Annotated in this window: 51 protein-coding genes (2 of these 51 cut by a window edge); 7 read left to right on the plus strand and 44 right to left on the minus strand. The window is 64.6% G+C overall.

Annotation, left to right across the window (positions count from 1 at the left end; all coding sequences use genetic code 11):
• Window positions 1-131, plus strand: the end of a protein-coding gene (locus tag ACNKU3_RS10135) for a heme-dependent oxidative N-demethylase family protein (protein WP_418259340.1). It extends 739 nt beyond the left edge of the window; 131 of the gene's 870 nt are visible here — the last part of the coding sequence; its start codon lies beyond the left edge, outside the window; the stop codon is at window positions 129-131.
• On the opposite strand, the gene ACNKU3_RS10140 is transcribed toward ACNKU3_RS10135, so the two are convergent.
• The 8 genes from ACNKU3_RS10140 to ACNKU3_RS10175 all read right to left on the minus strand — a co-directional run bounded on the left by ACNKU3_RS10140 (window position 128) and on the right by ACNKU3_RS10175 (window position 9540).
• A complete protein-coding gene (locus ACNKU3_RS10140) occupies window positions 128-1531 on the minus strand; it encodes an MBL fold metallo-hydrolase RNA specificity domain-containing protein (protein ID WP_418259341.1) in 1404 nt (467 codons plus the stop codon). The two genes, ACNKU3_RS10135 and ACNKU3_RS10140, sit on opposite strands and share 4 nt — an antisense overlap.
• Before the next feature lie 118 nt (window positions 1532-1649).
• Entirely contained in the window at window positions 1650-2126 is a 477-nt protein-coding gene (locus ACNKU3_RS10145; RefSeq protein WP_418259342.1) for a regulatory protein RecX, read from the minus strand.
• Window positions 2127-2200: 74 nt separating this feature from the next.
• Window positions 2201-3241 carry a recombinase RecA gene (recA, locus tag ACNKU3_RS10150; protein ID WP_418259343.1) on the minus strand — a complete coding sequence of 347 codons (1041 nt, stop codon included), beginning with the start codon at window positions 3239-3241 and terminating at the stop codon, window positions 2201-2203.
• Between the two features lie 807 nt (window positions 3242-4048).
• Window positions 4049-4933: a 3-hydroxyisobutyrate dehydrogenase gene (gene mmsB, locus ACNKU3_RS10155; protein ID WP_418259344.1), complete on the minus strand. Its 885-nt coding sequence runs from the start codon at window positions 4931-4933 to the stop codon at window positions 4049-4051.
• A gap of 141 nt (window positions 4934-5074) precedes the next feature.
• Window positions 5075-6187, minus strand: coding sequence for an enoyl-CoA hydratase/isomerase family protein (locus tag ACNKU3_RS10160; RefSeq protein WP_418259345.1), 1113 nt, complete (start codon window positions 6185-6187; stop codon window positions 5075-5077).
• Window positions 6187-6975, minus strand: a complete 789-nt coding sequence (locus tag ACNKU3_RS10165) for an enoyl-CoA hydratase (RefSeq protein WP_418259346.1) — start codon at window positions 6973-6975, stop codon at window positions 6187-6189. Before ACNKU3_RS10165 ends, ACNKU3_RS10160 begins: the two co-directional genes overlap by 1 nt.
• Complete coding sequence (locus ACNKU3_RS10170; protein ID WP_418259347.1) at window positions 6972-8132, minus strand: acyl-CoA dehydrogenase family protein; 1161 nt, start codon at window positions 8130-8132, stop codon at window positions 6972-6974. The genes ACNKU3_RS10165 and ACNKU3_RS10170 overlap by 4 nt, the downstream gene beginning before the upstream one ends.
• 4 nt (window positions 8133-8136) lie before the next feature.
• Entirely contained in the window at window positions 8137-9540 is a 1404-nt protein-coding gene (locus tag ACNKU3_RS10175; protein ID WP_418259348.1) for an aldehyde dehydrogenase family protein, read from the minus strand.
• A gap of 103 nt (window positions 9541-9643) precedes the next feature.
• On the opposite strand from ACNKU3_RS10175, the gene ACNKU3_RS10180 reads away from it, so the two are divergent.
• Entirely contained in the window at window positions 9644-10525 is an 882-nt protein-coding gene (locus ACNKU3_RS10180; RefSeq protein WP_418259349.1) for a helix-turn-helix domain-containing protein, read from the plus strand.
• Between the two features lie 50 nt (window positions 10526-10575).
• Here ACNKU3_RS10180 and ACNKU3_RS10185 read toward each other — a convergent pair whose 3' ends face one another.
• A complete protein-coding gene (locus ACNKU3_RS10185; protein ID WP_418259350.1) occupies window positions 10576-12210 on the minus strand; it encodes a thioredoxin family protein in 1635 nt (544 codons plus the stop codon).
• A 143-nt stretch (window positions 12211-12353) separates the two neighbouring features.
• Here ACNKU3_RS10185 and ACNKU3_RS10190 point away from each other — a divergent pair, with 143 nt between their 5' ends.
• Window positions 12354-14333: a S9 family peptidase gene (locus ACNKU3_RS10190; RefSeq protein WP_418259351.1), complete on the plus strand. Its 1980-nt coding sequence runs from the start codon at window positions 12354-12356 to the stop codon at window positions 14331-14333.
• A 96-nt stretch (window positions 14334-14429) separates the two neighbouring features.
• On the opposite strand, the gene ACNKU3_RS10195 is transcribed toward ACNKU3_RS10190, so the two are convergent.
• The gene (locus tag ACNKU3_RS10195) at window positions 14430-16025 is read right to left on the minus strand and encodes an isocitrate lyase (RefSeq protein ID WP_418259352.1); all 1596 of its coding nucleotides are present in this window, start codon (window positions 16023-16025) and stop codon (window positions 14430-14432) included.
• 253 nt (window positions 16026-16278) lie between these two features.
• Here ACNKU3_RS10195 and ACNKU3_RS10200 point away from each other — a divergent pair, with 253 nt between their 5' ends.
• A complete protein-coding gene (locus ACNKU3_RS10200; RefSeq protein WP_418259353.1) occupies window positions 16279-18693 on the plus strand; it encodes a CaiB/BaiF CoA transferase family protein in 2415 nt (804 codons plus the stop codon).
• Between the two features lie 18 nt (window positions 18694-18711).
• Here the strand turns inward: ACNKU3_RS10200 and ACNKU3_RS10205 are convergent, their stop codons facing one another.
• The 24 genes from ACNKU3_RS10205 to trmJ form a co-directional block, all read right to left on the minus strand.
• Window positions 18712-19953, minus strand: coding sequence for an Nramp family divalent metal transporter (locus ACNKU3_RS10205; RefSeq protein WP_418259354.1), 1242 nt, complete (start codon window positions 19951-19953; stop codon window positions 18712-18714).
• Complete coding sequence (locus ACNKU3_RS10210; protein WP_418259355.1) at window positions 19943-21025, minus strand: hypothetical protein; 1083 nt, start codon at window positions 21023-21025, stop codon at window positions 19943-19945. Before ACNKU3_RS10210 ends, ACNKU3_RS10205 begins: the two co-directional genes overlap by 11 nt.
• A complete protein-coding gene (locus tag ACNKU3_RS10215; protein ID WP_418259356.1) occupies window positions 21025-21879 on the minus strand; it encodes an ABC transporter ATP-binding protein in 855 nt (284 codons plus the stop codon). Before ACNKU3_RS10215 ends, ACNKU3_RS10210 begins: the two co-directional genes overlap by 1 nt.
• Entirely contained in the window at window positions 21879-22244 is a 366-nt protein-coding gene (locus ACNKU3_RS10220) for a GntR family transcriptional regulator (protein WP_418259418.1), read from the minus strand. The genes ACNKU3_RS10215 and ACNKU3_RS10220 overlap by 1 nt, the downstream gene beginning before the upstream one ends.
• A gap of 22 nt (window positions 22245-22266) precedes the next feature.
• Entirely contained in the window at window positions 22267-23079 is an 813-nt protein-coding gene (locus ACNKU3_RS10225) for a head GIN domain-containing protein (protein WP_418259357.1), read from the minus strand.
• Window positions 23080-23101: 22 nt separating this feature from the next.
• On the minus strand, window positions 23102-23422 hold the full coding sequence (locus ACNKU3_RS10230) for a hypothetical protein (protein WP_418259358.1): 321 nt from the start codon (window positions 23420-23422) through the stop codon (window positions 23102-23104).
• Between the two features lie 14 nt (window positions 23423-23436).
• Window positions 23437-23634 (minus strand): hypothetical protein, encoded by a 198-nt coding sequence (locus ACNKU3_RS10235; RefSeq protein ID WP_418259359.1) that lies wholly within the window; start codon window positions 23632-23634, stop codon window positions 23437-23439.
• A gap of 144 nt (window positions 23635-23778) precedes the next feature.
• A complete protein-coding gene (der, locus tag ACNKU3_RS10240; RefSeq protein ID WP_418259360.1) occupies window positions 23779-25185 on the minus strand; it encodes a ribosome biogenesis GTPase Der in 1407 nt (468 codons plus the stop codon).
• A complete protein-coding gene (bamB, locus tag ACNKU3_RS10245; protein WP_418259419.1) occupies window positions 25185-26351 on the minus strand; it encodes an outer membrane protein assembly factor BamB in 1167 nt (388 codons plus the stop codon). The genes der and bamB overlap by 1 nt, the downstream gene beginning before the upstream one ends.
• Window positions 26352-26360: 9 nt before the next feature.
• On the minus strand, window positions 26361-27098 hold the full coding sequence (locus ACNKU3_RS10250; protein WP_418259361.1) for a YfgM family protein: 738 nt from the start codon (window positions 27096-27098) through the stop codon (window positions 26361-26363).
• A 16-nt stretch (window positions 27099-27114) separates the two neighbouring features.
• The gene (gene hisS / locus ACNKU3_RS10255; protein ID WP_418259362.1) at window positions 27115-28413 is read right to left on the minus strand and encodes a histidine--tRNA ligase; all 1299 of its coding nucleotides are present in this window, start codon (window positions 28411-28413) and stop codon (window positions 27115-27117) included.
• Window positions 28414-28436: 23 nt separating this feature from the next.
• Window positions 28437-29564 carry a flavodoxin-dependent (E)-4-hydroxy-3-methylbut-2-enyl-diphosphate synthase gene (gene ispG, locus ACNKU3_RS10260; protein ID WP_418259363.1) on the minus strand — a complete coding sequence of 376 codons (1128 nt, stop codon included), beginning with the start codon at window positions 29562-29564 and terminating at the stop codon, window positions 28437-28439.
• A gap of 48 nt (window positions 29565-29612) precedes the next feature.
• The gene (gene pilW / locus ACNKU3_RS10265) at window positions 29613-30374 is read right to left on the minus strand and encodes a type IV pilus biogenesis/stability protein PilW (protein WP_418259364.1); all 762 of its coding nucleotides are present in this window, start codon (window positions 30372-30374) and stop codon (window positions 29613-29615) included.
• 26 nt (window positions 30375-30400) lie between these two features.
• Window positions 30401-31558 (minus strand): 23S rRNA (adenine(2503)-C(2))-methyltransferase RlmN, encoded by a 1158-nt coding sequence (rlmN, locus tag ACNKU3_RS10270; RefSeq protein WP_418259365.1) that lies wholly within the window; start codon window positions 31556-31558, stop codon window positions 30401-30403.
• 8 nt (window positions 31559-31566) lie between these two features.
• Window positions 31567-31992 (minus strand): nucleoside-diphosphate kinase, encoded by a 426-nt coding sequence (gene ndk / locus ACNKU3_RS10275; RefSeq protein WP_418259366.1) that lies wholly within the window; start codon window positions 31990-31992, stop codon window positions 31567-31569.
• A gap of 261 nt (window positions 31993-32253) precedes the next feature.
• Window positions 32254-32448 carry a Fe-S cluster assembly protein IscX gene (gene iscX / locus ACNKU3_RS10280; protein ID WP_418259367.1) on the minus strand — a complete coding sequence of 65 codons (195 nt, stop codon included), beginning with the start codon at window positions 32446-32448 and terminating at the stop codon, window positions 32254-32256.
• A 13-nt stretch (window positions 32449-32461) separates the two neighbouring features.
• Window positions 32462-32800, minus strand: a complete 339-nt coding sequence (fdx, locus tag ACNKU3_RS10285; RefSeq protein WP_418259368.1) for an ISC system 2Fe-2S type ferredoxin — start codon at window positions 32798-32800, stop codon at window positions 32462-32464.
• On the minus strand, window positions 32797-34689 hold the full coding sequence (gene hscA / locus ACNKU3_RS10290) for a Fe-S protein assembly chaperone HscA (RefSeq protein ID WP_418259369.1): 1893 nt from the start codon (window positions 34687-34689) through the stop codon (window positions 32797-32799). Before hscA ends, fdx begins: the two co-directional genes overlap by 4 nt.
• 35 nt (window positions 34690-34724) lie before the next feature.
• Complete coding sequence (gene hscB, locus ACNKU3_RS10295) at window positions 34725-35321, minus strand: Fe-S protein assembly co-chaperone HscB (protein ID WP_418259370.1); 597 nt, start codon at window positions 35319-35321, stop codon at window positions 34725-34727.
• On the minus strand, window positions 35297-35620 hold the full coding sequence (gene iscA, locus ACNKU3_RS10300) for an iron-sulfur cluster assembly protein IscA (protein WP_418259371.1): 324 nt from the start codon (window positions 35618-35620) through the stop codon (window positions 35297-35299). The genes hscB and iscA overlap by 25 nt, the downstream gene beginning before the upstream one ends.
• Window positions 35620-36006 carry a Fe-S cluster assembly scaffold IscU gene (gene iscU / locus ACNKU3_RS10305; protein ID WP_418259372.1) on the minus strand — a complete coding sequence of 129 codons (387 nt, stop codon included), beginning with the start codon at window positions 36004-36006 and terminating at the stop codon, window positions 35620-35622. Before iscU ends, iscA begins: the two co-directional genes overlap by 1 nt.
• 20 nt (window positions 36007-36026) lie before the next feature.
• The gene (locus ACNKU3_RS10310; RefSeq protein WP_418259373.1) at window positions 36027-37241 is read right to left on the minus strand and encodes an IscS subfamily cysteine desulfurase; all 1215 of its coding nucleotides are present in this window, start codon (window positions 37239-37241) and stop codon (window positions 36027-36029) included.
• A gap of 25 nt (window positions 37242-37266) precedes the next feature.
• Window positions 37267-37740: a Fe-S cluster assembly transcriptional regulator IscR gene (iscR, locus tag ACNKU3_RS10315; protein ID WP_418259374.1), complete on the minus strand. Its 474-nt coding sequence runs from the start codon at window positions 37738-37740 to the stop codon at window positions 37267-37269.
• Window positions 37741-37826: 86 nt separating this feature from the next.
• Complete coding sequence (gene trmJ / locus ACNKU3_RS10320) at window positions 37827-38579, minus strand: tRNA (cytosine(32)/uridine(32)-2'-O)-methyltransferase TrmJ (RefSeq protein WP_418259375.1); 753 nt, start codon at window positions 38577-38579, stop codon at window positions 37827-37829.
• A gap of 96 nt (window positions 38580-38675) precedes the next feature.
• Between trmJ and ACNKU3_RS10325 the strand changes: the two genes are divergently transcribed.
• Window positions 38676-39470, plus strand: coding sequence for an inositol monophosphatase family protein (locus ACNKU3_RS10325; RefSeq protein WP_418259376.1), 795 nt, complete (start codon window positions 38676-38678; stop codon window positions 39468-39470).
• 202 nt (window positions 39471-39672) lie between these two features.
• On the opposite strand, the gene ACNKU3_RS10330 is transcribed toward ACNKU3_RS10325, so the two are convergent.
• From ACNKU3_RS10330 to purL, 4 genes are all read right to left on the minus strand, one after another.
• Complete coding sequence (locus ACNKU3_RS10330) at window positions 39673-40971, minus strand: NAD(P)/FAD-dependent oxidoreductase (protein ID WP_418259377.1); 1299 nt, start codon at window positions 40969-40971, stop codon at window positions 39673-39675.
• Between the two features lie 85 nt (window positions 40972-41056).
• Window positions 41057-41971 carry a protein translocase subunit SecF gene (secF, locus tag ACNKU3_RS10335; protein ID WP_418259378.1) on the minus strand — a complete coding sequence of 305 codons (915 nt, stop codon included), beginning with the start codon at window positions 41969-41971 and terminating at the stop codon, window positions 41057-41059.
• Window positions 41968-43848, minus strand: coding sequence for a protein translocase subunit SecD (secD, locus tag ACNKU3_RS10340; RefSeq protein WP_418259379.1), 1881 nt, complete (start codon window positions 43846-43848; stop codon window positions 41968-41970). Before secD ends, secF begins: the two co-directional genes overlap by 4 nt.
• 141 nt (window positions 43849-43989) lie before the next feature.
• On the minus strand, window positions 43990-47886 hold the full coding sequence (gene purL / locus ACNKU3_RS10345; RefSeq protein WP_418259380.1) for a phosphoribosylformylglycinamidine synthase: 3897 nt from the start codon (window positions 47884-47886) through the stop codon (window positions 43990-43992).
• A gap of 218 nt (window positions 47887-48104) precedes the next feature.
• Here purL and mltF point away from each other — a divergent pair, with 218 nt between their 5' ends.
• On the plus strand, window positions 48105-49532 hold the full coding sequence (mltF, locus tag ACNKU3_RS10350; protein WP_418259381.1) for a membrane-bound lytic murein transglycosylase MltF: 1428 nt from the start codon (window positions 48105-48107) through the stop codon (window positions 49530-49532).
• 98 nt (window positions 49533-49630) lie between these two features.
• Here the strand turns inward: mltF and tadA are convergent, their stop codons facing one another.
• The 6 genes from tadA to ACNKU3_RS10380 form a co-directional block, all read right to left on the minus strand.
• Complete coding sequence (gene tadA / locus ACNKU3_RS10355; RefSeq protein WP_418259382.1) at window positions 49631-50107, minus strand: tRNA adenosine(34) deaminase TadA; 477 nt, start codon at window positions 50105-50107, stop codon at window positions 49631-49633.
• A gap of 16 nt (window positions 50108-50123) precedes the next feature.
• Window positions 50124-51137: an ABC transporter ATP-binding protein gene (locus ACNKU3_RS10360; protein ID WP_418259383.1), complete on the minus strand. Its 1014-nt coding sequence runs from the start codon at window positions 51135-51137 to the stop codon at window positions 50124-50126.
• A complete protein-coding gene (locus ACNKU3_RS10365; protein ID WP_418259384.1) occupies window positions 51137-52657 on the minus strand; it encodes an ABC transporter permease in 1521 nt (506 codons plus the stop codon). The genes ACNKU3_RS10360 and ACNKU3_RS10365 overlap by 1 nt, the downstream gene beginning before the upstream one ends.
• Complete coding sequence (locus ACNKU3_RS10370; protein WP_418259385.1) at window positions 52654-53691, minus strand: ABC transporter substrate-binding protein; 1038 nt, start codon at window positions 53689-53691, stop codon at window positions 52654-52656. The genes ACNKU3_RS10365 and ACNKU3_RS10370 overlap by 4 nt, the downstream gene beginning before the upstream one ends.
• Window positions 53692-54483 (minus strand): hypothetical protein, encoded by a 792-nt coding sequence (locus ACNKU3_RS10375; protein ID WP_418259386.1) that lies wholly within the window; start codon window positions 54481-54483, stop codon window positions 53692-53694.
• A 101-nt stretch (window positions 54484-54584) separates the two neighbouring features.
• Entirely contained in the window at window positions 54585-56411 is a 1827-nt protein-coding gene (locus tag ACNKU3_RS10380; RefSeq protein ID WP_418259387.1) for an SLC13 family permease, read from the minus strand.
• Window positions 56412-56646: 235 nt separating this feature from the next.
• On the opposite strand from ACNKU3_RS10380, the gene ACNKU3_RS10385 reads away from it, so the two are divergent.
• Window positions 56647-57671, plus strand: partial view of a hypothetical protein gene (locus ACNKU3_RS10385; RefSeq protein ID WP_418259388.1) — the 5' portion only. 205 nt of this gene lie beyond the right edge of the window; only the first 1025 of its 1230 coding nucleotides appear in the window; it begins with the start codon at window positions 56647-56649; its stop codon lies beyond the right edge, outside the window.

The raw sequence follows: 57671 nt of genomic DNA on the forward strand, positions 1-57671 counted from the left end.
AAGCCCTCGACGCGATCGAAGGTGCGCTTCCGGCACTGCTGGATACCATCGGGAGTACGCCGGATGAACTTCTCCACTACAAGGGCCTGGACCGGCTGGCGCCGGCACTGGGCAAGTATCGGGGCGGCTAGAAGTGTGTCTGGTGGCCCTGGTCCGGTGTTTCCACCTGCAGGTTCTGCTCCTGTAACAGGCGCTGTGCCAGCACGTCCTGGGCTTCCGGCTCGCCGTGCACGAGATAGACCCGCGGCGGCGGCTGGAACTCGCCGATCCAGTTGACCAGCGTACTCTGCCCGGCATGGGCCGACAGGCCGCCGAGGGTCTCCACCCGGGCCTTGACGATATATTCGTCGCCGAACATGCGGATATGTTTGGCGCCATCAACGATCAGGCGACCGAGTGTGCCCCGCGCCTGGTAACCGGCAAACAGGATGGTATTCCTGGAATCCCAGATGCGATGCTTGAAATGATGGCGAATGCGCCCGCCGGTACACATCCCGCTGCCGGCTATGATGATCGCGCCTTTTTTGACCCGGTTGATGGCCATGGATTCCTCGACTTCCCGGGTCAGCTGCAAGGTTGGCAGAAACTGTTCCAGTGATTGCCGGTGGTGTTCACTGAGTTCGCGCACCTCCTCACAGTGGTCCAGCTTTATCCAGCGGTCATACACCTTGGTCACCGCTATCGCCATCGGGCTGTCGAGGAATATCTGCCAGTTGTCGAGTTCCCCGCGATGCAGCAGGCAGCCGAGGTGGAAGAGAATATCCTGGGTGCGACCGACAGCGAAGGCGGGAATCATCACATTGCCGCCGGCGCTCCAGGTCTCATGCAAAATTTCCCGCAGTTGCTCGATGGAGTTATCCTCGCTGCGGTGTTCGCGGTCGCCATAGGTGCTCTCCACCAGCAATACGTCGGCGTGCTGAAGCCGGCATGGCGGGTTCATCAGCACGGAATCCTGCTTGCCGAGGTCTCCGGAAAACACCAGGGTCTTGGCCGCGCCTTCCTCGTTCAGGCGTACTTCGACGATCGAGGATCCCAGGATATGACCCGCGTCATGGAAGATCACAGTGGCCGCGGTGCCCATGGATACGTGTTTGCCATAGGGCTCAGGCCGGCACAGACCCAGCACTCCGTCGACGTCCTGTTGCCCGTACAGGGGCTCGGACTGCTCCCGCCCGCGACGGGCATTGCGCAGGTTTTCTCGCTCGAGGTCGCGAAGGTAGAGCCCCACCGCGTCTTTCAGCAGAATCTCGAGCAATTCGTAGGTAGCCGCCGTACACAGGATCTCGCCGCGAAAACCTTCGCGATACAGGCGGGGGAGCAAACCCGAATGGTCGAGGTGCGCGTGGGAGAGAAGCACCGTATCAATCCGCGCCGGGTCAAACTCAAACTCCTCCTGGCGCAGGCGTTTGACTGCATCACCTCCCTGGTGCATACCGCAGTCGAGGAGAACACGCCCTGTGGCGGGGGACTGCAGCAGGTGACAGGAGCCGGTAACCTCACGGGCCGCGCCAAGAAAGGTAAGTTTCGCCATTGTTATTGCCCTTTTGTGACCTGGTCAAAGGATAGGCGATCGAAAAGTATTTTGCCTGCCGGAACACCCCTTCAGCGCTGTCACAAACAAGGGTGTACGAACAACGACCCATTCGGCGCTAGAGCACTTCAGAATAATGTTCGTGGCTGAAACCGCGGTACTGCAGAAAGCGGATGCGACGGGCCTTTTCACGCAGGTCACCATCCTCCCGCACGGACTCGCTGCCGCGAAAACCGAACTTGCGTTCCAGCGCGGAGATCGCCAGTTCGCGCCAGTCGACATTCTCTTCGGCGAATACGATCTCGATTGTGTCGTTGTCTATCCCACGCTGGCGCAGTTCCTGGCGGATACGCAGGGGACCATAGCCTCGCGACACGCGCTGCCGGAGAAAACTGCCGGCAAACCGGGCATCGCTCTGCAGGTTCTCAGCGCGCAAACCTTCTATAGCTTCTTCTAGCAGGGGGGTTGTGCCAAACCTGCGCGCCAGCTTCTCGCGCAGTTCCCTGGCGCTTTGCTCGCGGCGGGCGAGCAGATCCATTGCCGCAATACGCACATCGGCGAGGGTGACGGGATTATCTGATGATCGTCTGTGCATGAGGAAAAGAGACGCCGGGGCAGAGAGTGGGGATAGTGGAACCCCGGCGTCTCATAAAAGTGGTGAAGCCGGAATTACTCTTCGGCAGGCGTCTCTGCCGCGACATCGGACTTCTGCCTCGGCGGATCCACATTCAGCATCTGGCTGCGGATTGCGCTCTCGATTTCACTGGCGACAGCGGGATTGTCATCCAGGAACTTTGAGGCGTTGGCCTTGCCCTGGCCGATCTTGTCGCCCTTGTAGGAATACCAGGCGCCGGACTTGTCGACGAGGTTGAGTTTCACACCCCAGTCGATGACTTCACCCATGTGGTAGATACCCTTGCCGTACATGATCTGGAATTCCGCCTGCTTGAAGGGCGGTGACACCTTGTTCTTGACCACCTTGACCCGGGTCTCGTTCCCGACGATCTCATCGCCTTCCTTCACCGCACCGATGCGACGGATATCCAGGCGTACGGAGGAGTAGAACTTGAGGGCGTTACCACCGGTGGTGGTCTCCGGCGAGCCGAACATCACACCGATCTTCATGCGGATCTGGTTGATGAAAATCACCAGGCAGTTGGTCTGCTTGATGCTGGCGGTAAGCTTGCGCATGGCCTGGCTGAGCAGGCGCGCCTGCAGGCCAACGTGGGAATCACCCATCTCACCCTCGATTTCCGCCTTCGGCGTCAACGCGGCGACCGAGTCCACTACCAGCACGTCAACCGCACCGGAGCGCACCAGCATCTCGGCGACTTCCAGCGCCTGCTCGCCGGTATCCGGCTGGGAGACGATAAGGTCGTCCATTTGCACGCCGAGTTTTTCCGCGTAGCTCGGGTCGAGCGCATGCTCGGCGTCAATGAAGGCGGCGGTGCCACCCAGCTTCTGCGCCTCGGCAATCACCTGCAGGGTCAGGGTCGTTTTACCAGAGGATTCCGGCCCGTAGATTTCACAGATCCGGCCGCGCGGCAGGCCGCCGATACCGAGGGCGATATCCAGGCCCAGCGAACCGGTGGAAATGGCGGGTATGGCTTCGAGTTCCTTGTCGCCCATGCGCATGACGGTACCCTTGCCGAACTGGCGCTCGATCTGGGCCAGTGCTGCTTCCAGTGCTTTTTCCTTGTTTGCATCCATTGTCGTGTTCCCCAACTCAACTGTGAAAGTACTGTATATATACTCAGTGCTTTGAAATCGAATTGCAAGACTTTAAACGCATTAAATTCGGTCGGTGGAAAAACCTGCCTGATTGGGCGACAGGTCATCCCCCGGGGTAAGCTGGCGTGTCCCACAGCGGTCCGGGGACTGTCGCCTGGCATGCAGGCGTGAAGGTGCTTTTGCCCCGTTTATGGGGCATTGGGGTGCGTGAAGGTCGTGGGGCGGCCTGGCGGCCGCTGCGTGGCCTGCGGGCGGGAGTGAACCCGGGCAATCGCACACTGGTCTGGTTTGCGGTTTGCTGTTTGCGGTTTACTAAAGCTTGGTTTAGGCCTTCGCATTTCACCCGCTTCGAGGAGCAAGCCAGCCCGGAGTTCCGTCAGCTGTCGTTTGGCACCCGCATTGGCGTCGGGTGGTGCATGTCTTTTGCGGACTTGGAGGGCGTCGGTGCGAACTCGATCCCCATGCGGAACCGCCACCGCAACGCGATGCGCCATGCCACCACACCAGCTACCGTGGACTGCAGTAACATGTAATCTCAAGACCCATTCAAAACCCCGCAGCCACGCGGCAATTCCGGGCACCCAAAGGCCAACGCGCCGCAAGCGCCCGCAATGGAGCAAAAGACGTGCACCACCCGGCGCCAATGCAGCGGCCGCCAGGCCGCCAGGCCGCCAGGCCGCCAGGCCGCCACTCATGGGAATAAAAAAGACGCGTCCCAAATCAACGCAGCGGCACCAAGGCCGCTGCGAATGAACAGGCAATCAGCAGATCAACAGCGAATGGTGATTACTTCTGGTACTGCTCCAGAGCCGCGGAAAAGTCCCGCTGCCCCTGCCCGTCCGCCTGCAGGCCTTCGTAGATGGCCCGCGCGAGTTTGCCCATGCGGTTGTCGACACCGGCGGCGTCGGCGATACCGCCCGCCAGGCCGAGATCCTTGGCCATCAGGTCGATCATGAAGCCCGGCTGGTAGCCCTTGCTGGCGGGAGCGTTTTCCATGACCCCCGGATAGGGGTTGTAGACCTCCAGCGACCAGTTGCGACCGGAACTGGCGAGCATGATCTCGGAGAGCACTTTCGGGTCGAGGCCGTTGCGCGCGCCCATCTCCAGGGCCTCGCAGGTACCCAGCATGTGGATGGCGAGCAGCATGTTGTTGCAGCCCTTGGCCACTTGCCCGGCGCCGGGGGGGCCGGCGTGGAAGATGTTCTTGCCCATGTTGGCGAGAATCAGTTTCGCCTTCTCGAAGGTTTCCGCACTGCCGCCACACATGAAGGCCAGGGTGCCGGCGGCCGCCGCGGCGACACCGCCGGAGACTGGCGAATCCATGAAGCCGATACCCGCCTCTGCCGCGGCCTCGCCGACCTCACGGGCGGTGGCCGCGTCGATGGTGCTGCAGTCGAGTACGGTGGTGCCGGCGTCGAGCAGGGCGAGCAGGCCGCTGTCACCGAGGTAGGTGCCGGCGACATGCTTGCCGGCGGGCAGCATGGAGATGATGTAATCCTTGCCGGGCGCTGCCTCCGCCGCGGAGTCGGCGACTCCGGCGCCGGCCGCGCGCAGTTGCGCACAGGCTTCGGCCGAAAGGTCGAACACGGTGACCTCGTGGCCGGCCTTGATGAGGTTGGTAGCCATGGGGCCGCCCATGTTGCCGAGACCGATAAAAAGAACTGAAGCCATTGGAATCTCCGTTTATTGTTTGCGGTCACCTGCGGCAATCGCGACGCGATCAGCCGGGCGGGAGCCCCGCGATAGGAATTGTTTGTCAGTAACCGCCGCGGTCGACCGCACGCCGGCGATCTCCCGCACAGGGACCGGTGCTCAGGCCAGTCCCGCCAGCGGGTTTTCGGGCCAGGGCGCCCGGAAGAAGCTCTCCAGCACTTGCGCCGGTACTTCCCGGGATTTGCCGTACTGCCAGGCCGGGTTGCGATCCTTGTCGATCAGCAGGGCGCGCACGCCCTCCGCGAATTCCGGGTGGCGAACGATATTGGTCGCCAGTTGCAGCTCCGCCGGGAAAATTTCCGCCAGGCCCATGTGCCGGGTTTCCTGCAACTGACGGTGAATCCACAGGGCCGCCAGCGGCGAGCCGTGGGCCAGGCTGTCGCGGGCCTTCGCCAGCCAGGGATCGTCGGTTTCCAGCCCGCTGATCTGGTCGATCACAGCGTGGATATCGTCGCCATCGAGCAACTGGGCGATGGTCGCCGCGTGCGGCTCCACCTGGCCCGCCGGCGACGCGGCGAGGCTCTGTTCGGCAAAGGGCCGCAGCACCCGGCGCACCAGGGCGTGATTCTGTTCGCTATCCGCCGTCCACTCCTTGCGCAACAGGCCGCTGATTACCGCGTCCTTGTGTTCGCTCAGGATGAAACGGTCGGCAATGCCGACGAATATGGCGTCCGCCGCGTTGACCGAGGCACCGGTCAGCGCGAGGAATTCACCGGTCTTGCCCGGCGCGTGGTTGAGGAACCAGCTGCCGCCGACATCGGGAAACAGGGCAATGGTCACTTCGGGCATGGCGATGCGGGTGCGCTCGGTCACCACCCGGTGGGAACAGCCCGCCATCACCCCGAGGCCGCCGCCCATGACGATGCCGTGGCCCCAGCAGATCACCGGCTTGGGGTAGGTATGCAGGGTGTAGTTCATGCGGTATTCGCGCTCGAAAAACGCCTCCGCATATTCGCAGGGTCCGCCCGGCTGCTCCACCGCGGAGCGGTGCAGGGCCTGGACGTCGCCGCCCGCGCAGAAAGCCTTTTCCCCTGCCCCCTCGATAAATACCGCCGCTATGTTGGCGTCACCTGCCCAGGCATCGAGCTTGTCCTGCAGCAGGTCGACCATCTCCAGGGTCAGTGAATTGAGGGTCGCCTCGACATTCAGCGTGATCCGGCCAATCGCGCCATTGGCGGCCGGCAACTCCTCGAACAGTACCGCGTCACTCATCAGGCGTTCTTCCATTCGGGCTTGCGTTTCTCGAGGAAGGCATTGACGCCCTCGCGCTGGTCCTCGGTGGAGAACAGGTCGACAAACTCCCGGCGCTCCTCTTCCAGGCCGCGGGCCAGGGCGATATCCCGGCCGCTGTGGATCAGGCGCTTGCAAGCGGCTACCGCCAGCGGGCTCTGCTCGCCCACCTGTTCGGCCAGGGCCAGGGCGGTTTCCAGCGCCTTGCCGGTGGCAACGACTTCCTCGACGATGCCGATTTCCAGCGCTTTTTGCGCCTTCACCCGCTCGCCGCAGAGAATCATCCGCTTGGCCCAGCCTTCACCGGCCAGCCAGGCCAGGCGCTGGGTGCCGCCGGCGCAGGGCAGCAGGCCGACCTTGGCTTCCGGCAGCGCCAGCGCCGCCTGTTCCTCGGCGATACGGATATCGCAGGCCAGTGCCACTTCCAGGCCGCCGCCCATGGCAAAGCCGTTGATCGCGGCGATGGATACGCCGCGAAAATCCGCCAGCGCCTCGAAGGCCTCGCCGAACAGGCGGCCCATCAGGCCGGCGTTTTCGGGGTCGCCATCGGCGAACAGTTTGAGGTCCGCTCCGGCGGAGAAGAACTTCTCCCCAGCCCCGGTCAGCACCAGGGCATACACGGATTTCTCCGCGTTGAGCTTTTCCACCAGGTCTTTCAGCGCCGGCAGGCTCTCGGTATCCCAGGTATTCGCCGCGGGGTTGTCGATGGTGACCAACGCCGTGTGGCCGCGAATTTCCAGCTTGAGCTTGTCCGAAGTGCTCAGACTCATTTGATGACCTCCAGCGCGCCTTCCATCAACAGGCGGCGCGAGACGATGACTTTCATGATTTCGTTGGTACCCTCAAGGATCTGGTGCACCCGGGTGTCGCGCACATGGCGCTCCATCGGGTATTCCTTGATGTAACCGTAGCCGCCGAACAACTGCAGGGCCTCGTTGCAGATTTCGAAACCCTTGTCGGTGGCGAAGCGCTTGGCCATGGCACAGTAGGTGGTTGCCTGGGCGTCTTTCGTGTCCAGTTTCCACGCCGCCAGCCGCACCATCTGGCGCGCCGCCACCAGGTCGGTGAGCATGTCCGCGAGACGGAACTGGGTGGCCTGGAAGTCGGCGATCGCGCTGTCGAACTGCTTGCGCTCCTGCACGTACTGCACGGCCTCTTCCAGCGCCTGCTGGGCAGTGCCGATGGAACAGGTGGCGATATTGATGCGGCCGCCGTCCAGTCCTTCCATGGCGATGGCAAAGCCCTGGCCTTCCTCGCCGAGGCGATAGGCGACCGGTACGCGCACATTATCGAAGCTGATCAGGCGGGTGGGCTGGCACTTCCAACCCATCTTTTCCTCGTTCTTGCCGTAGCTCACGCCTTCGGCATCCGCCGGGATCAACAGGGCGGTAATCCCCTTGGGACCCGCGCCCCCGGTGCGCAGCATGACCACCAGCGCATCGGTTTCCCCGGCGCCGGAGATGAACACCTTGGAGCCGTTGACCACGTACTCATCGCCTTCGCGCACGGCAGTAGTACGCAGGGAGCCTGCGTCGGAACCGGCGCCCGGCTCGGTCAGGCAGTAGGAGGCGAGCTTCACTCCCATGGTCAGGTCGTGGCACCACTCCTCGATCACGGTGTCGGAGCCATACTTGCCCACCATGCTGGTGGCCATGTTGTGAATGGTGAGAAAGGCGGTGGTCGCGGTGCAACCCTTGGCCAGTTCCTCGACGATCAGGCTCGCGTCGAGGCGCGACATACCGAGGCCGCCGGCGGCTTCGGGGGTATACATGCCCATGAACCCGAGTTCACCGGCCTGCTTGAGTTCAGCCACCGGGAAGTGGGACGTGGCGTCCCACTCGGCGGCGTTGGGGGCGAGCACCCCCTCGGCGAAAGCCCTTGCGCTTTCCGCAAAGGCCTTCTGGTCTTCGCTGAGGGCGAAATCCATGGTCTTACTGGAATTTGTCCAGGACCTTGCCGAACAGCACCTCGTCGGCGGGGATCACCTTGGTTTCCGCCAGCGGCTTGGACACCCAGGTCTCGTTGATCAGGTCGCGCCAGGTGATGTTGTGGTTCACCGAGTTGCCACCCCATGAGCCACAACCCAGGGAGAAGGTCTGGCGCATGCCGTTCCACAGGTTGCCGCTGTTGGAGGGCGCCTGCGGCTGGTTAACCATCACCCGCGAGGTGCGGGTGTTGAGCGCCAGCTTCATGATGTTGTCGTCGTTGTAGGAGTAGATACCACAGCTGTGGCCCTGCCCCTGGTAGGCCTGGATACGGTTGGTCAGGTCGATGGCTTCATCGATGTCCTTGACCTTGTAGAGCGCCATGGTGACGGACAGCTTCTCGCCGGAGAAGGGGTAGTCGACGCCGGTGCCGGATTCCGGCACGATCAGGAAGGTCTTGCCTTCCGGCAGGTCGATACCGGCCATGCCGCAGATGTTGGCCGCGGACTGGGCCACCGCCTTGGCGTTCAGGTGATCGTCTTCCCACAGGGTGTTGCGCAGCTTTTCCTTGTCGTCGCCCTGGATGATGTAGCCGCCTTCGGCCAGCAGCTTTTCCAGGAACTCATCGAAAACCGATTCGAAAACCACCACGGAGTTGTCCGAGGAACAGGAGGCCGCGAGGTCCAGGGTCTTGGAGATGCGAATTTTCTCCGCCGCCTCGTCGAGGTTCGCGGTATCGTCAACGGTGATTACCGCGTTACCCACGCCCACACCCAGGGCCGGGGTGCCAGAGGAGTAGGCCGCGGTCACCATGGCTTCACCACCGGTCGCCAGTACGCGGTCGCACTGGGCCATCAGTTCGTTGGTTTTCTCGATAGAGGGAACGTCGATGCTCTGCACCAGGTCTGCCGGCGCGCCCATCTTGACGATCGCTTCGCGCATATAGTCGCAGATCATCTTGTTGGTCAGCTTGGCGCGGGGGTGCGGGGCGACGATGATCGCGTTGCGGCCCTTCACTGCGGAGATCGCCTTGATCACCGGAGTGGCCTCCGGGTTGGTGGAGGGAGACAGCGCGCCGACCACGCCCACGGGCTTGGCAATCTTGACGATATTGCGCTCGGGCAGTTCCTCGATCACGCCCACGGACTTGTCGTTGATGATGTCCAGGAGCGTGGCGCGGGTCTTGCGGTGGATCTTCAGGTACTTGCCTTCGTAGTTGCCGAGTTGGGTTTCCTCGACGGTGAAGCGGGCAATTTCCTCGGCACGATCGTCACGCGCGACGGCGTATACCATGGCAGTGATCAGTTCATCGACCTGCTCCTGGGTGTAATTCTCGATCTGGGCCTGCGCCGCCCGGGCGCGCTCGATCATCTCGGCAATTTCCTGCTGGGCGGTTTTTTCTTCTGACATGGTCACTTCCTCACGGGGTTTGTCACTTCGTGGGCGGGGATTCTAGCACGCGGCAACCCCACCGGCATTGACGAAATTGGGATTTTTATGGACTATATTGCGAATGAGCACGCCGTCGAAATGGCCCCTGCCGGAGTCCGGGGTACGCTTTCTCACCCCCTCCTTCATGGTGGAAAAGCTGGCCCGTCACCCGCTAACCAAGGACTGTTACCCCACGGCAATGGGCTACTACCCGAGCGCCACGGGGCACCGCATGGTGCGCGAGCGGCACGACGACAACCTGATCCTTTATTGCACTGCGGGCAGGGCCCACCTGCGCGCCGGGCAGTGGTCCGGCCACCTCGGCCCGGGCCAGATCGCCCTGCTGCCCCAGGGGCTGACACACCGCTACGAGGCGGATCCGGCAGAACCCTGGACTCTCTTCTGGGTTCACTTCCAGGGCGCCAGCACCCGGGTCTTTTTGCAGCACACGGGATACCGGGATGGCAGTCCCGTGGTCAATGCCGGGGTATCGCCGGCCCTGATCGGCAGCTTTAGCAGCCTGCTGGAAGTGCGCCGCACCGGCTATTCGACCCGCGCCTTCATCCACGCCGCCAACCAGCTGCGCTATCTGCTGACCCAGATCGCCCAGGAGGTAAGCGCACACCAGGTACAACAGCACGGGGGATTGCCGCTGGAGCAGGTGCAGGCTTACATGCTGGAGCATCTCGACCAGCCGGTAACCCTCGATGACCTGGCCGCGGTGGCCAACATGTCGAAGTACCACTTTTCCAACCGCTACAAGCAACTCACTGGCTATTCGCCGATCAAGCACTTCCTGCACATGAAAATGGAGCAGGCCTGTCACCTGCTGGATGTCACTGAACTGGGCGTGGGGGAAATCGCGCGGCAGCTGGGTTACGAGGATCCGCTGTACTTTTCCCGACTGTTCAGCAAGACGATCGGCAGTTCACCGCGCGGGTACCGGGCGTCCCAGCGCAAATAGGCGCGGGTCCCCGCAGCGTGCGCTACCGGCGGCGGGACGGGCAAACAGGCCTAGGTCGCGGCGGGCTCGCCGGCCGCGCCAGCAAGACTGTCGCACAGCGGGGGGCGCTCGCTCTGCTGCTCGCAAACACCCTGCAACCGGGCCTGGAAGTGAGCGAGCACTTGCGCCCGGCCAGCGCTGTCGCCTGAATCTCCGCCGGGTTGCGCCACCCACTCCTGCAGCGCGGTGTTGATCCTCTCCATGCGCCGGGTATTGCGCTGGTGCAGGGCATCAGCCTGAACGGTCATCTCCCCCAGGATCGCATCGCCCGTGGCTTCGATGCCCGCCAGGTCGTCCGCTGCCAGGTCGATCAGTGCCAGCAGGTAGATGGTACCCCACTGGACCCGGGTAGCCGGGCCGCGGGCGGCTTCCCAGGCCTTGCGGTACCAGTTCAGGGCCTGCTCCGTATTGCCTTCGTCGCGCTCGATATCCGCCAGTACCACCATGAAATAATAGGGCTGTTTGGACACCGCCATGCCCGCGTCGAGGGTGGCGCGGGTTTCGGCGTCCGCGTGTATCAGGTGATAGGTTTCTGCCAGGGAATAGAGGCCGGCGTGCTGCTGGTAGGCGCCCAGTTCCGCGCGCAGTGCCGCGCCCTTTGCGACCAGGGCGGATTTTTGCTCCGCCGGCAACCCGGGGGACAGGGTCTGCAGCACGTCCGCTTCTCCATACAGGGCATTGAGGCGGGTGAGCACATTGACTTCACTGTCGGACAGTACCCGGTCCAGTGCCGCGTAGATGGCTCCCCCGATGGCCTCCTGCTCCTGGTCTGACTCACTGAGCGCGACGACCAGTTTCTCGCTCGACCAGGCAAAGGTATTGAGATTCGCCCTGCTCAGGGCATCATCCCCGAGCACCGCCAGCACCCAGCCACGAAAGCGTTCGCGCTGCGCCGGGTCGCGGCCTTCCTCGCCCGCCCAGCTTTCCACCGCCAGCATCTGCAGCAGGCTCTTTTCCAGGCTGAATTCCGCAGGGCAGGCCTCGGCCATCTGCAGTGACACCTCCGCCAGCGAACGCTCGCCCAGCGCCCGGCCGCGATCCTGTCCCCAGGAGTAAAACGCCAGCAGTCGCCAGTCCTCCCGTGACAGGGGCTCCCCCCGGTTGAGCGCGTCCACCAGGCCGGAGACCGGGTGCAGGCTGTCGAGGGCGAGGTCCATCACCCCCACATACTGCTGGATGTCCATGCCGCCGGGAATACGGGTGATCTCGGCGCCGTCGGGCGAGAAGATAATCACCGTCGGGTAGCCCATCACCCCGAAGCGCTCGCCGTATTGCTGGGCGCGCTCGGTGTCGCCGTCGAGATAGACGGGCACGAACAGTCGCGACTGGCGAATGAATTCCGGGCGTTTGAAGATTGTCGCCTTCAGTTCATGGCAGGGGGGGCACCACTCGGCGCCCCAGTAAAGGAATATCGGCTTGCCGGATTCTTTCGCCGCGCGAAAGGCGGCGTCCACGTTACCCTCGAACCAGGCGATGTGGTCCGCGCTGGTTTCTGGGCTGGACTGGGGCTGCGCGGCACTGGTACTACTGTCTTGCGGGTCGGGAGAGCAGCCAGCCAGGACGAACAGCAGCAGGCTGAGCGCCACCCACAGCCCGACGTGAGCCTTACGGCCTGCAGCATACCCCGGTGGGAGCTGTATGTTCATCGGCGGCCTTTCCTGTCGCTGTGTAAAACCTGCGCATTATACCCGCCCCCGGGTAAAGACAAGTCCCCCCGACGGGGTAAGCCCCTTTCGTTCTACTGCGATAGAATTCCGCGCCAGACCTGTCACCAACAAGGATATTGCCCATGCCCAGAACTGCCGTGGCTCTCGCAGCCCTCCTGATCACCGCCACGCCCGCGCTTGCAGCAGCGGAGATCGAACGCAGGGAAGCGAATAACGGCCAGTTGCTCATGGAGGATGTGCCGGCCATACCGGAGAGCGTGGCCCAGGATCTCAATCGCTACCAGAACGTACGCTCCGCGGCCTTCCTAGACTGGACTGCGGATAGCCAGTCCATGTATATCGCCACCCGTTTCGCCGAGGTACCCCAGATCCACCGGGTCGACCAGCCCGGTGGTGCGCGCCGGCAACTGACCTTTTTTAACGAACCGGTGGGCGAGGTCGCACGCCAGCCCGGGGGCCGGCAACTCGCGTTTACCCGCGACGCGGGCGGCAGCGAGTTTGCGCAGATATTCCTGCTGGAACCCGGCACCGGCGCAGACCCGGTTCTGCTGACCGACGGTGAATCGCGCAACGGGGGAGTCGTCTGGGACCGGGCGGGCAAGCAGATCGCCTACTACAGCACCCGCCGCAACGGCGCCTCCAATGACATCTGGCTGATGGACACCGCGCAGCCCGGAAATGCCCGGATGGTCATGCAGGCCGGGGACGGCAGCCAGTGGGCCGCGATGGATTTTTCCGCGGACAACAAGTCCCTGCTGCTGCAGCAATACCTCGGCAACTCCGAATCCCGCATTTATGCGCTGGATATCGCCTCCGGCACACTGCGCCGCCTCGCCGGCAGCGACACCCGGCCGAGCAGCAACACCCCGATCGCCTTCGACGACGCTGGCAATGGCTTCTGGTATGTCAGTGACGCCGCGGGCGATTACCAGCAGCTGGTCTGGCAATCTATGGAGGAAAATGCACAGCCTGAAATCGTCAGCGGCGCTATCGACTGGGACGTGGAAGAGATGATCCTGAGTGCAGACCGCAAGCGGGGCGCCTTTGCGGTCAACGAGAACGGTTTTTCCCGTCTCTACCTGCTCGACACGGCCACGCGCAAGTTCGCTCCGGTAAAAGGCCTACCCACCGGTGTTGCCATCACCGCCGGTTTCAGCCCCGACGGCCGCAAGCTCGCCATCACCCTCAATACACCGCAAACCCCCTCGGATGCTTTTGTCCTGTCCCTCGGCAGCAAACCGCTGCAAGCCGGCGAACTCACCCGCTGGACCTATAGCGAAGTCGGCGGGCTGGACAGCAATACGTTCATCGAGCCGGAGCTGGTGCGCTTCCCCACCTTTGACTCCGACAGCGGCGGCCCCGCCTCAATCCCCGCCTGGGTCTACAAACCCAGGGGCCCCGGCCCGCACCCGGTGGTCATCTCCATTCACGGCGGTCCCGAAGCGCAGTCGCGGCCCTATTTCAGCTCGACCTACCAGATGTGGCTGGAAAAGCTGGGGGTCGCCGTGGTCGTCCCCAACGTACGCGGATCGACCGGCTACGGCAAAGCCTACAAGAACCTCGACAACGGTTTCCTGCGGGAAAATTCAGTGAAGGACATCGGCGCGCTGCTGGACTGGATCGCCACCCGCGATGACCTCGACCAGAACCGGGTCGCGGTATTTGGCGGCAGCTATGGCGGCTACATGGTGCTGGCAAGTTCGGTGCACTACAGCGACCGCCTGCAGGCGGCGGTGGACGTTGTCGGCATCAGCCACTTCGTCACGTTCCTGGAAAACACCCAGAACTACCGCCGCGACCTGCGCCGCGCGGAATACGGCGACGAGCGGGACCCGGCCATGCGCGCCCATTTCGAAAAAATCAGCCCGCTCAATCGCGTGGCTGACATCGCCATTCCGCTGTTTGTCATCCAGGGCCAGAACGACCCCCGGGTGCCGGTAACCGAGGCGGAACAGATCGTCGCCGAACTGCGCAGGCACGGGCAGCCCGTGTGGTATATGAATGCCCTCAACGAGGGGCACGGTTACGCCAAGAAGGAAAACGTCGACATCTACCAGCAGGCCACACTGCTGTTCCTGCAGGAATACCTGGTGAACAACTAGGTCCATCTTTCTAAACGTGCCACAGTGTGGTGCATGCGCCTGATGCAGGCAAAAAAAGGGCGGGGAATACCCGCCCTTTTTCCTGTTACCGGCTGATCAACCGAACTGGTTCATCGTGTTGTCCTTGCCCGCCGCTTTCAGCGCCGCTTCCCCGGCGAAGTACTCCTTGTGGTCGTCGCCCATGTCCGAACCGGCCATGTTCTGGTGCTTGACGCAGGCGATACCCTGGCGGATTTCCTTGCGCTGCACGCCAGCCACGTAGCCCAGCATGCCCTGCTCGCCGAAGTACTCCTTGGCCAGGTTGTCGGTAGACAGGGCCGCGGTGTGGTAGGTCGGCAGGGTGATCAGGTGGTGGAAGATCCCCGCGTCGCGTGCCGCGTCCGCCTGGAAGGTACGGATTCGCTCATCCGCCTCGGCGGCCAGTGCAGTCGCGTCGTACTCTTCGCTCATCAGGTTGCCACGGTTGTAGGCAGAGACATCCTTGCCGGCTTCACTCCAGGCGTCGAAGACCTGCTGGCGGAAGTTGAGGGTCCAGTTGAAGGACGGGCTGTTGTTGTACACCAGCTTGGCGTTGGGCACGACTTCGCGGATACGGTTGACCATGCTGGCGATCTGGCCGACGTGGGGCTTCTCGGTCTCGATCCACAGCAGGTCGGCGCCCTCCTGGAGGGAAGTGATGCAGTCGAGAACCACGCGGTCCTCACCGGTGCCCTTGCGGAACTGGTAGAGGTTGGACGGCAGGCGCTTGGGACGCACCAGCTTGCCGTGGTAGTTGATGATCACATCGCCGTGGTTCATGTCGGCGGCGTCCAGTTCTTCCATGTCGAGGAAGCTGTTGTACTGGTCGCCCAGGTCGCCCACCTCGTGGGTGATGGCGATCTGCTTGGTCAGGCCGGCGCCCAGGGAGTCGGTGCGCGCAACAATGATACCGTCGTCGACACCCAGTTCGAGGAAGGCGTAGCGCACGGCACGAATCTTGGCGAGGAAGTCCTCGTGGGGCACGGTGACCTTGCCGTCCTGGTGGCCGCACTGCTTCTCGTCGGAAACCTGGTTCTCGATCTGGATGGCGCAGGCGCCCGCCTCGATCATTTTCTTCGCCAGCAGGTAGGTCGCTTCGGCGTTGCCGAAACCGGCGTCGATGTCGGCGATGATCGGGACGACGTGGGTCTGGAAGTTGTCGACCTGGTTTTGCAGGTCCTTGGCCTTGACTTCATCGCCCGCGGCGCGCGCGGCGTCGAGAGCGCGGAACAGGCCACCCAGTTCGCGGGCGTCGGCCTGGCGCAGGAAGGTGTAGAGCTCTTCAATCAACGCCGGTACCGAGGTCTTTTCATGCATGCTCTGGTCGGGCAGCGGACCGAACTCGGAACGCAGGGCGGCGATCATCCAGCCGGACAGGTAGAGGTAACGCTTGTCGGTGCTGTTGAAGTGCTTCTTGATGGAAATCAGTTTCTGCTGGCCGATGAAGCCGTGCCAGCAGCCCAGTGACTGGGTGTACTGGGCGCTGTCAGCGTCATACTCAGCCATGTCCTTGCGCATGATGGCCGCGGTGTAACGGGCAATATCCAGCCCGGTGCGGAAACGGTTCTGGGCGCGCATGCGGGCGGCGTACTCGGGGCTGATAGCTTCCCAGGGGCTGCCCTGCTGGTCGCGCAGGCGGGTGATCTCGGCGATATCGTTCTGGTAAAGAGACATGGTCTTGCTCCGTTAAGACTGTGTGACTCGGTGCCCGCGCCGGAAGCAGGTCCCGGCTGGAGTTCGGGGCGAATCATAGAACTGCGACCTGCATAAATGAAATATATGGGAATCATACCTGCTATTCATTTGGGGAATTTAGGGTCGAAATCTTCCAAGGTCCCGTTTTACTTGACCTTTTGCCCAACACTGCGAGGATATGCAGCGACTATAAGTCTCACAAATACTGATAATTAGACTGGGAGTTGTCTGGATGAGTGCACTTTCGGGTATCCGGATCGTCGAACTGAGTGAACGCCCCTGCGGGGAATACTGTGGCAAGTTACTGGCGGATTTCGGCGCGGAGGTGGTGAAAATCGAGCGCCCCGGCCGCGGCAGCCCGACCCGCCAGTTCGGCCCGTTTGCCACCGCGGGCGGCGGAAGCCTGCTGTTCAGCTACCTCAACACCAATAAATCGTCACTGCCGCTGGACCTCGACGACGAGGCCGGCGTCCGGCAACTGCACGCGCTGGTGGCCGCTGCCGATATCGTCATCGACGACCACCCCGGCCAGTGGCTGCGGCAACGCGGGCTGGATGCCGCAACCCTCGCCCGCGACTATCCGTCGCTGGTGTTCTGCCACATCACCCCCTACGGTAGCGAAGCCCCGGAGGCGTGGCTGCCCGCCCACAGCCTGAACGTGTTTCACAGCAGCGGCTGGGGTTACCACACGCCGGGCAACGCCGATGCCGATGAACCGCCCCTGCAGGCCGCCGGGCGCTTCCTGGTGGACTACGAGGCCGGCCTGGACGCGGCGCTGTGCACCGCCGCTGCCCTGCTGCGCCAGCTGGAAAGTGGCACCGGCGAGTTCATAGACATCGCCGAGCGGGATGTGATGGTCTCCCGCGCGGATACCGTGCTGGGGCGCAACCTGGCCGGGGAAGAGCCGCTCTCCGAGCGCCGCGATGCCTTCGAGATGGGCGGTCCCGCCGCCTCCTTCGCGTGCCGCGATGGCTACCTGTTCCTGTTCATGACCACCGCCCAGCACTGGCGCGCGCTCGGCCAGCTGATGGACCAGCCCCGCTGGATGGAGGACTTCCCCGAGGACTGGCTGGAGTTCGGCCTCAGCGACGAGCGGGTGGCCTGCTTTCGCGAGAATTTCGCCCGCTGGATCGCCGACAAGGGCAAGGAGGAAACCTACCAGGAGGCCCAGCGACTGGGCATCCCTTTCGCCCCGCTCAACCACGCCGAGGACGTTCTCCACTCGGTGCAGTTCCGCCACCGCGGGTTTTTCCAGCCGCTGGCGCTGCCCGGTACAGGCGTAGTCGATTTTCCCACCGCACCCTACCGGATGAGCGCAACGCCGGTCGCACTGCGGCATCCGGCGCCCGCGCTGGGGGAGCTGCGCTGCGACCCGTCGGCCTGGCAGCGCGAGCCGGGACGACAGGCCTTGCGGGAAACCGCCGCACCTGGCCGGGATACCTGCTGCCACCGCCGCGGCGGCCCCCTGGCGGGGGTCCGGGTGCTCGAACTGACCAAGGTCTGGGCGGGCCCCTATGCCGGCAAACTGCTGGCCCTGCTCGGTGCGGAGGTAATCAAGGTCGAGAGCGAAAGCAAGCTCGACGAGATGCGCGCCTACGGCGGCACCGACATCAATAGCGCACCCTACTTCCTCTGCCTCAACCCGGAAGTCCTCAGCGTCCAGATCAACATGAAAACCGCCGAGGGCCTCGACCACCTGCGTGCGCTGGTCGCCCGCAGCGACATCGTCCTCGACAACCTGCGCCCCGGCGTCATGGCCGGCATGGGTCTGGACTTCGACAGCCTGCGCGCCATCCGCCCCGACATCGTCGCCGCCTCGATCAAGATGTTCGGCAACGACGGCCCACTGGGCTTCCAGACCGGCTTCGCCCCCTCCTTCGCGGCCCTCGGCGGCCTCTCGCAGATGGTCGGCTACGAGGGCCAGCCGCCCTGCGGTATGAACATGCGCTACGGGGATGCCACCGTCGGTGCGGCGGCGGCCTTTGGCGCGGTGATCGCACTGGTACACGCCCGGCGCAGCGGCGAGGGTCAATTCGTGGATCTCTCTGCCGTCGAAGTGATGTCGAGCATGATCGGCGACAGCCTGCTCGCCTTCGCCGTGTCCGGCGACTTCCCGACCTCGCCCGGGAATTATCACCCGGACATGGCCCCCCACGGCTGCTACCCCTGCCGCGACGGCGCCTGGCTCAGCCTGGCCGTGGACAGCGACGCCGCCTGGAACAGCCTCTGTGCACTGCTCGGTGCACAGGACCTCGCCGCGGAGCCGCAATTCAAGTCCCTCGCCGGCAGGCAGCAGGCGCGCAAGGCCATCGACGCGGCACTCGGGGAGTACACCCGGGAATGGAACGCAGGCGAACTGGCTGGCGCGTTACGCGCCGCAGGCGTGGCCGCCGCTGCGAGCCTGGACACGCGGGCGCTGGTCGGGGAGGACTGGCTGTGGCAGCGCGGCACCTACTGCCAGGTCAGTCACCGCGATGGCCGACAGCGCCCGGTGATCGCCGCCCCCTGGCGACTGCTGCGCCACCCGGTCACTGTCTGCCACGGCGCGCCCGACCTGGGGGAACACAACGGCTACGTTTTCAGGGAATTGCTGGGAATGTCGGATGAGCAACTGGAACAGCAGGTTGCCCTGGGCGTCGTGAAATAGGCGGGAGCTTGCGGGAAACTAGAGCACCCGCAGGACACCGAGGATCTTCACCAGCCCGAGGCCCAAGGTGACCAGCACGACCACCGCCCCGGCGAGGTTGCTGGGCCAGCCGTTGCGATAGCGTCCCAGTGCCGGGGAGCGGTTCATCACCCAGAGCAGGAAAATCGCGCAGACCGGCAGCAGCAGGCCGTTGGCCGCCTGGGCGAACAGGATCGCGGCAATCGGGCTGGTGCCCAGCAGTGCAAACAGCAGCCCGCTGGCGAGGACGGCCATCCATACCGCGCGAAACCGCCGCGACCTGAGCTGCGTTCCCCAGCCCAGCACACCGCAGACCGCATAGGCGGCAGCCAGCGGTGCGGTCACTGCACTGCTCAGCCCCGCGGCAAACAGGCCCACCGCGAAGCAGTAGCGGGCCGCGGGGCCCAGCAGGGGTTCCAGTTGCTGTGCCATGCTCGCGGCGCTGACCGCCGCGCCAGTGCCGTAGAACGCCGCGGCAGCGGTGCCCATCACAGCCAGCGTCACCGCCCCGCCGACCATCACCGACAGGCCCGTATCCTGGCGCGCCGCGCGCAGCGCGGCATCGGTGTCGGCCGCATCACCCCACTTCGCATGGACGGCGCTGGCGTGCAGGAAAAGGTTGTAGGGAACGACCGTGGTCCCGATCAGCGCCAGCACGGTCAGGGTCGCGCCCGCGGGCAGCGTCGGTGTGACGGCCGCGCGCAGCATGTCGCCGAGGTCCGGGGAGAGCATCAGGAACGTGGTAATGAATACCGCGCTCATCGCCAGCACCAGGACAACCAGCGCTTTCTCAATCAGCTGGTAGCGGCCGCTGGCCAGCAACAGCGCGGCGAGAATACCGACCAGCACAATCCACAGGCGGCTGTCCCAGCTGCCGAGCCCCTGCAGGCCGAGCGCTGCGCCGGTCAGGTTGCCCGCCTGGTAGGCCGCGTTGCCAAAACCGACCGCCGCGACCACCAGCGCGATGGCCGGGCCGGCGAGCCAGCTTCCGGAGAGGCTGTCGCGCAGCGCCTGGCCCAGTCCCCGACCGCTCACCAGGCCGACCCGCGCGGCCATCTCCTGCAGCACAATGGTCGCAATCACCGAAAACACCAGGGCCCAGAGCAGGGCGTAACCGAAACTCGCACCGGCCACGCTGGCGGTGGTCACCGTACCCGGGCCGATGAACGCGGCCGCGACCAGCAGCCCGGGGCCGAAACGGCCCCGCCGGGGAGACGGCGCGGGAGACGGCTCAGATTTCAAATCGATAGCGCCGCAACCATACCGCAGCGGCCAGTGTCGCCGCAGCAAATACCAGGCCGAGCAGCAGCCCCAGCCAGTCAAATGCCGCCCAGTAGGCCGCATCGAAGACGAAGTCCGCCTGGCTCTCGCCGCCGACAAACCCGGGCAGGTGACGCTGCACCGCGCCCGCGACCACGACGCTGCCAAACAGCATCAGCTCGCCGATCACCACCACCGCCAGCGGGACTATGGCGACAAACGAAGGAGTGCGCTTCGCCCAGCTCGAGGCGAGCAGCAGCCAGCCGTAGCAGGGAGCGATCCACAGGGCGGTCAGGATCCAGCCGCCCACCTGCTGCACGAACAGCTGCAAGAACTGGATATTGTTGAGGACATCGCCCCAGGGGTCGGCGCCGACCCGCCAGGCCAACAGCATACCCAGCAGGACCAGCACGATCTGCAGGACCATGGAGATGCCGATATAGATCGCCGGCGCCACCAGCATGGCAATCGCGAAACGGGTCAGCACTTCCTCCCATTCGGACACCGGCATCGATTTCCAGAACAGGATGCTGCGGTCCTTGCGGTCGTTGAACAGCGAGCCCAGCAGGTAGTTGACCGAGACGACGACCAGCACCACCAGCAGCACCAGGTGCGGCAGGCCCAGCAGGCGATGCACACCACTGAACTCGGTCTGGTACTGCTCGCTGCTGCTACTGATATCCGGCTTGAAGTGCCATTCCCGGGAGAAGTTCCACTCGTCGTCGGGGATCGGGGCTGGCGGCGCCACCATCTCCAGTTCCCGGTCCTCATCGACGGGCAGCGGCGGCGCGGGCGCATCCGGGACGACGTGGATCACTTCGTCGTCATCGAGGTGGATAGTGATTGCCGGATGGATAGAGTCACCCTGGGTCACCATCATCTCGAACACGCCGTCACCGACGGCCGCCACCCGGGTGCCTATGACAATGGCGACCAGCATCAGGAGCGTGAACAGGCCGGCGACGATCAACGGCGTCCACAGCAGCGAGACGCGGTATTCCTGCAATTCACGCATGACGAGTGTGAAGAGCCGCTGGTTGCGAGTCACTGGCATTAGTTGTCACCTCCCACCATGGCGACGAACAGGTCGGAGATCGACGGCGTGCGCAATTCACCCAGGGGGGCCAGCGTCGACCGCTCGAGCCCTTCGAAGATAATGGCCCGGCCGCCCAGGATGCTGTGCGAACCCAGGTGGGGCAGCGACAGGGCCTTGTCCACCGCCCCGCCGACCGCGTTGAGCTGGACGAAGTTTTCCTCGATATCCTGCATCGAGCGCGACAGTACCAGCTTGCCGCGATTGATGAACATGACATCGGTGAGGATGTGCTGGACTTCATCCACCTGGTGGGTGGAAATCACGATAGTGCGCTCCTCGTCGTAGTAGTCGGTCATCAGTTGCTCGTAAAAGCGCTTACGGAACAGCAGGTCGAGGCCCAGGGTGGGCTCGTCCAGCACCAGCAGGCGGGCGTCGATCGACATCACCAGGGCGAGGTGCAGCTGCACCATCATGCCCTTGGAGAGATCGCGAACCCTGCGCTTCGGCGTGACGTCGGTGGTGCTGAGGAAACGCTCGGCGCGTTGCCGGTCGAACTGCGGGTGAACCCCCTCGGTATAGTCGAGCAATTCGCCGACCCGGGCCCAGCGCGGCAGCACCGCGGTATCGGCGATAAAGCTGACCTCCTGCATCAGCCGTGCCCGCTCGCGCCGCGGCACCAGCCCCAATACCTCGAGATCGCCCTGGTAATCGGCCAGCCCGAGCAGGGAGCGCAGCAGCGTGGTCTTGCCCGCGCCGTTGGGGCCGATCAGTCCCACCACCGCGCCGGCGGGGATGCTGAAATCCACGTGATCGACGGCGAGCAGATCTCCGAAGCGTCGCGTCAGTCCTTTCGCTTCGACAATATTACCCATCAGTCCTCTCCACTATCCTGTTGCACCAGTTCCACCAGTTCCCGCCTGCCAATGCCGAGGACGCTGGCCCGCTGCAGGAATGCCGGCAGTTCCTCCTCGATGAATCGCTGTTTTTCATCACTGGTCAGTGCGTTGCGTGCGCCACCGCGCACGAACATGCCCAGGCCGCGGCGCTTCTCCAGCAGACCCGCATCGACCAGTTCCTGGTAGGCCTTGCCCACGGTGAGGTGGTTGATCTGGTAGTCTGCCGCCACCTGGCGCACCGATGGCACCGCCTCTCCCTCGGGGAAAGTGCCGTCCATGATGCGCCGGGCGACCAGGTCGCGCAGTTGGCGATAGATCGGCTGGCTGTCGTTCCATTCCACGCTCAAGCGGAAATCCCCCGGCTCAGTCGCGACGCTTGAGGTCGCCGGAACCGATGACCGTCTGGTCGATATCCGGCTTGCCAGCGTAGTAGACATCGCCGCTGCCGACGATGGACACTTCGAGCTGACCCACCGCACCGACCCGCACATCGCCGGAACCGATAATCTTGATTTCCGCGACCTCGCCATCCAGCGGCGACAGGTCCGCATCGCCGCCGCCGATGATCTTGATCTCCAGGTCCTTCGCCGCACGGGTCGCACTCTTGATACTGATATCCCCGGAACCGGTAATGGTAGCCTCGACCCGGTTGACAGCGACTTCGCCCAGTGCGATGTCGCCGGAGCCGGAAATCAGCATTTCCAGGTCCCCGAGCTCCGCTTCGGCGAGTTGCACGTTACCGGAGCCCGAGACAAACAGGTTGGCGGAATCCGCGTTCAGGGCGAACAGGCGGACGTCGCCGGACCCGTCGATGCGCACATCGAGATCGTCGACAGTGAAGGGCCGCACATAGACATCGCCGCTGCCCGCAATACGGATTTCCCGCAACTGTGGCACGGTCAGCTTGTATTTCACCCCGGCGAAACTGCTGTCGGGGTATTGCCGGGAAACTCCCAGTACCAGGGTGTCGCCGCGCACATAGAAGGGTTCCTTCTGCAGCGCGTCGTCACTGCCCCTGATCAGCATCTCCGCGCTGTCGCCCTGGCTGATTTCGACCTCGACACCGCCAAAAACCTGCACCTCGTGGACGCCATCCAGCCTGTCCACCTGCAGTGTTCCAGCCTGGGAAGCGACACTTGCCAGCGCAACGCACATCCCGACAATCCACTTCTTCATAGTTGATTCCTTGTTTGAAAGCTCAGGCATCCGCCTCGCCGGCAGACTTGTCACTGCGGCGACGCATGCCCCAGTCCGCCAGCAGGGCGGTGGGTGCGATAAAAGCGGCAGTCAGCAGCCCGGTGCCCAGGACCCCGAACACCGCGCGCAGCGAGAACAGGCGCTCTACCTGGGGCGCTACCATGGACGCGGAGAGATAGGCCGATTCCCCGCCCAGCCGGCCGAAGCTGCCAAAGCACTCGACCACCTGTGCCAGCAGTTGCTCCACGACGATGGGAGAACCCGTCGCCGCCTGCCCCGCCACGGGGGCACCGAGCAGCAGGCACACTACCGCGAACCTCATGACTCCAGCCACCGTCACAGCCTCCACGCCGTCCCGTGGGGCGACACCAGTGAAAGCAATTCAACCAGTCCCGCTGCCGGCACCAGGCACCACAGGGCCGAAAGTCCCAGCCCCAGAACGCCGAGCATCAGGCAAAGCACGAACAGGCCCACATGCACCACGACACGATCACTGCGATGAAACAGCACCTGTCTTCTCGGTTTGATGTACATTGTCCCTACCCTGTTGATCTAGTGTTATACATAACTATAACACCATATCCAAAGAGCGCAAGCAATCCCCGGGAAATATTTTATTTCCCCTTAAAATCAGAGAGTTAAAATTAAATCGCGGACCCCTGCCGGCGCCCGCAGGTGTTATTTCTTCTTGTTCTTCTTCACGTGGGCCATCATGCGCCGTTTGCGCTGTACCTGGCGCTGGGTGAGCTTGTTGCGTTTCTCGGCGTAGGGGTTTTCCGACGTCCGGAACTCGATACGCACGGGAGTGCCGCTGAGCTTGAGCTCGCGGCGGAAGGTCTTTTCCAGGTAGCGATGGTAACTGGCCGGCACCTTGCCGGTCTGGTTGCCGTGGATGATGATCAGCGGCGGGTTCTGGCCTCCGGCGTGGGCATAGCGCAGCTTGATCCGCCGGCCATTGGACATCGGCGGCGCATGTTCCGCCACCGCGCCCTCAAGGATGCGGGTCAGCAGGTTGGTGGAGAGCTTGCGGGTTGCCGCCTGGTAAGCGGCATCGATCGACTTGTACAGGTTGCCGACGCCACTGCCGTGAAGGGCGGAAATAAAGTGCAGGTCCGCGTAGTCGGCGAATACCAGGCGCCGCTCCAGTTCGCTGCGAATCCAGTCCCGCTGGTCCGGTTGCAACCCGTCCCACTTGTTTACCGCGATAACCAGCGCCCGGCCGGCCTCCACACAGTGACCCAGCAGGTGCAGGTCCTGGTCGACCAGGCCCTCGTGGGCATCCATCACCAGTATCACGACGTTGGCGTCGTCAATCGCCTTCAGGGTTTTGACGATGGAGAACTTCTCCACCGTCTCCTTGACGTTTTTGCGCCGGCGCACACCCGCCGTATCGATCAGGGTGTATTCGCGCCCGTCGCGCTGGTAATCGATATAGATGCTGTCGCGGGTGGTGCCGGGCTGGTCGTAGACCACCACCCGTTCCTCGCCCAGCAGGCGGTTCACCAGGGTGGACTTGCCGACATTCGGCCGCCCGACGATTGCCACCCGGGTGCTGGCGAAGCGGTCCTTCTGCTCCTCCTCGTCACTCTCGGGGAGCGGGAACGCGGCGAGCACGCTGTCGATCATCGCGCGGACGCCGCGGCCGTGGCTGGCGGCAATGGCGAACATCGAATCGACGCCCAGGGAGTAGAAATCCCCCAGTGCCAGGGTTTCGTCGATGCCGTCGATCTTGTTCACCACCAGGTGAAAGGACTTGTTGCGCTGGCGCAGGTGCCGGGCGAGCGCCGCGTCCGTGGCGCTCAGGCCGTCCCGCGCATCCACCATGAACAGGACGGCATCGGCTTCCTCGATGGCTTGCAGGGACTGCCCCGCCATCTGCGAATCGATGCCCTCCTCCTCGCCGCTGATACCGCCGGTGTCGATGACCACGAAGGGGCGTTCGCCGATGCGCGCCTCGCCGTACTTGCGGTCCCGGGTCAGGCCGGGGTAGTCCGCAACCAGGGCGTCGCGACTGCGGGTAAGCTGGTTGAACAGTGTGGACTTGCCGACATTGGGGCGCCCTACCAGGGCGATAACCGGTAGCATCAGTTGCGTGCGCTGACCTCGTAAGCCGCCAACGTGCCCTTGTTGGTGAACACGTAGAGTACATTGCCGTCGGAGAGCATGTCGGCACGGGCGCCGTCGCCGCCGATGTGGTCCCTGCCGACGAATTCACCGTCCACCTGGGAGACCAGGTGCAGGTAACCGTCAAAATCCACCACCGCCACGTAACTGCTCACCGGCGTGGGCCGGGAGAGGCCGCGATAGGCCAGGGCGCCCTGCTGCCAGCGCAGGCCCTGTCCGTTGCGGTAGAACGCGTTCAGGGTACCATCCTCGTCGGCCACATAGACATTGTTGAAGCCCTGGGAAACTCCGGACCAGGAGGAGATGTCCTTCTGCCAGGTGCGCCGCCCGGAAGCCACGTCGATAGCCACCAGCCTGCCGTGGTAGCTGGCGGCAAACAGTTCGCTGCCGACCAGCGCCATACTGCCGTCGATATCCACCATGCGGTCGATTTCCGAGCGGCCCTGGGGTATCGCCACCCGGGCTTCCCACAGAATGCCGCCACTGTCGATATCAAAGGCGACCACCCGGCCGTTGGCAAAGCCCGCGTAGACCGCATCGCCGTTGATGACCGGCGTGCTGGTGCCGCGAATGGTCAGCACCGGTACATCGCTGTCGTAAGTCCACAGGCGTTCGCCGCTGTCGAAGTCCAGACCCTGCAGTTTGCCGTCGTAGGTCTGCACCACGACCACCCGGCCGTTGCTCTGCGGCGGGGCCAGGACTTCACCGTGCAGGCGCGCGCTCCAGAGGATGTCGCCGCCGTCTGCGGACAGCTTCAGCACCGTGCCATCGCTGCTGCCGACAAACAGCGCATCGCCGGAGACACCGACGCCACCGGACAGCGACATGTCGAGGTCGGCGTCCCAGAGCTTTTTCCCGCGCTCCCGGCTGATGGCGTAGACCTCACCGTCGGTGGAGGCCGCGTAGATCCGGTCGCCGTCGATTACCGGTTGCAGCTTGTACAGGCCATCGCCCTGGCCATCGCCAATACCGACCGACCAGAGTTTGCGAATCTTGACTGTCTCGTCGATGTCGACCAGTTCCGCCGGGGCGGTGGGGTCTTCGTCGTCGCTGCTGAACCAGCCGCCGATGGTGCTACAGGCCGCAAGCTGGCTGAGCAGCACCAGGCCGAGAAAAACGCGGAGCATCTGCTTCACTCAGGGCTCCTCCGCGCTGCTGGATTCGCCATCGGCCGCCGGAGACTCTGCGGGGAGCGCTGCCTCCATACCGCCAGTCACAGACACCGGCTGCGGCGGCTCGGGGCTCAGGGCCTGCAGCTTCTCCTGCAGCAGCGCGGTATTCACCGGCTCACCACCAGCGGAAGAGAGCATCAGGGCGCTGCTATAGGCCTCTTTCGCCGCGGCCTTGTCGCCCTGCTGCATCAGGATGTCGCCGCGCACCGCCTGGTAGGCGGCCTGGAAACTGCCGGGGCTGGTGCTGTCGAGTATGCCCAGCGCGCCCTCGGCGTCACCCCGCGCTGCCACCACACGGGCCAGCCGGAGCTGGGCGACACGGTAGACTTCACTGTCCTTGTCCGCCTTGTCGGCAGCCCAGCGCAATTCGGATTCCGCCGCCACCAGGTCGCCGCCCTCGACCGCGGCACGGGCCAGGTGCAGGGCCGCAAACTGCGCGTAGGTTGAACCGGCGTAGTCGGTCTTGATCTGGTTGGCGAGTTCGTCGGCACCGGCGACGTCCGCCTGGGAATACTTCTGCAACATGCCCTGGTAGGCGTTGGAGGCCGCCTGGGCCTTCTCTATTCCATACTTCTGCCAGCCCTGCCAACCGAAGCCCACGGCCAGCGCGAAAATGATGGCAGTGATGGTCGAGCGGCCGTTTTCGACCCACCAGCGCTTGAGCGCCTCGACCTGCTCCTCTTCGGTACGATAAGTTTCCACTTCGCTGTATTCCTCTTTATTGATTCCCGTCCGCCAGCAAGCCGGCCAGCGTCTGCGCCAGCTCGGCTGCGGCGACCGTCAGTTGCCCCGGCCGGCCTTCTGCGCTGTCGTCGCGCAGGTGTTTCAGCGTAACGTTGCCGGCGGCAACTTCATCCTCACCCCAGATCAGCGCGATTCGCGCGCCACTGCGGTCGGCTTTTTTCATCTGGCTTTTAAAACTGCCGCCGCCAGCGTGCTGCACGATTCTGAGGCCCGGGAAGAGCTCGCGCAAGTTTTCCCCGGCCACCAGCGCGGCGCACTCCGCGGCGGGACCGAAACTGACCAGGTAGATATCCGCTTCCGGCGGCGCGGGCGGCTGCACACCCACCGCTTCCAGCAACAGGGTGAGGCGCTCCACCCCCATCGCGAAGCCGACGCCGGGCACCGGTTTACCGCCCAGCTGCTCCACCAGGCCATCGTAGCGGCCGCCGGCACAGACCGTGCCCTGGGCGCCAAGGCTCTCGGTGACCCACTCGAACACCGTGTTGTTGTAGTAGTCGAGTCCACGCACCAGCCGCGGATTCACCCTGTAACTGACGCCAGCGGCGTCCAGCAGTTCCCGCAGGCGGGCAAAGTCCGCCGCGGAGCTCTCGTCGAGGTAGTCCGCCAGCGACGGCGCCCCGTCCAGCAGCGACTGGGTCTGGGGGTTCTTGCTGTCGAGTATACGCAGGGGATTGCTGTCCATGCGGCGCTGGCTGTCCTCGTCCAGCTCGTCGAAGCGCGCCCGCAGATAGCCCACCAGGGCTTCGCGGTAGGCGCTGCGGGACTGCGAGCTGCCAATGGAGTTGAGCTCCAGCCGCACGTTGTCGGCGATGCCGAGGCGCTGCCAGAGGCGCGCGCTCATCAGGATGACCTCGGCGTCCATATCCGGCGTCGCGATGCCGAAGGACTCCACGCCAATCTGGTGGAACTGCCGCTGGCGGCCCTTCTGCGGACGCTCGTAGCGGAACATCGGGCCGCAATACCACAGGCGCCGCGGGGTGTTCAGCAGGCCGTTCTGGATGGCTGCGCGCACGCAGCCCGCGGTGCCCTCGGGCCGCAGGGTCAGGCTCTCGCCGTTGCGGTCGGGAAACGTGTACATTTCCTTTTCGACGATATCGGTGACTTCACCGATCGAGCGCTTGAACAGGTCGGTCTGTTCGACGATGGGCATGCGGATTTCGCCGTAGCCGTAACTGCCCAGCACGCTGGCGACGGTGCTTTCCAGGTAGCGCCAGGTCACTGTCTCATCCGGCAGGATGTCGTTCATCCCGCGGATTGCTCGAATCTCGCTCACAATTTCTCCACAGTCCGGCGCGTTCAGGCCTTTTTCAGGATGATGTTCTCGTCATCCCGGGCGCGCTGCTCCTCGAGCCGCGCCGCTTTTTCGCGAATCAACTGCTCGAGGTGATCGATAAAATCTTCGTTGCTGATCTTGTGGTCGGGTTTGCCGTCCACGTAAATCAGGTTGTTGGGCGTCGCCCCGGTCATGCCGATATCGGCTTCGCGCGCCTCGCCCGGCCCGTTGACCACACAGCCGATGACCGCCACGTCCATCGGCGTGCGAATATCCTCCAGCCGCTGCTCGAGGAGGTTCATGGCGCCGATCACGTCAAAATTCTGCCGCGAGCAGCTCGGGCAGGCGATGAAGTTGATGCCATTGGTGCGCAGCTTGAGGCTCTTGAGGATCTCGAAGCCGACCTTGACCTCCTCGACGGGATCAGCGGCGAGGGAGATGCGGATGGTGTCGCCGATGCCATCCATCAACAGCATACCCAGTCCCACGGCGGACTTGACCGTACCGCCGCGCAGGCCGCCAGCCTCGGTGATACCCAGGTGCAGCGGCTGCTCGATCTGCGTCGCCAGCAGGCGGTAGGCTTCCACGGCCATGAACACCTCGGAGGCTTTCACGCTGACCTTGAAGTCCTGGAAATCGTGCTTGTCGAGAATGTCGACGTGGCGCAGGGCGGATTCAACCAGGGCCTCAGCCGTCGGCTCACCGTACTTGCGCTGCAGTTCCTTGCCCAACGAGCCGGCGTTGACCCCGATGCGGATGGGGATGCCCTTGTCGCGGGCACTGGCGATGACTTCGCGGACCTTTTCGTCGCGGCCGATGTTGCCGGGGTTGATGCGCAGGCAATCCACGCCGTATTCGGCCACTTTCAGGGCGATGCGGTGGTCGAAGTGAATATCCGCCACCAGCGGCACCTCGACCCGCGCGCGGATGGCCCGGAAAGCCTCCGCAGCCTCCATGCTCGGCACCGAGACACGGACGATATCGCCGCCGGCATCGGCAATCGCCTGTACCTGCGCGACGGTCGCATCGACGTCACAGGTATCGGTATTGGTCATGCTCTGCACGCTGATGGGCGCATCGCCGCCCACCGCCACATTGCCTACGTGGATTTGCCGAGATTTGCGTCGTTTGATCGGGGATTCAGTTTTCATGGTCTACCAACCGGCATGGCGCCACCGGGGGCGTGCCTGGAAGTCTCGTCACTTGTCCCGCTGGTAAGCGGCGTATTCCGCGGAATCGGGGTACAGGTTGGACAGCGCCAGGCCGTAACTTGCTTCCGCGTCCGGGTCATCGGTAGCGCGCGCCAGGCGCACGCCCAGCCACAGGCCGCGGGCGGACTGCTGGCGCACCGCGGTACGGTAGGTGCCATAGTAGCGCCCTGAGGTCGCGTAATCGCCCGCATCGTAGCGCAGCTGCGCCAGTTCCAGCAGGGCAATCGGGTTGCCGCGATCCATGGTCAGCGCCCGCTGGAAGGCCTCCTCGGCACCCGGGCGGTCAAACAGTTGCTCGCGGCACAGGCCGAGGTTCACGAATGCCTGTGGCCGGGCCTTGTAAAGTGTGTCCTTGACCACGTACTCCAGTTGTTCCTCGGCCTCGGCGTAGCGCTCCTGGGAATAGAGGAACGCCGCGTAATTGTTGCGCGCGCGGGAAAAATTGCGATCGAGGCGGATGGCGTCCTTGTAGCTTTTCTCGGCGAGCTCGAATTCGCCGGTGCTCTGGTAGACCAGCGCAAACGCCTCGTGCACCTCGGCGTTGTCCGGGTTCATGTCGTAGGCCATCTGCAGGTTGCGCTTGGCGTTATCCCAGTTGCCCTCGCCAATGTACTTGCGCGCCAGTTCCACCCGCAGCTCCAGGGCTTCCGTGGGATCCGCCTTGTCGGTGAAGCCGCCCTCGGTCGTGGTGACACAACCGGCCAGCAGCAGCCCGAGGAATACCAGGAATACTGTTCCTGCAAATTTCATGTTCCGTCCCTGCACCAAAGCTGCCATCACCCCACCCTGTTTTCGTCTTGTTGTGCCGCGTCGCGGTAGCGCTGGCTGCGCCGGGTGCGATCCACCACCTGGCCGACCAGCTGGCCGCAGGCGGCGTCGATATCATCCCCGCGCGTGGTGCGCACGGTGACAATATATCCCGCATCCACCAGCACTTGCCAGAAACGCGACACCGCATTGCCACTGGGGCGGCAGTAATCCGACTGCGGGAAGGGGTTGAAAGGGATCAGGTTGATCTTGCAGGGGAAACCCTTGAGCAGCGCCGCCAGTTCGCGGGCGTGCTCGAGCTGGTCGTTGACCCCGGCGATCAGGGTGTATTCGACGGTCACAACGCGCTTGGTGTCCTTCTGCGCATCGATGTAATTGCGGCAGCTCTCCAGCAGGCGGGCGATCGGGTACTTGCGGTTGATCGGCACCAGTTCGTTGCGCAGGGCGTCATTCGGGGCGTGCAGCGACACCGCGAGCGATACCTCGCTGACTTTCGCCAGTTCATCCAGGGCAGGCACGACACCCGAGGTACTGAGGGTAACCCGGCGCTTGGAGATGCCGTAGGCGTTGTCCTCCATCATCAGGTCCATGGCCGCAACCACGTTGTCGAAGTTGAGCAGCGGCTCGCCCATGCCCATCATCACCACGTTGGTCACCACCCGGCCCTTGCCGGACTGGAAGCCGTTGTAGGATTTGATCGCCAGCCACACCTGGCCGATGATCTCCGCGGCGCTCAGGTCGCGCTGGAAGCCCTGCTTGCCGGTGGAACAGAAACTGCAGTCGAGGCTGCAACCCACCTGGGAGGATACGCAGAGCGTGGCGCGGCTGCCGTCGGGAATCAGGACCGTTTCCACCAGGCCGCCGCCGTCTACGCGGATCGCCCACTTGCGGGTGCCGTCGGTGGAGTCGGACTGGCTGACGATTTCCGGCGGGCGAATCTCGGCGCTGGCGGCGAGTTTTTCCCGCAGCGCCTTGCCGAGATTGCTCATCTGCTCAAAATCGGTCACGCCGTGATGGTGAATCCACTTCAGCACCTGCTGGGCACGGAACTTCTTCTCCCCCAGTTCGAGAAAGAAAGCCTCCATGGCGGCCAGCGGCAGTCCGAGCAGGTTGACCCTGTCGGCCTGCCCGGGGTTACTGGCAGAAGTGGCGATCACGGCGCTCACGACGGTTCTCAGCGCTCGCAGATCTCGCTGGCAGCGAAGAAATAGGCGATTTCGCGGGCAGCGGATTCAGGGGAGTCGGAACCGTGTACGGCATTGGCGTCGATGCTGGAAGCGAAATCGGCGCGGATGGTGCCCTCGGCGGCTTCCTTGGGGTTGGTTGCGCCCATCAGTTCACGGTTCTTGGCGATGGCGTTCTCGCCTTCCAGCACCTGGACCACAACCGGGCCGGAGGTCATGAATTCCACCAGGTCCTTGAAGAAGGGACGCTCGCGGTGCTCGGCGTAGAAACCGCCGGCGACCACGTCGGACAGGCGCAGCATCTTCGCGGCGACGATCTGCAGGCCGTTGCTCTCGAAACGGGAGTAGATTTTGCCGATGATGTTCTTGCCGACGGCGTCAGGCTTGATAATGGACAGGGTGCGTTCAACTGCCATGGGGACTTCTCCAGGATGTCATTTTTCAGGGTGTGCGCGTCAAATTGGTACCGTGTGTAGCCACGGCTTGCGGGAGCGCGGTTAAAAGCCGCGCAATTATACGGATTTTGGGCCGCCGTTTCACCCTGCCGGGGTGCTTTTGGGACCTTCCGATTCTGTGAAAAAACAACAGCTTAAGACTGTGAAATAGCCGGTCTCAGGCCACCAGCCAGAGCGGCGCGTGGCGCGGAGGCGGCATTTCCGGCCCGCTGCCACCGCTGTTTATTCGGCTTCCTCGATCCAGGCCGCCTGGATCGCCTCGAGGATTTTCTCGCCGCAGTGATTGGGGTCGCCGTCGAAATCCGGCAGGGCGAGGATTTTATCCCGCAGGTCGACAAAATTGAGCGTCAGCGGGTCGGTATCGGGATAGGTGTCCGCCAGTTCGATGGCGATGTCGTTTACATCCGTCCAGCGCATGGGCAAGTTCCTCTCAGTGCCGCTCGGAGACCATGTTGATGGTATAGCGGGGAATCTCCACGACCAGGTCCTCGTCGGTGACGATCGCCTGGCAAGACAGGCGCGAATCCGGCTCCAGGCCCCAGGCCTTGTCCAGGTAATCGTCTTCCAGTTCGTCCGGCGGCTCCATCGAGTCGTAGCCTTCGCGCACGATCACGTGACAGGTGGTACAGGCGCAGGACATTTCACAGGCGTGCTCTATCTCGATACCGTTGCGCAACAGGGCCTTGCAGACGCTTTCACCGGCCTCGGCTTCCACCACGGCCCCCTCGGGACACAGGTTTTCATTGGGCAGGACGACAATCCGGGTCATTGGCCCACCTCCTTGTCGAGTGAATTGTCGAGCGAATCGAGACTGACGCCGGACAGGGCCTCGCGGATACTGCGGTCCATGCGCCGGGCGGCGAAGGCTTCGCTGGCGCGGCCCAGGGTATCCGTGGCGGCGCGTATCGCGGACAGGTCGTCACCGCCCAGCAGTCCGGCGAGCTGTTGCATCTGGCCGTGCAGGGCCTCGCATTCGTGGGCGCTGAGCAGTGCGCTGCCGTCGGCGGCCAGCGCGGCGTCGAGCCCCTGCAGCAACTGTTCCGCCTCCACCTTCTGCTCGGCCAGCTGCCGCGCCTGCTTGTCCTGTTCGGCGTGGCTGTAGGAGGCCTGCAGCATATCGGTCACCTCGTCCTCGCTCAGGCCGAAGGAGGGTTTCACGGTGACCCTGCTCTCCACGCCGGTGGTTTCCTCGCGGGCGGAGACCTGCAGCAGGCCGTCCGCGTCGACCTGGAAGGTCACGATGATCCGGGCGGCGCCGGCGACCATCGGCGGGATACCGTGCAGCTCGAAGCGCGCCAGCGAGCGCAGGTCGGAAACCAGCTCGCGCTCACCCTGGACGATGTGCAGGGCCAGGGCGGTCTGGCCGTCCTTGAAGGTGGTGAATTCCTGCGCCCGGGTCACCGGGATCGTGGTGTTGCGCGGAATGATTTTCTCGGCGAGCCCGCCCATCGTTTCCAGGCCCAGCGACAGGGGGATCACGTCCAGCAGCAGCAGGTCGCCGTCCGGCCGGTTGCCGATGAGGATGTCGGCCTGGATGGCGGCGCCGATCGCTACCACCTTGTCCGGGTCGATGTTGGCCAGCGGCTCGCGGCCGAAACTCTCGGCGACTGCCTCGCGTACCAGGGGCACCCGGGTGGAGCCACCCACCAGCACCACGCTATCGACCGCGTCGATGCCGGCGTCGCGCAGGCAGCGGCGACAGGCGCGCAGGGTGCGCTTGACCAGCGGCTGGATCAACAGCTCGAACTGCTCGCGGTCCAGCGTCACGGCTCCCACACCCGAGGCGATCGCGCCGAGGTCGATAGATACACGGGTGTCGCGGGAAAGTGCTTCCTTGGCACTGCGCGCCAGGGCCAGCAGGGCCCGGTAGGGACCACCGGCAAGATTGGCCAGGGAAGCCTGCTCCAGTACCCAGTGGGCAATGGCGGCATCGAAATCATCGCCGCCGAGGGCGGTATCGCCGCCGGTGGCGAGCACTTCGAACACGCCGCGGTGGAGGCGCAGGATGGAAATATCAAAGGTTCCGCCGCCGAGGTCGTAAACCGCGACCAGGCCCTCTTCCTGCGAATCCAGGCCATAGGCCACCGCTGCCGCGGTGGGCTCGTTGAGCAGGCGCAGCACCGGGATGCCGGCGAGCGTGGCCGCGTCCTTGGTCGCCTGGCGCTGGGCCTCATCGAAATAGGCGGGCACGGTAATCACCGCGCCCTCAATGTTGCCGCCCAGGCTCTCGCGGGCGCGCGCTTCCAGCACCCCAAGTATTGCCGCCGAGGCCTCGACCGGGCTGATCTCGCCGGCTGTGGTCACGAAACGCACCATGCCTTCGGTATTGTCGGCCAGGCGGTAATGGGAGCGCTCGGCCTCCTGCTCGGCATCGGCACGGCCGCGCCCCATGAAGCGCTTGACCGAGACCAGTGTGTCCGCCGGGTAGCGGTCCGCCTGTGCGCGGGCCTCGAGACCGACCAGCGGGCTTTCCGCGCTGGCGTAGCTCACCACCGAGGGCAGCATGAAATCGCCGGCCGCATCCAGCAGGACTTCCGCACGCCCGCCGCGCACGGTCGCCACCAGGGAATTGGTGGTACCGAGATCAATTCCCACGGCGCGCTTTACCTGGTGCGGCAGGGGTGATTGGCCGGGTTCAGCAATTTTCAACAGTGCCATTGCGGGTCCTGTCCGGTTAATGGGTTGTTCGGCATTCAGCCATCGAGCAGGTCAGCCTCGGCCTGCTCCGCCTCGCTCAGCAACTTGCCGAGGTACTGCATTTTCACACAGGCGCTGGCGGCGGCAGCGAGGTTGCCGGCCCCGTAGGCCGCCTCGAATTCGACCTGGTGCTGGCGGATATCCGCGCTTATCTCGTCCACCAGGTGCTCCAGCACCGGTTCGGGGTCGACCAGCCCCGGCAGGGACTCGAGTTTCTCCCGCAGCTCCATCTGCTCGATCAGGAAGCCGCCATCCACCTGTTGGGCGCTGACCTCCTCGGCACCCATGCCCGCCAGTTGCAGCAGGTACTCCGCGCGTTTTTGCGGCACCTTCAGCGTGGAATAGGCCTCGTTGACGAAGGACGAGTACTGGATGGCCAGGCGTCGTTCATGGGCCGCGGCGCTGGCAAAGCGGTCCGGGTGCAGGTCGCGCTGCAAATGCCGGTAGCGCTCGGCGAGCGCCCCGGCGTCAATACGGAACGCCGGCGCCAGTCCGAAGAGTTCGAAGTAGTTCTGTTTGAAGTCGGGAGACGGCATACCGATGAGGAAGGCCCGCGAGTGATCGCCGGTCAGACAGTGAAGCTCTCGCCGCAACCACACTCCCCGGTGACATTGGGGTTACGAAATTGCAGGCCCTCGTTGAGGCCTTCGCGGACGAAGTCCAGCTCGGTGCCCTCGAGGTACACCAGGCTCTTGGGGTCGATAAACAGCTTTACCCCGTGGTCCTCGAAGACCTGGTCCTCGGGGGACTCTTCATCGACGAACTCCAGCACATAGGCCATCCCCGAGCAGCCGGAGGTGGTTACGCCGAGGCGGATGCCCAGGCCCTTGCCGCGCCCCTCGAGCTGGGAGGCGATATGGCGGGCCGCCGATTCCGTGAGACTGATGCCCATCAGGTCTCACCCCGCTTGGCGCGGAGGTCCTTGATCGCGGCCTTGATGGCATCTTCGGCCAGCACGCTGCAGTGGATTTTCACCGGCGGCAAGGCCAGTTCCTCGGCGATGGCGGTATTCTTGATCTGCTCCGCCTCTTCCAGCTTCTTGCCCTTCACCCACTCGGTGAGCAGGGAGCTGGAGGCGATCGCCGAGCCGCAACCGTAGGTCTTGAACTTGGCATCCTCGATCACGCCCTCGTCGTTGACCTTGATCTGCAGGCGCATCACGTCGCCACAGGCGGGGGCGCCGACCATGCCGGTGCCGACGCTGTTGTCAGCGGCGTCCAGCTTGCCCACGTTGCGGGGGTTTTCGTAGTGGTCCAGTACTTTGTCACTGTATGCCATGATAATTCTCCTCTGCTTCTCTAGTGAGCAGCCCACTCGATGGTGTTGAGATCGACACCATCCTGATACATATCCCAAAGCGGCGACAGTTCGCGCAATTTGCCGACCGCGCCGCGCAGCTGTTCAATCGCCCTGTCGACGTCTTCCTCGGTGGTGAAGCGGCCGAAGCTGAAGCGCAGCGAGCTGTGCGCAAGCTCGTCGTTGAGCCCCAGTGCACGCAGCACGTAGGACGGCTCCAGGCTGGCGGAAGTACAGGCCGAACCACTGGAAATCGCCAGGTCCTTCAGCGACATGATCAGCGATTCGCCCTCGACGAAAGCGATACTGACGTTGATGGCACCGGGCAGGTGGTGCGCCATGTCGCCGTTGATGTGCACTTCCTCGATGTCCTTGATGCCGTTCCAGAAACGGTCGCGCAGGGCCTGCACACGCAGGGCCTCTTCGGCCATACCTTCGCGGGCAATGCGGGCCGCCTCGCCCATGCCGACGATCTGGTGCGTCGCCAGGGTGCCGGAGCGCATGCCGCGCTCGTGGCCGCCGCCGTGCATCTGCGCTTCCAGGCGGACCCGCGGCTTGCGCCGTACATAGAGCACACCGATGCCCTTGGGACCGTACATCTTGTGCGCCGACAGCGACATCAGGTCCACTTTCAGGGTCTCGAGGTCGATGGGTATCTTGCCCGCGCTCTGGGCGGCGTCGACGTGGAACAGGACACCGGCCGCACGGGTCACTTCGCCGATGCCGGCGATGTCATTGATCACGCCGATCTCGTTGTTGGCATGCATGATGCTGACCAGGATGGTGTCGTCGCGCAGCGCGGCTTTTACCATGTCGGCGGTGGTCAGGCCGTTTTCATCGGGATCAAGATAGGTGACCTCGAAGCCCTCGCGCTCGAGGTGCCGGCAGGTGTCCAGCACCGCCTTGTGCTCGATTTTCGAGGTGATGATGTGCTTGCCCTTCTTCTGGTAGAAGTGGGCGACCCCCTTGATCGCGAGGTTATCGGATTCGGTCGCGCCGGAGGTCCAGACGATTTCCCGCGGGTCGGCGCCGATCAGGTCCGCCACCTGGCGCCGGGCGTTCTCAACGGCTTCCTCCGCCTTCCAGCCGTACAGGTGGGAGCGGGAGGCCGGGTTGCCAAAGTTACCCTCGATCGTCAGGCACTCGACCATTTTCTCCACCACCCGCAGGTCTACCGGGGTGGTCGCCTGATAATCAAAATAAATCGGTTTCTGCATCTTCCAAACAACTCCGTTAACCGGATCAGGCCTCGCTCAACACCAGTGTGGTGGTATTGCCGCTGCGGGCATCCTGCCGGGCTGACACCTGCTGCACCTCACGGCGCTCCACCAGGTTGGCCAGGCTGATCTGGCTGAGAAAACTGTGAATCTGGTCGCTCAGGTCACACCACAGGTGATGGGTGAGGCAGACCTCGCCCTGCTGGCAGGTGCTGGTTCCGCCGCAGCCGGTGGCGTCGACAGCCTCATTGACCGCATCGACGATCTGCGCGACATAGATCTCGTCCAGGGCACGACTCAGGCAATAACCGCCACCGGGGCCGCGCACGCTGGTCACCAGGTCGTTGCGGCGCAACTTGGCGAACAGTTGCTCCAGGTAGGACAGGGAGATATCCTGCCGCCCCGAGATATCCGCCAGGCTGACGGGACCCTCGCCACCGTGCAGCGCGAGATCGAGCATCGCGGTCACCGCGTACCGCCCTTTGGTTGTCAGTCGCATACGTCCGACCCTGGTTAGTCCGTCAGCAAAGTATGCAATAACCTAGTGTTTTGGTCAACTATAAGACCTAGTAATTTGCTGGGTTTTTATCGCCCGGAACCCTGCTTGCCCCGCTCCACCCACTTCTGGGTTTCGGTCAGGATGCCGCGCAGGATATTCAGCTCCATCTCGTCCAGGCGGACCCTGGCATAGAGCCGGCGCAGGCGCGCCATCAACTGGCGCGGCGCCGCCGGATCGAGAAATTCGATGCCGACCAGGGTCTCTTCGAGGTGCTGGTAGAAACGCTCCATGTTCTCACGGGTGGCAAAGGGCGCATCCCATTCGGCATCCGCCTCCGCGGGCAGCTGCGGCGCCGCCTGGCGCATGCGCAGTTCGTAGGCCACCACCTGTACCGCCATGGCCAGGTTGAGCGAACTGTAATCTTCCGAGGTGGGAATATGCAGGTGCAGGTTGCACAGCTGCAGCTCCTCGTTGGTCAGGCCGCGGTCCTCGCGGCCGAACAGGATGGCGACCTGCTCGTTATCGGCGCGCTGGTCGATATGTTCGGCACAGGTGCGCGGATCGAGCACCGGCCAGGGGATGCGCCGGCCGCGGGCGCTGGTGCCGACCACGAACTGGCAGTCGGCAATGGCCTCGTCGAGGGTCGCGGTCACCACCGCGGATTCCAGCAGGTCACCCGCCGAAACCGCCCGCCATTCCGCCTCTTCGTGGGGAAATAGCCGCGGTTCGACCAGGTAAAGCCGCGACAGCCCCATGTTTTTCATGGCACGGGCAACAGCACCAATATTTCCCGGATGGGTGGTGTTTACCAGTACAATGCGGATATTGTCGAAATTCATGGCTACGCGGGCGTTTTCGGGGCGCGAAGTCTAGCAGATTTTTGCCGGCAGTTGCTCTATAATCGCGCGCCCCGTTGAAACCCCAGGAATACCGATATGGAACCGATGGTCACCATCGCACTGCGCGCCGCCCGCAAAGCGGGTGAAGCGATTGTCCGCGCCTCGGACAATCTCGAGCACGTCGACGTTCTCAGCAAGGACGTCAACGACTTCGTCAGCGAGGTGGACCTGGCGGCTGAAAAGGAGATTGTCTACCAGCTGCGCAAGGCCTATCCGAAACACGCCATCCTCGGCGAGGAGTCCGGGCTTACCGGTGACGAGGACGCCGAATACCGCTGGATCATCGATCCCCTCGACGGCACCACCAACTTCGTCCGCGGCATTCCCCACTACGCCATTTCCATCGCCTGCCTGCACAAGGGCAAGCTGGAGCACGCGGTGATCGTCGACCCGGTGCGCCGGGAGGAATTCACCGCGTCCCGGGGCCGCGGCGCCCAGCTCAACGGCCGCCGTATCCGGGTGAGCAAGCGACCCTCCCTCGACGGCGCCCTCCTCGGCACCGGCATTCCGTTCAAGAACCACTGCGACGACAAGCTCGAAGCCTATGCCAAATCGCTGGAATCCCTGGCCGGCCAGTGCGCCGGTATCCGCCGCGCGGGGGCGGCATCCCTGGACCTCGCCTATGTGGCAGCCGGGCGCTTCGACGGTTTCTGGGAAATCGGCCTGTCCGCCTGGGATATCGCCGCGGGGGCCCTGCTGGTGAAGGAAGCCGGTGGACTGGTGGCAGACGTGGACGCCAGTGAAAACTACCTCGACTCCGGCAATATCGTTGCCGGTAACCCGAAGGTCTTCAAGGCGGTGCTGCAGGTCACCAAGCCGCTCCTCGGCTAGTCCGTATATCGCCAGCAGTACGCCGCAGGGCCTCTCGGCTTGCGGCGCTTCCCCTGTCGGTTAGCCGACCATTCCATTGCTTCGCTGCCGGGCGCTGCATGTGTTGTCTTGCGTTAGTGGCAGTCTTTCGGTTGGCGGCCTTGAGGCCGCTGCATTGCCGCCGGGCCGCCACCCGACCAGAGCACAGCCAAAAACACCAAGGCTAGTGCAACTTGAGGCGCGGCCGGATCACCTTGTTGATGCTGTCGCTCAACATGCACAGGCCGGTGCGGAACCAGCCGTGCAGCGCCACCTGGTGCATGCGGTACAGCGAAACGTACATCACCCGGGCGATGCGCCCCTCGATTTTCATACTGCCGCTGGTCAGGTTGCCCATCAGGCTGCCGACGGTGGAATAGCGCGCCAGGTTGACCAGCGAGCCGTGGTCGACATAGCGGTAGTCCTGCAGTTCCTCGTCGCCGGCGATCTGCCGCAGGATGTTGCGATAGACATGGGTGGCCATCTGGTGCGCGGACTGGGCGCGCGGCGGTACGCGCTGGCCATCGGGCATGGTGCAGGCGGCGCAGTCGCCGATGGCGTAGACGAAATCGTCCTCGCTGGCCTGCAGTGTGGCGCGGACCAGCCACTGGTTGATGCGGTTGGTTTCCAGGCCGGCCATGTTGGCGAAATGGTCCGGCACCTTCACCCCCGCGGCCCAGACCAGCATGTCCGCCTCGATGACCTCGCCCTCGCGAGTCAGGAAGCGGCCGTGGTGGGCTTCGGCCACGGCGGTGTTGGTCATCACGTTCACCCCCAGTTGCACCAGTTCCTGGTGCGCAGCCCCCGCAATGCGCTCGGGCAGGGCCGGCAGGATGCGCGGCCCCGCCTCGACCAGGCTGATCTGTAACTGTTCCGGCCGGAGGCCCTCCAGGCCGTAGGCTTTCATAGCGGTAAAGGTGTTGTGCAGCTCCGCCGAGAGCTCGACCCCGGTCGCCCCGCCGCCGACAATCGCGACGCGGTAGACCGCGCCGTCCTCATCCTCGGCGCGCCGGTTGAGGCGCAGCAGGTCGTTGAGCAGCTTGGCGTGAAAGCGTTCCGCCTGGGCCGGGGCATCGAGGAAGAAGGCGTTCTCGCGGACGCCGGGCGTGCCGAAGTCGTTGGTCACGCTGCCCAGGGCCAGCACCAGGATGTCGTAGTGCAGGGTCCGGCGCGGCAATACCTCGATGCCGTCCTCGTCCAGCAGGGGGGCCAGGGTAACGGTTTTCGCCGTGCGGTCGACCGAGTTGAGGCTGCCGATCTTGAAGCGGAAGTGGTGGTTGTAGGCGTGCGCGCGGTAACTCAGCGCGTCGACGCCGGAATCCAGGCTGCCGCTGGCGACTTCGTGCAGCAGGGGCTTCCAGAGATGGGTATTGTTGCGGTCGACCAGGGTGATGGTTGCCCTCTTGCGACGCCCCAGCTTGCGACCCAGGCGGGTGGCCAGTTCAAGGCCTCCGGCACCGCCGCCGACAATCACTATGTCCATGCCTATCTACCTGGCTTGTGGGGGAAGGCTGGCGAAACTCGCCAGCCAGGTTACAGGGTGGGCAGGGTAAATCCGACCCCTGCGATCAGGGGGTGTCCTGCTCCAGGTCCGCGCCTTCCTTCACCGGAATCATCAGGTCTTCCTTGCTCACCTTCATCATCATCAGGATATTCGCCGCGACATAGATGGAGGAGTAGGTACCGATGCCGACACCGACCAGCAGCGCCATGGCGAAGCCGTGGATCATTTCACCGCCAAAATAGGCCAGTGCGAGCAGCACGAAAATGGTTGTCAGCGAGGTCAGCAGGGTCCGCTCGAGGGTTTCGGTGAGCGAGAGGTTGATGATCTCCTCCGGGTTCATGGCCCGCACCTTGCGGAAGTTCTCCCGAATCCTGTCCGCCACCACAATCGTGTCGTTCAGCGAGTAACCGATCACCGCGAGTACCGCCGCCAGCACCGTCAGGTCAAACTCTGCCTGGGTGATGGAGAAAAAACCCAGCACGATGATGACGTCGTGGATCAGGGCCAGCACCGCACCTACCGCGAATTTGAACTGGAAGCGGAAGGCGATATAAAGCATGACCAGGCCGAGCGCGACCAGCATCGCCAACCCGCCCTGCTCGCGCAGTTCGTCACCCACCTGCGGACCGACAAACTCGATTCGGCGCAGTTCAACCTCGCCCTCGTAGTGAGCCTGCAGCTTTTCCAGCAGGCGTCCGCCCTCCTTGTCGGAGTAACCCTGGGGCAGGCGGATCAGGACGTCCTGGTCAGTACCGAAACTGACCACCACGGCGCCCTCGTAGCCCTCGGATTCCAGGGCTGAACGCACTGCACCGAGGTCGGCGCTATCGTCGTAGTGAATTTCCACCAGGGTGCCGCCGGTAAAATCCAGCCCCCAGTTCAGTTGTTTGGTCGCCAGGGAGAACAGCGAGCCCAGCAGCAGCACGACGGAAAACAGCGTGGCCAGCTTGCGCTGCCCCATGAAGTTGATCACTTTCACGACAGGCGCCCTCCGATGGACAGTTTCTCGACACGGCGGCCACCGTAGATGAGGTTGATAATGGCGCGGCTGCCCATGATCGCGGTAAACATGGAGAAGACGATGCCCAGGGAAAGCGTCACCGCGAAGCCTTTCACCGGACCGGTGCCGATGGCATAGAGAATCACCGCGACGATCAGGGTGGTGATGTTGGCGTCGAGAATGGTCGACAGGGCCTGCTCATAGCCGGAATGGATCGCCATCTGCGGCGATTTTCGCGCCCGTAGCTCCTCCCGTATTCGCGAGAAGATCAGCACGTTGGCGTCAACCGCCATGCCCACGGTCAGCACGATACCGGCAATGCCCGGCAGGGTCAGGGTGGCGCCGATGAGCGACATCGCCGCCAGCAGCAGGATCAGGTTGCCCGCCAGCGCGATCACTGCCGCGACACCGAACACCCGGTAGTAGACGATCATGAACACCACCACCATGGCGAGGCCGATCTGCACCGACTTGACACCGAGACGGATGTTTTCCGCACCCAGCGACGGTCCCACTGTGCGCTCCTCGACGAAACTGATCGGCGCCGCCAGGGCGCCCGCGCGCAGCATCAGGGCCAGTTCCGAGGCCTCGATCGGACTGTCCAGGCCAGTGATCTGGAATTGGGCGCCGAGGGCGGACTGGATGGTGGGCGCAGTCAGCAGCTTTTTCTCGTCGTAGGGAATCTTGACCGCGATTTCCGAGCCGTCGGCCTGCTGCTCGTAGCGGGTGCGGTACTTGCGCTCGATGAACAGCACACCCATGCGCCGCTTGATATTGTTGCGGGTGGCGCGGGACATCATGGTGCCGCCCTCGCTGTCGAGGTAGATCATGACGTTGGGCCGGCCATTCTGGTCGAAGCTGGCCTGGGCGTTCGCCACCCGCTCACCGGTGATAATGACATCGCGCTCCAGCCACTCGCTCATACCGGCGCGGTCGGGGCTGCGGTAGTCGAAGCGCTGCTTTTCGGACTCGGAAGCATCGAGGCTCGCCACCAGGCGGAATTCGAGGTTCGCCACCTTGCCGAGAATCCGCTTCGCCTCCGCCGTGTCCTGGATACCGGCCAGTTCGACCACGATGCGGTTGGCGCCCTGGCGCTGTACCAGGGGTTCGGAGACGCCCAGTTCATTGACCCGGTTGCGCAGGGTGGTCAGGTTCTGGCTCACCGCGTACTCGGCGATCTCCTTGCGGGTCGCCTCGGACATGGCGGCGTAGATCTTCCAGGTATCGCCGCTCTCCTCGCGGTCGAGCACCAGTTCCGGGTGGGCATCGGCAATGGCGGCGCGGGCCTGCTCACGCAGGTCCTCGGTGCGGAAACGCCCCTCCAGGCGGCCCTGGTCGTCGAGGCCGACGAAACCGCGAACCCGCGCCTCGCGCAGGGCCTTCTTGGTGGAATTGACGTAGAACTCCATACGCCGCTCGATGGCCGCGTCGACGTCCACCTCGAGCATGAAATGCACGCCGCCGCGCAAATCCAGGCCGAGGCGCATGGGCTGCGCGCCGATATCCCGGAGCCACTGGGGGGTGGTCGGCGCCAGGTTCAGGGCCACGATGAAGCCATCACCCAGCGCCCGCGAGACTCGCGCCTGCGCCTGCAACTGCTTGTCGGCATCGCGCAGGCGAACCAGCGCGGTGCGCCCCCGTTCATCAATGGTCTCACCGAAATATTCGATGCCGGCGGTGTCGAGCGCCCCGAGCGCCCGGTCGAGAATAGCCTGGTCTACCCCTTGGGCGCTGCTTTCGCCCGTAATCTGCAGTGCCGGGTCGGGTTCATAGATGTTGGGCGCGGCGTAGAGAATACCGAAGACCAGTACAAACAGTACCAGCAGGTATTTCCACAGGGGGTACTTGTTCAGCATGTAGCGTGCTCACGGTTGTGCCGGGGCTGCGCCCGGGGCGAAAAAAATGGCGACATTATTCAGTAATCGACCCTGTGCCACAAGGCCGCATCCGGAGGTCAATGGGGACGGATGCGGCCGGTTTCAAGGGAAGGGAGGTTTTTAGCCAAGCCAGCGCCGGGCGTTGCGGAACAGGCGCATCCAGCCGCCGTCCTCGGGCCAGTCCGCGGGCGCCCAGGAGTACTGCACCGTGCGGAACACCCGTTCCGGGTGCGGCATCATGATAGTGGCGCGTCCATCGCTGCTGGTCAGGCCGGAGATGCCGGCCGGCGAGCCGTTGGGGTTGGCCGGGTAGCTTTCGGCCACGCCCAGGTCGTTGTCGATATAGCGCAGGGCCACGGCGCCGGCGGCTTCACACTCGGCGCGGGCCGCCTCGCTGGCAAACTCCGCCCGGCCCTCGCCGTGGGCCACCGCGATCGGCAGGTGGGAACCCGCCATGCCGTCGAGCAGGATGGACGCACTGCGCTCCACCCGCACCAGCGCCAGGCGCGCCTCGAACTGCTCCGAGCGGTTGCGCACGAAGCGCGGCCAGTGCCCGGCGCCGGGAATCAGGTCCTTCAGCGTGGACACCATCTGGCAACCGTTACACACGCCGAGGGTAAAGCTGTCGTCGCGGTGGAAGAAGGCCGCGAACTGCTCGCGCAGGGCGGCGTTGAAGCGCACGCTCTTGGCCCAGCCCTCGCCGGCCCCCAGCACGTCGCCATAGGAGAACCCGCCACAGGCCACCAGGCCCTTGAAATCCGCCAGGTCATGGCGGCCCGCCAGCAGGTCGCTCATGTGGACATCCACTGCGGAGAATCCGGCGCGGTGGAAGGCCGCCGCCATTTCCACGTGGCCGTTGACGCCCTGCTCGCGCAACACCGCCAGGCGGGGGCGGACACCGGTGTTGATATAGGGAGCGGCGACATCCTCGGCGGGATCGAAAGCCAGGCTCGCCGACAGACCCGGGGCCTGTGCCGAGATGCGCTCGTATTCTTCCCGCGCGCAATCCGGGTTGTCGCGCAGGGACTGGATTTCATAGCTGGTGCGGGCCCACAGGCGCTGCAGGCGAGCCCGGGAGTCGTTCAGCAGTTCGCCGCTGGCGTCGCGCAGGACCACGCCATCCCCGGCCACCGGGCGACCGATATCGTGCAGGCAGTCCGCGAGGCCGAGGGCCTGCGCGCGCTCCAGCAACGCAGGCACATCCGCGCTCGCCACCTGCAACACCGCGCCGATTTCCTCGGCAAACAGTGCCGCCAGGGGCTCTGCCTGCAGGGAGGAGAGATCGATCTCGAGGCCGCAGTGACCCGCGAAAGCCATCTCCACCAGGGTGGTGAAGAGGCCGCCATCGGAGCGGTCGTGGTAGGCCAGCAGGCGGCCCGCCTGCAACTGCTCCTGAACCAGTTTGAACAGCGCCAGCAGGTCCGGGGCCGAGGTGATGTCGGGCACCGTGTCGCCGAGTTGCCCGCAGCTCTGTGCCAGCGCCGAGCCGCCGAGCCGATTGGCGCCGCGGCCAAGGTCGACCAGCAGCAGCCGGGAGTCGACGTCCGGGAGCAACTGCGGCGTCACCGACAGGCGGGCGTCGGTCACTGGTGAGAATGCAGACACGATCAGCGAGACCGGCGCCGTCACCGCCTTGTCATCGCCGCCGTCGCGCCAGGTGGTGCGCATGGACATGGAGTCCTTGCCCACCGGAATGGTAATGCCCAGCGCGGGACAGAATTCCATCCCCACCGCCTTGACCGTCTCGTAGAGGGCCGCATCCTCGTTGCCATAACCCGCGGCGCACATCCAGTTGGCGGAGAGCTTGATATCGCGGATGTCGGCGATGCTGGCGGCGGCGATATTGGTGATCGATTCCGCGACCGCCATGCGCCCGGAGGCGGGGCCGTCGACCAGCGCCAGCGGCGTGCGCTCGCCCATGGCCATGGCCTCACCGGCAAAGGAATCGTAGGAGACCGTGGTCACCGCGCAGTCCGCCACCGGGACCTGCCAGGGACCGACCATCTGGTCCCGCGCCACCATGCCGGTCACCGTGCGGTCGCCGATAGTGATCAGGAAGTTTTTGCTCGCCACCGCCGGCAACTGCAGGACCCGTTCCGCCGCCGCGGCGACATCCAGCGACAGGGCCAGCGGACGCAATGTTACCGGCTGGCGATTCACCACGCGGTGCATGCGCGGGGGCTTGCCGAACAGCACCGACATCGGCAGGTCCACCGGGGCGTTGCCGAAGTGGCTGTCGCTGAGGGACAGGTGCAACTCCTCGGTAGCCTCGCCGACCACCGCATAGGGACAGCGCTCGCGCTCACAGATGGCCTCGAAGGTCGCCAGGTTTTCCGGCTCGACCGCCAGCACATAGCGCTCCTGGGATTCGTTGCACCAGATTTCCAGCGGCGACATGCCGGGCTCGTCATTGGGCACATCGCGCAGGGCGAAACGGCCGCCGCGGCCGCCGTCCTTCACCAGTTCGGGCAGGGCATTGGACAGGCCGCCGGCGCCGACATCGTGGATGAAGGCAATCGGGTTGGCCGCACCCAGCTGCCAGCAGCGGTCGATAACTTCCTGGCAGCGGCGCTCGATTTCCGGGTTCTGGCGCTGCACCGAGGCGAAGTCCAGGTCCTCGGCGCTCTCCCCGCTGGCCATCGACGAGGCGGCGCCGCCGCCGAGTCCGATCAGCATGCTGGGGCCGCCGAGGACGATCAGTTTGGCGCCGGCACGGTACTCGCCCTTGTCGACATGTTCCTCGCGGATATTGCCATAGCCGCCGGCGATCATGATCGGCTTGTGATAGCCGCGCACTTCGTCCCCCGCCACGCCGGGCGCGGTGAGCTCGAAGCTGCGGAAATAGCCGCACAGATTGGGACGGCCGTATTCGTTGTTGAACGCGGCGCCGCCGATGGGCCCCTCGATCATGATATCCAGCGCGGAGACGATACGCGCAGGCTTGCCGTAGTCACTCTCCCAGGGGTGGGTGTAGCCCGGGATCTGCAGGTTGGAGACCGAGAAACCGGTCAAGCCGACCTTGGGCTTGGACCCCCGCCCCACCGCGCCCTCGTCGCGAATCTCGCCGCCCGAGCCGGTGCCGGCACCGGGGAAGGGCGCGATCGCGGTGGGATGGTTGTGGGTCTCCACCTTCATCAGCAGGTGGATATTCTCGCGGGAAAAACCGTACTCGCCCGATGCGGGGTCGGGGTAGAAACGGCCCGCCTCATGACCGACCACCACCGCAGCGTTGTCGGAATAGGCCGACAGCACATTCTCGCCGCCGCACTGGTAGGTATTGCGGATCATGCCGAACAGGGAGTGCTCGCGATCCTCGCCGTCGATGGTCCAGGTGGCGTTGAAAATCTTGTGCCGGCAGTGCTCGGAGTTGGCCTGGGCGAACATCATCAGTTCGACGTCGCTGGGATTGCGGCCGAGCCCGGTGAAGCTCGCCACCAGGTAGTCGATTTCATCCTCGGCCAGGGCCAGGCCCAGGTCGCCATTGGCCTGCACCAGCGCCTCGCGGCCGCCGGAGAGTATATCGACGCTGCCCATCGGCGCGGGCTCCGCGCTCTGGAACAGCGCCGCGGCCGCCTCCAGGGTGTCGAACACGGTTTCGGTCATCCGGTCGTGGAGCTGGGCGAGGACCTGCCGCCGCCCTGCAGCATCGAGTTCCGCCGGGACCACGAGCTGGTAGGCGATGCCGCGCTCGATCCTGTGCACCGCAGCCAGGCCGCAATTGTGGGCTATATCGGATGCCTTGCTCGACCAGGGGGATATCGTTCCCGGGCGCGGCACCACCAGTGCCAGCAGCGGCGATTGCCCGGTTGCCGCGTCGGCGGGGGGGTAGCTGGGACCGTATTCCAGCAGCTGCCGGAGCACTTCCTCTTCCTGTGCAGCGAGAGGCCGCTCGAGGTCGGCAAAATGCACAAACTCTGCGCGCAGGAGGCGAACGCCGGGATCAATGGCCGCGAGATTGTCCGCGAGCTTGTTCAGGCGAAAGGGCGAGAGCGCCGCAGCGCCATGCAGGATCAGCATGCTGGGGAGTGGCTCCGGAGGGGTAGCTGAAAGAGGCGGCCATTGTACTGCATCGTCCCCTTCGGGTTAACCGCGCGAAGCGGCCTGATCCCGGTGATATTTAACGCCCCCGCGGCCCCCACCGGGCGCACCGGCCAGCCGCAGGAAAACCGGACCCGGCTGGCAGTTTCGGCGAATAAAGCTTGTGTCGCGGCAGGGGACTGCCGAAAAATAGCCCCATGCACACCCGAATCCTGACACTGGTGGCTTTGCTGGCAGTGGCCGTGAGCGGCTGCGCCAGGCGCGACAGCCTGGACCAGATACTGGAGCGCGGCGAATTGCGCGTCGTCAGCCGCAACAGCCCGACCACCTGGTATACCGACAAGTCCGGCGCCACCGGCTTCGAATACGCGCTGGCCAGCGAATTCGCCGCCAGCCTCGGCGTCGAGCTGGTCATGGTGCCCGCCTACAGCATCCCCGACATCTTCCAGCGTCTGGATCGCGACGACGCCGACCTGGCCGCCGCCGGCCTCAGCCTGGCGGACCATCGCGCCGTGCATTTCCCCCACAGCGTCAGCTACGCCGCGGACCAGCCCCAGGTCGTCTACGTCTCCGGTACCTTCCGCCCCCGCAAGGCGGAAGCCATGACCGGCATGTCACTGGTGACGCTCGCCGGCGCCGTCAACAACCAGTACCTCGAGACCCTGCGCGCCGAGCAGATACCGGAGCTGCAATGGCGCGAGGTAAACGCCCCGGATGCCATGGAACTGCTCGACATGGTGAACTTTGGCAAGGCCCAGCTGGCCGCAGTCAACGCCAGTGAATTCAATGTCCAGAAGGGTCTCTACCCCCGCCTCAAGGTCGCCTTCGACCTGGGCCCGCCGAGCGAACTGGTCTGGTACCTGCAGCCGCGCGGCGACCAGCAGCGCCTGCAGCAGCGGATCGACGAATTCCTCACCGCCAGACTCGAGGCCGGGGAAATCAGCGCGCTGCGCAAGCAGGAATTCAGCCAGGGCCAGAACGTGGCGAGCATCAGCTCCCGCCGCTTCAGCCGCAAAATGCGCGATACCCTCCCCGACTACCAGGAACTGATTCGCAAGGTGGCCGCTGAATACATGATGGACTGGACCCTGCTGGCCGCCATCGCCTACCAGGAATCCCACTGGGACCCGCACGCGGAATCCCCTACCGGGGTCCGCGGCATGATGATGCTTACGGCCCCCACCGCGGAGGAACTGGGCGTCAGGGACCGCCTCGATGCGGCGGAGAGCCTGCGCGGCGGCGCCCGCTACCTGAACATCCTCAAGCGCCGTCTGCCGGCGCGCATCAGGGAGCCCGACCGCACCTTCCTGGCGCTGGCCGCCTACAACATCGGCCGCGCCCACCTGGAGGACGCCCGGGTACTCACCCAGCGCCAGGGCGGCAACCCGGACCTGTGGAACGATGTCATGCTGCGGCTGCCCCTGCTGGAGAGCAGCAAGTATTACAACGATCTCAAATACGGTTATGCGCGGGGCCAGGAAGCGGCCACCTACGTGCGCAACATCCGCCACTACCGCAGCATTCTCGAGTGGCAGGACATCGCCAGCAACCGGCTGGTACCACCGGTCCAGGTGAGCGAGTACCTGCCGGAGGTATTGCGCGGCACGGCGTTGCGTTCTCTCTAGTCGCGGTGACGAGATAATTGTTTCAGAGGTGCGCGTGGCGGCCTGACGGCCGCAGGAAATGGAGTAAAACCGATGTCCCGGCCCGCGGATCAGCCCCACTAGCGCCGGGCGCGAAAGAACTCCCGTAGCCGGCGGCCGCTCTCCTGGGCCAGAACCCCTTCCTGCCACGCTACCCGGTGGTTGTAGCGCGGCTCGTCGAGCATGGCGCAAGTACTGCAGACCACCCCCGCGCGGGGTTCGCGGGCGGCGAAGACCAGGCGCTCGATACGCGCATGGATCATGGCGCCGGCGCACATGGTACAGGGCTCCAGGGTGACATAGAGCGTCGCGCCCGGCAGGCGGTAGTTGCCCACCGCGCTGGCGGCATCGCGCAGGGCGGCAATCTCGGCGTGGGCGCTCGGGTCATTGCAGGCGATCACCGAATTCCAGCCCTCGCCGATCAGTTGCCCGTCGCGCACGACCACAGCGCCGATCGGCACTTCGCCTTCCAGTTCCGCCCGGTCGGCCAGCGCGAGGGCGCGGCGCATCCACATTTCGTGTTCGGCGAGGGAGGTGGAATTCTGGTCCTGTGACATGTGGCCGGCTCCCGTTTCAGGCGGTGCGCGGGAAGGCTGCCAGTGGCACGCCGGAATCCAGGCTCAGCGCGACCCGGTCACCCGGCTGGGCGAGAATCTCGTGGCCGACGCGGACAGTGAGGTCATGGCCGTCATCCAGCTGCACGGCAAACAGGCGGCTGCCACCTTCGTAACGCACCCAGGTCACCTGGCCGTTGGGGGCGCCGGCGGTATCCAGGCGCAGGTCGTCGGGCCGCACCAGGACGTCCACATTGCCCTCCCCGCCGTAGATCGCCTTGCAGGCCGCGGTGCCGAGCGCGGTGGAGACCTGCTCGCCCTGCAGGCGGCCCGGCAGGAAGCCGGCCTCGCCGAGGAAACGCGCGACGAAGCGATTGGCGGGCTCGGAGAAACAGGCCTCCGGGGTGTCCACCTGTTCCAGGTGGCCGTGATTGAGGATGCCGACGCGATCCCCCACCGACAGCGCCTCCTGCTGGTCGTGGGTTACCCAGATCGCCGGTACGCCGGCCGCTTTCAGGGCGTTCCTGATCTCCCAGCGCAGGCTGTCCTTGAGCGCCGCGTCGAGGTTGGAGAGCGGCTCGTCGAGAAGGATGAAAGCCGGCTGGTGGGCCAGCGTTCGCGCCAGCGCCACTCGCTGCTTTTGCCCCCCGGAGAGCGTCGCCGGTTTGGCCTTGCGCAGGGCTTCGAGCCCGAGCAGCTGCAGCCAGTGATCCACAGGCGCCGTGTCCCTGAGGCGGAAACCGACGTTTTGCTCCACGCTCAGGTGCGGGAACAGGGCGAAATCCTGGAACACCATCCCCACGTTGCGCTTTTCCGGCGGGACGTGGTCGCCGGGCGTGGCGCGCCAGGCGCCGAGGCGAATCTCGCCGCTGGCGATCGGCACCAGCCCCGCCAGCGCCTGCAATATGGTGGTCTTGCCGCAGCCGGTCGGGCCGACCAGCATGAGTATCTCGTCGGCGCCCAGCGCCAGGTCGAGGGCATTGACGACACGCTTGGCGCCATAGTCCACGGAAAGATTGGTGACTGTCAGCATCAGCGCTGATAATCCTCGCTTACATCGAATTCGGCCCGGCGTTCTCCGGACAGCATCAGGGCCAGGCCCAGGCCGGACATCAACACCAGCAGCAGGCCGGGAATTGCGGCGCGGCCAAAATAACCCGCTTCGTACACTCGCCACAAGTAGGTCGCCAGGGTTTCAAAGCCGGTCGGCCCGAGCATCAGGGTTGCCGGCAGCTCGCGCATCGCCTCGAGGAATACCAGTGCAGCCCCCGCCACCATACCGCGCAGGGTCAGCGGCAGGGTAACCCGGCGAAAGGCTTCCGCCGGCGAGGCACCCAGTACCCGCGCCGCCCGCACCAGGCTGCCGTCGAGGCCCTCCGCCGAGGAGCGGATCGAACCCACCGCCAGCGGCAGGAAGCGCATGACATAGGCGATCACCAGCAGCGCCAGGGTCTGGTAGAGGAAGGGCAGCTGCAAGCCGATATACACCAGCGCGGTGCCCATCACGATGCCGGGAACACCGAAACCGAGGTAGGTCACCCGCTCCATCAGGCGCCCGAGGCGGCCGGAAATTGCCGCGTGCGCCACCGGCACCGCGACCAACACCGCCACCAGCGCCGCCAGCAGGGAGGCGTAGGTGGAATTCCAGGCGTAGGCGAGTTCGAAGCCGCCGGCGCCGTCGCGCACCAGCCACAGGGTGAACACTGCCAGCGGCAGCAGGATGGCCAGCAGGATCACCGGCAGTACCAGCAATCCCATCAGCGCTACCTGTGCCCGCCCCGGCCACAGCACCAGGCGCCGCCCGGGGCGCTCCTGGGTACTGGTAAGACGTGACTCGATGAACAGCACCAGGCCGGCAACCGCCATCAACTGCAGCGAGAGCATCGCAGCCTGGCTGAGGCCGAAGGCGTTGTACTCGACATAGATGGCGCGGGTAAAGGTATCCAGGCGCATGATCGACGGTGTGCCGAAATCCGACAGGGCGTAGAGCGCCGCCAGCAGGCCGCCCGCGGCGATACCGGTAACCACCCGCGGCAGGACCACTCGCAGCAGGCACATCGGCAGCGGCATGCCCAGGGTGCGGGCCGCGTTGACCAGGCTGGCATCGAGGCTGCACAGGGAGGCCCGTGTGGTGAGCATGACAAAGGGATAGGTGTAGAGCGCCATCACCAGCGAGGCGCCGAACAGCCCGTCGATACGCGGCGTGGGCAGGCCCAGCAGGTTCTCGATTTCTCCACCGGGGCCAAAGGCGGCATAGAGCGTGAACGCCCCGATATAACTGGGAATGGCCAGCGGCGCGGCCAGCACGATCAGCCAGAGGCGATGCCAGGGCAACTGCACGTAGGCGGTCACCAGCGCCAGCGGCACCCCGATCAACACGGCCCCCAGTACCGTGAACCACATGAGCAGCAGGGTGTTGCCGATGATTTTCAGGTTGTGGGTATCGAAGAAGCTGGCCGCTTCATAGGCCATGCCGAACAGCACGATCACCGGGATAACCGCGAGCAGGGCCACCAGCCCCGCCGGCAGGTAGGAAAGCGGCCAGCGGGTCATAACACGCCGACGCTGCGCATCAGGTCCAGGGTCGGCCGCATGTCCGCCAGGCGGGTCAGGTCCATATCAGGGGGGGAGATCTCGCTCAGTGGCGGCAGGCCCTCGGGCATCGGTACTCCGGCCACCAGGGGTATTTCATAGGCCTCGGTGGCGAGGTAGGTCTGCACTTCGCGCGTCAGCAGGTAGCGGATGAAGTTCACCGGCAGGTCGCCTTCGCTGAGCGCCATCACCCCGGAGGCATTGACCAGGCACCCTGCGTCGTCCCGGGTAAATGCCAGCCCGACCCGGGCGTCCGGTTTGCCCGAGCGCAGGCGCAGGGTGTAATAGTGGTTGGCGAAGCCCAGGTCCACCTCCCCGCGCTCCACGGCCATCACCACGCCGAGTTCACCCGCGTAGCTGGTGGCGCGCTTGCTGACTCCGCGCAGCCAGTTGGCAGTGGCCTGCTCGCCCTCCAGCAGGCGCATCGCCGTCACGAAGGACTGGAACGAGGCATAGGCGGGCGCCCAGCCCAGGCGCAGGTCGGAATCCGCGAGCGCCATGATATGTTCCGGCACCTGCGCGGCGGTGAGCTTGTCGAGATTATAGGGCAGGGTGCGGATACGCCCGGTAACCGGCGACCAGTTCCGGTACTGGAACCCCGGCTTCAACTGGGCGCTCAAATCTTCCGGCAGCGGCTTGGCCATGCCGGATTCGGTGACCATGGCTATCGCCCCGGCGTCCACCGCCCAGAAGACATCGGTGCGCTGCACCCCCGCCTTGCCTTCAGCGACGATGGCGTTGGCCAGCGCCGCAGTGGAACCGCGGCGGATACCCAGTTGCAGTTTCGGATTGCGCTTCTCGATCGCCGCCAGCACGTTTTCATACAGGCCGCCCTCGCCCCTGCCAAGGTACAGCGTGAGCTTGCCTTCCAGCGGCGGCAGGTCCTCCACGGACACAGCGCCATTGCCGGCGGCGAACACCCCCGGTATGAACGACGAAAAGCCGCCGAAAACCCCGGCGGCCCCCAAAGCCCGTACAAAGCCCCTGCGTTGCACCTAGAACACGTCCCCGCGATTTTTCCCGGCGTCTTCCAACAGCGCCTTGCAGGTATCCAGCTTGGCCTGCATCGCCACCACTATGCCGCGCACGTCATCGACACTGGCAGCGTTCTTGATTGCCAGCGGCAGGGTCACGTTGAAATCCTTTTCCAGGTCCTCGACGATTGCCGCATCCTGTTCGATCAGCGCGCCCTCGATGCCTTCAAACAGGTGCAGGTAGGTATCCTGAACAATGCTGATCGCAGCGTCGGGCAACTGCTCCGCGTACTTGGCTACCACCCGCTCGAGCTGATGCTTGACCTCATCGACCGTCGCGGCCGGCGTGGTCGGCGCGGTCAGGGAGGTATCGATGGGTTTCAGCAGACCCTTTTCCTGGAACTGGGCCGCCAGCCGCACGGCGCCCAGACCCTGCCACAGGGCTCGCTCCAGCAGGGCCTGCTGCCGGTGTACTTCCGCAACCGGCTGGCCGGCATCCATGGCGCCCTTGAGGCCGAAAATACCCTGCCAGACCTCGGCGTAGACCGGGATGAAATGCGACTCGAGGGCCGGGTGAAAATCCACCTGCTCCCAGAGTTCGGCCAGTTCGTCGGTATTCACTGCGGCCTTGCCGCCCTTCGCGTAGGCATCGACCATGGCGCCCACCTGCTCGCTGAGCCAGTTTACGTCCCGGGTGTAGCCGGCAATATTATCCTGCAGATGGTTTACATGTTCGCCGATGCTGCCGTTGGCGAATACGGGGCGGGCGACGAACACCGCAACAAACCCCAGCACCAGAACAGCCTTCCCCATTATCCGCGGAACATATTGCATAACGATGTCCAAATTATAAAAGAGTCGCAAATGATACTTATTATCAGCTACAGCGTAAAGTAGAGGGAGCCAGGCTTGGTCTAGAACGGAAACAGCAGCGGCGTTACCGCGAGAGTGACCGCGTAGGTCAGGAGCAGCAGGGGCAGGCCGACCTTGAGGAAGTCGGCAAACACATAGTGCCCCGGCTCTACCACCAGGGTGACCACCGGCGTGGCCACCGGGGTGGAAAATGACGAGGACGCGGCAATCACCACGGCTACCGCGAAGGGGTAAGGCGATGCGCCAATCGCCGCCGCCGCGGCAATTGCGATGGGCGCGACCAGTACCGCCGCGGCGGTATTCGACAGGACCAGACCGATGCTGGCGGTGAGGAAAAACACCAGCGTCATCAGCATGTAGGGACCGGCATCCGCGGACAGGCGCATGAGGGTGGCGGCAACCAGGTCGATGCCCCCAGTTTTCTCCAGCGCGTAGGCCAGCGGCAGCATGCCGGCGATCAGCACCAGGCTGCTCCAGGGAATTGCCCGGTAGGCCTCCTCCATACTCAGGCAACGGGTAAAGACCGCCGCCAGCGCGGCGATCATCACCGCCGGGATCAGGGGTACGATGTTGAACAGGGTCAGCGCCACCATTCCCGCCAGTATCAGCAGGGACAGGCGGATCTTGTTGTATTGTGGCACCGACTCGCGATGCTCCCGCGGCAGGTCGGTCACCACGAAATCGTGGGCGTGCTGCGACAGTTGCTGCACCCGGGCCCAGGCACCGACCACGAACAGGCTGTCTCCCGTATGCAGCAGTGCGTCCTCGAAGTCCTCCAGCGCCTTGCCGTTGCGCCGGATGCCCAGCACATGGATGCCGTACTTGCTGCGAAAACCGCACTCGCGCAGGGATTCGCCCAGCAACTGGGAGTCCGGGTGAATGAGCACCGCCGCGCCGCTGATGTCCCAGCGCCAGCGCTCGCGATCCGCCGGGCTGTAGGGCACTTTCACCAGCACCTGGTCGCGCGCCAGACGATCCACCTGTTCCGGCCGGCCGAACACCAGCAGCGTCGTGCCGGGCGACAGTTCCGTATCCGCAGCGGGCGAGGCAATCCGCCGCCGGCCAGTCCCGGAGCGCCGCAGCACCCCGATCACCCGGACCTTGTATTCAGTATCGAGCCTCGCATCCTCCAGGCTTTTACCCGCCAGCAGCGAGTGCTCGCCGACACAGACCTTCTGGTAACGACCCCAGGGGTTGTGCTGCCCCCAGAGGTCCCGCAGGCTTTTGCCCCGGTCGTCGCGGGTCGGTTCGGACACTGGCGCGCCCAGCATATGACGCCCCGCGAGCAGGATGTAGAGGATGCAGATTGCCAGCACCGCCAGACCCACCGGGCTGAAACTGAAAAAACCGAAACCGTCGTAGCCGGCGCTGCGCAATTGCTCGTGCACCACGATGTTCGGCGTGGTGCCGATCAGGGTCAGCATCCCGGAAATCAGCGCGGCATAGGACAGGGGGATCAACAGGCGCGAGGCGTTGAGCCGGGTCTGTGCGGCGATACGCAGTACCACCGGAATAAACAGTGCCACCACCACGGTTGAGCTCATGACCGAGCCCAGCAGCGCGGCGCAACCCATCAGCAGCACCAGCACGCGCGCTTCACTTTCGCCGCCGCGCTTCAGCACCCAGTCGCCGACCACGCGGGCAACCCCCGTGCGCGAGAGCATTTCCCCGACGACCAGCAGTCCCGCCACCAGCGCCACTACCGGGCTGCCGAATCCGGCAATCGCCTCCTCCACGGTGAGCACACCACTCAGGCTCAGCGCGAGGACCACCAGCAGCGCGACCACGTCGAATCGCACCCTGTTGCTGGCCATCAGGACGCCGGCGACGCCGATCAGGATGAACACGAAGAGGGTATCGTTTTGCATGGAACTCCAGGGGTTGCGCGGGCGGGGCCAGGTGGAGATCGACTCACCACCGCTGCGATTATACGGAATTCTCCCTCGGCCTGTGACGCCGGATACCCCGGCAGCCGCGAAAAGCCGGGGGATTGTCCGCGTGAATATTACCGCAGCGTACCCGGGGAACCCTCCCCGCCCCATTTGCTCGAAGTAACTGCTTTTGTCACTATCGACTGACCTGAACATACGCCTGACAGACCCTATGCGCCTGCCCTTTACTGCATTTGCTATCGTTTGCGCCCTGCTGCTGGCGCCACTGGCCCGCGCCGCCACCTACGACATCCAGTACGAGGTGGAGGTCGACCCGGAGCGGGGTGTGGCGCTGGTGGACATACAGCTTGCGGGAAAACAGCTGCCGTCCAGGCTGCGCCTGCATATCGATCCGGAGCGCCACCGCGCCTTCGACAGCAGGGACCCGTTTACCGTGAAAAGCGGCGAAGTGACCTGGCGCCCGGAGGGAAAACGCGCCCACCTGCGCTACGAGTTCGTGGTCGACGGCAAGCGCAGTAACGGGCGCTACGACTCGATGATGACCCCGGACTGGGCCATCCTGCGCAGCGACAAACTGGTCCCCCCGATCAGCGTGACCGCGAAAAAGGGACTCACCTCCCGGGCCAGGCTGGATTTTGACCTGCCGGATGGCTGGAGCGCCGCCGCCCCGTATGAAAGTGATGTGAAAGGCACCAACCGGTTCCACCTCACCGACCCCGGACGCAGCCTGGTCCGGCCCAAGGGCTGGCTGATTCTCGGCGACTTCACCAGCCGCCAGGACATGATCGACGGCAGCGAGGTACGCATTGCCGCGCCCAGCGGCCAGGACGCCCGCCTGCAGGATACGCTCGCCTTCGTCAGCTGGACCCTGCCGGCACTGCAACAGGTATTCCCCGATTTTCCCCAGCGCCTGCTCATCGTCATGGCGCGCGACCCGATGTGGCGCGGCGGGCTCTCCGGCACCCGTTCCCTGTTCATGCACGCCGACCGTCCGCTGATCAGCGGCAACCGTACCAGCAGCATGATTCATGAACTGGTCCACGTCGGCACCGGCATTCACGGCGACGCCGAAAGCGACTGGATTGTCGAGGGCATCGCCGAGTATTACGCGGCAGAGATCCTGCGCCGCACCGGGGGTATCAGCGACACCCGCTACCGGCAAACCCTGGCGGACCTGGAGGCCTGGGGGAAAAAGGCGCCGAGCCTGCTGGTGAAGCGCTCCTCGGGGCCGACGAC

Origin of the sequence: Haliea sp. E17 (genome assembly GCF_048323675.1) — a bacterium.
Taxonomy (GTDB): domain Bacteria; phylum Pseudomonadota; class Gammaproteobacteria; order Pseudomonadales; family Halieaceae; genus Mangrovimicrobium.

Excerpts from the sequence above, each read along its gene's own strand:
- ACNKU3_RS10140 (WP_418259341.1), bottom strand. The coding sequence starts at position 1,531 with ATGGCGAAACTTACCTTTCTTGGCGCGGCCCGTGAGGTTACCGGCTCC.
- ACNKU3_RS10145 (WP_418259342.1), bottom strand. The coding sequence starts at position 2,126 with ATGCACAGACGATCATCAGATAATCCCGTCACCCTCGCCGATGTGCGT.
- recA (WP_418259343.1), bottom strand. The coding sequence starts at position 3,241 with ATGGATGCAAACAAGGAAAAAGCACTGGAAGCAGCACTGGCCCAGATC.
- mmsB (WP_418259344.1), bottom strand. The coding sequence starts at position 4,933 with ATGGCTTCAGTTCTTTTTATCGGTCTCGGCAACATGGGCGGCCCCATG.
- ACNKU3_RS10160 (WP_418259345.1), bottom strand. The coding sequence starts at position 6,187 with ATGAGTGACGCGGTACTGTTCGAGGAGTTGCCGGCCGCCAATGGCGCG.
- ACNKU3_RS10165 (WP_418259346.1), bottom strand. The coding sequence starts at position 6,975 with ATGAGTCTGAGCACTTCGGACAAGCTCAAGCTGGAAATTCGCGGCCAC.
- ACNKU3_RS10170 (WP_418259347.1), bottom strand. The coding sequence starts at position 8,132 with ATGGATTTCGCCCTCAGCGAAGACCAGAAGGCCTTTGCGGAAAGCGCA.
- ACNKU3_RS10175 (WP_418259348.1), bottom strand. The coding sequence starts at position 9,540 with ATGTCAGAAGAAAAAACCGCCCAGCAGGAAATTGCCGAGATGATCGAG.
- ACNKU3_RS10180 (WP_418259349.1), top strand. The coding sequence starts at position 9,644 with ATGAGCACGCCGTCGAAATGGCCCCTGCCGGAGTCCGGGGTACGCTTT.
- ACNKU3_RS10185 (WP_418259350.1), bottom strand. The coding sequence starts at position 12,210 with ATGAACATACAGCTCCCACCGGGGTATGCTGCAGGCCGTAAGGCTCAC.
- ACNKU3_RS10190 (WP_418259351.1), top strand. The coding sequence starts at position 12,354 with ATGCCCAGAACTGCCGTGGCTCTCGCAGCCCTCCTGATCACCGCCACG.
- ACNKU3_RS10195 (WP_418259352.1), bottom strand. The coding sequence starts at position 16,025 with ATGTCTCTTTACCAGAACGATATCGCCGAGATCACCCGCCTGCGCGAC.
- ACNKU3_RS10200 (WP_418259353.1), top strand. The coding sequence starts at position 16,279 with ATGAGTGCACTTTCGGGTATCCGGATCGTCGAACTGAGTGAACGCCCC.
- ACNKU3_RS10210 (WP_418259355.1), bottom strand. The coding sequence starts at position 21,025 with ATGCCAGTGACTCGCAACCAGCGGCTCTTCACACTCGTCATGCGTGAA.
- ACNKU3_RS10215 (WP_418259356.1), bottom strand. The coding sequence starts at position 21,879 with ATGGGTAATATTGTCGAAGCGAAAGGACTGACGCGACGCTTCGGAGAT.
- ACNKU3_RS10225 (WP_418259357.1), bottom strand. The coding sequence starts at position 23,079 with ATGAAGAAGTGGATTGTCGGGATGTGCGTTGCGCTGGCAAGTGTCGCT.
- ACNKU3_RS10230 (WP_418259358.1), bottom strand. The coding sequence starts at position 23,422 with ATGAGGTTCGCGGTAGTGTGCCTGCTGCTCGGTGCCCCCGTGGCGGGG.
- ACNKU3_RS10235 (WP_418259359.1), bottom strand. The coding sequence starts at position 23,634 with ATGTACATCAAACCGAGAAGACAGGTGCTGTTTCATCGCAGTGATCGT.
- der (WP_418259360.1), bottom strand. The coding sequence starts at position 25,185 with ATGCTACCGGTTATCGCCCTGGTAGGGCGCCCCAATGTCGGCAAGTCC.
- bamB (WP_418259419.1), bottom strand. The coding sequence starts at position 26,351 with ATGCTCCGCGTTTTTCTCGGCCTGGTGCTGCTCAGCCAGCTTGCGGCC.
- ispG (WP_418259363.1), bottom strand. The coding sequence starts at position 29,564 with ATGAAAACTGAATCCCCGATCAAACGACGCAAATCTCGGCAAATCCAC.
- pilW (WP_418259364.1), bottom strand. The coding sequence starts at position 30,374 with ATGAAATTTGCAGGAACAGTATTCCTGGTATTCCTCGGGCTGCTGCTG.
- ndk (WP_418259366.1), bottom strand. The coding sequence starts at position 31,992 with ATGGCAGTTGAACGCACCCTGTCCATTATCAAGCCTGACGCCGTCGGC.
- iscX (WP_418259367.1), bottom strand. The coding sequence starts at position 32,448 with ATGCGCTGGACGGATGTAAACGACATCGCCATCGAACTGGCGGACACC.
- fdx (WP_418259368.1), bottom strand. The coding sequence starts at position 32,800 with ATGACCCGGATTGTCGTCCTGCCCAATGAAAACCTGTGTCCCGAGGGG.
- hscA (WP_418259369.1), bottom strand. The coding sequence starts at position 34,689 with ATGGCACTGTTGAAAATTGCTGAACCCGGCCAATCACCCCTGCCGCAC.
- iscA (WP_418259371.1), bottom strand. The coding sequence starts at position 35,620 with ATGGGCATCAGTCTCACGGAATCGGCGGCCCGCCATATCGCCTCCCAG.
- iscU (WP_418259372.1), bottom strand. The coding sequence starts at position 36,006 with ATGGCATACAGTGACAAAGTACTGGACCACTACGAAAACCCCCGCAAC.
- ACNKU3_RS10310 (WP_418259373.1), bottom strand. The coding sequence starts at position 37,241 with ATGCAGAAACCGATTTATTTTGATTATCAGGCGACCACCCCGGTAGAC.
- iscR (WP_418259374.1), bottom strand. The coding sequence starts at position 37,740 with ATGCGACTGACAACCAAAGGGCGGTACGCGGTGACCGCGATGCTCGAT.
- trmJ (WP_418259375.1), bottom strand. The coding sequence starts at position 38,579 with ATGAATTTCGACAATATCCGCATTGTACTGGTAAACACCACCCATCCG.
- ACNKU3_RS10325 (WP_418259376.1), top strand. The coding sequence starts at position 38,676 with ATGGAACCGATGGTCACCATCGCACTGCGCGCCGCCCGCAAAGCGGGT.
- ACNKU3_RS10330 (WP_418259377.1), bottom strand. The coding sequence starts at position 40,971 with ATGGACATAGTGATTGTCGGCGGCGGTGCCGGAGGCCTTGAACTGGCC.
- secD (WP_418259379.1), bottom strand. The coding sequence starts at position 43,848 with ATGCTGAACAAGTACCCCCTGTGGAAATACCTGCTGGTACTGTTTGTA.
- purL (WP_418259380.1), bottom strand. The coding sequence starts at position 47,886 with ATGCTGATCCTGCATGGCGCTGCGGCGCTCTCGCCCTTTCGCCTGAAC.
- mltF (WP_418259381.1), top strand. The coding sequence starts at position 48,105 with ATGCACACCCGAATCCTGACACTGGTGGCTTTGCTGGCAGTGGCCGTG.
- tadA (WP_418259382.1), bottom strand. The coding sequence starts at position 50,107 with ATGTCACAGGACCAGAATTCCACCTCCCTCGCCGAACACGAAATGTGG.
- ACNKU3_RS10360 (WP_418259383.1), bottom strand. The coding sequence starts at position 51,137 with ATGCTGACAGTCACCAATCTTTCCGTGGACTATGGCGCCAAGCGTGTC.
- ACNKU3_RS10365 (WP_418259384.1), bottom strand. The coding sequence starts at position 52,657 with ATGACCCGCTGGCCGCTTTCCTACCTGCCGGCGGGGCTGGTGGCCCTG.
- ACNKU3_RS10375 (WP_418259386.1), bottom strand. The coding sequence starts at position 54,483 with ATGGGGAAGGCTGTTCTGGTGCTGGGGTTTGTTGCGGTGTTCGTCGCC.
- ACNKU3_RS10380 (WP_418259387.1), bottom strand. The coding sequence starts at position 56,411 with ATGCAAAACGATACCCTCTTCGTGTTCATCCTGATCGGCGTCGCCGGC.